This window comes from Salmonella sp. SG203 (assembly GCF_013350575.1).
Lineage (GTDB): Bacteria > Pseudomonadota > Gammaproteobacteria > Enterobacterales > Enterobacteriaceae > Salmonella > Salmonella enterica.
This window is the reverse complement of record NZ_SNMT01000015.1, coordinates 1-56003: the sequence shown is the minus strand read 5'-3', so window position 1 is coordinate 56003 and position 56003 is coordinate 1. Positions and strand designations below refer to the sequence as shown.

The 56003-nt window shown below is 54.5% G+C and carries 63 protein-coding genes and 1 pseudogene (1 of these 64 running past the window's edge); 8 read left to right on the top strand and 56 right to left on the bottom strand.

What is annotated here, in order from left to right; all coding sequences use genetic code 11:
- The 9 genes from HV477_RS19140 to HV477_RS19100 form a co-directional block, all read right to left on the bottom strand.
- Positions 1-95, bottom strand: the 5' portion of a protein-coding gene (locus HV477_RS19140; RefSeq protein ID WP_175065298.1) for a DUF5406 family protein. Its footprint begins 280 nt before the window's first position; only the first 95 of its 375 coding nucleotides appear in the window; its start codon is at positions 93-95; the stop codon falls past the left edge of the window.
- A gap of 513 nt (positions 96-608) precedes the next feature.
- Positions 609-896 (bottom strand): hypothetical protein, encoded by a 288-nt coding sequence (locus HV477_RS19135; RefSeq protein WP_175065297.1) that lies wholly within the window; start codon positions 894-896, stop codon positions 609-611.
- A gap of 183 nt (positions 897-1079) precedes the next feature.
- Positions 1080-1442, bottom strand: coding sequence for a hypothetical protein (locus tag HV477_RS19130; protein WP_175065296.1), 363 nt, complete (start codon positions 1440-1442; stop codon positions 1080-1082).
- Positions 1443-1580: 138 nt separating this feature from the next.
- Positions 1581-2171, bottom strand: coding sequence for a hypothetical protein (locus HV477_RS19125; RefSeq protein WP_175065295.1), 591 nt, complete (start codon positions 2169-2171; stop codon positions 1581-1583).
- On the bottom strand, positions 2168-2446 hold the full coding sequence (locus tag HV477_RS19120) for a glyoxalase superfamily protein (RefSeq protein ID WP_175065294.1): 279 nt from the start codon (positions 2444-2446) through the stop codon (positions 2168-2170). Before HV477_RS19120 ends, HV477_RS19125 begins: the two co-directional genes overlap by 4 nt.
- 66 nt (positions 2447-2512) lie before the next feature.
- The gene (locus HV477_RS19115) at positions 2513-3163 is read right to left on the bottom strand and encodes a hypothetical protein (protein ID WP_175065293.1); all 651 of its coding nucleotides are present in this window, start codon (positions 3161-3163) and stop codon (positions 2513-2515) included.
- Between the two features lie 69 nt (positions 3164-3232).
- Positions 3233-4447: a conjugal transfer protein TraF gene (locus HV477_RS19110; protein WP_175065292.1), complete on the bottom strand. Its 1215-nt coding sequence runs from the start codon at positions 4445-4447 to the stop codon at positions 3233-3235.
- Between the two features lie 206 nt (positions 4448-4653).
- A complete protein-coding gene (locus tag HV477_RS19105; protein WP_175065291.1) occupies positions 4654-5466 on the bottom strand; it encodes a hypothetical protein in 813 nt (270 codons plus the stop codon).
- A 284-nt stretch (positions 5467-5750) separates the two neighbouring features.
- Positions 5751-6224, bottom strand: a complete 474-nt coding sequence (locus tag HV477_RS19100; protein ID WP_175065290.1) for a hypothetical protein — start codon at positions 6222-6224, stop codon at positions 5751-5753.
- Positions 6225-6375: 151 nt separating this feature from the next.
- Here HV477_RS19100 and HV477_RS19095 point away from each other — a divergent pair, with 151 nt between their 5' ends.
- Complete coding sequence (locus HV477_RS19095) at positions 6376-6531, top strand: hypothetical protein (protein ID WP_175065289.1); 156 nt, start codon at positions 6376-6378, stop codon at positions 6529-6531.
- Between the two features lie 255 nt (positions 6532-6786).
- Positions 6787-7359, top strand: coding sequence for a division/outer membrane stress-associated lipid-binding lipoprotein (gene dolP, locus HV477_RS19090; RefSeq protein ID WP_175065288.1), 573 nt, complete (start codon positions 6787-6789; stop codon positions 7357-7359).
- Between the two features lie 27 nt (positions 7360-7386).
- Here the strand turns inward: dolP and HV477_RS19085 are convergent, their stop codons facing one another.
- From HV477_RS19085 to HV477_RS18860, 44 genes and pseudogenes are all read right to left on the bottom strand, one after another.
- Complete coding sequence (locus HV477_RS19085) at positions 7387-8526, bottom strand: tyrosine-type recombinase/integrase (protein WP_175065287.1); 1140 nt, start codon at positions 8524-8526, stop codon at positions 7387-7389.
- 84 nt (positions 8527-8610) lie between these two features.
- A complete protein-coding gene (locus HV477_RS19080; protein WP_175065286.1) occupies positions 8611-10185 on the bottom strand; it encodes a methyl-accepting chemotaxis protein in 1575 nt (524 codons plus the stop codon).
- 865 nt (positions 10186-11050) lie between these two features.
- A complete protein-coding gene (gene pilV / locus HV477_RS19070) occupies positions 11051-12277 on the bottom strand; it encodes a shufflon system plasmid conjugative transfer pilus tip adhesin PilV (protein WP_175065285.1) in 1227 nt (408 codons plus the stop codon).
- The gene (locus tag HV477_RS19065) at positions 12277-12966 is read right to left on the bottom strand and encodes a prepilin peptidase (protein ID WP_175065284.1); all 690 of its coding nucleotides are present in this window, start codon (positions 12964-12966) and stop codon (positions 12277-12279) included. Before HV477_RS19065 ends, pilV begins: the two co-directional genes overlap by 1 nt.
- Complete coding sequence (locus tag HV477_RS19060) at positions 12963-13526, bottom strand: hypothetical protein (protein WP_175065283.1); 564 nt, start codon at positions 13524-13526, stop codon at positions 12963-12965. Before HV477_RS19060 ends, HV477_RS19065 begins: the two co-directional genes overlap by 4 nt.
- Positions 13523-14056 (bottom strand): lytic transglycosylase domain-containing protein, encoded by a 534-nt coding sequence (locus tag HV477_RS19055; protein WP_375372878.1) that lies wholly within the window; start codon positions 14054-14056, stop codon positions 13523-13525. The genes HV477_RS19060 and HV477_RS19055 overlap by 4 nt, the downstream gene beginning before the upstream one ends.
- Before the next feature lie 55 nt (positions 14057-14111).
- Positions 14112-14735: a type 4 pilus major pilin gene (locus HV477_RS19050; RefSeq protein WP_175065282.1), complete on the bottom strand. Its 624-nt coding sequence runs from the start codon at positions 14733-14735 to the stop codon at positions 14112-14114.
- A gap of 74 nt (positions 14736-14809) precedes the next feature.
- A complete protein-coding gene (locus HV477_RS19045; protein WP_175065356.1) occupies positions 14810-15928 on the bottom strand; it encodes a type II secretion system F family protein in 1119 nt (372 codons plus the stop codon).
- Positions 15918-17744, bottom strand: coding sequence for a GspE/PulE family protein (locus HV477_RS19040; protein WP_175065281.1), 1827 nt, complete (start codon positions 17742-17744; stop codon positions 15918-15920). The genes HV477_RS19045 and HV477_RS19040 overlap by 11 nt, the downstream gene beginning before the upstream one ends.
- 35 nt (positions 17745-17779) lie before the next feature.
- Positions 17780-18349, bottom strand: coding sequence for a type IV pilus biogenesis protein PilP (pilP, locus tag HV477_RS19035; RefSeq protein WP_175065280.1), 570 nt, complete (start codon positions 18347-18349; stop codon positions 17780-17782).
- Positions 18333-19628, bottom strand: coding sequence for a type 4b pilus protein PilO2 (gene pilO2, locus HV477_RS19030; protein ID WP_175065279.1), 1296 nt, complete (start codon positions 19626-19628; stop codon positions 18333-18335). Before pilO2 ends, pilP begins: the two co-directional genes overlap by 17 nt.
- A gap of 1 nt (position 19629) precedes the next feature.
- The gene (locus tag HV477_RS19025; RefSeq protein WP_175065278.1) at positions 19630-21321 is read right to left on the bottom strand and encodes a PilN family type IVB pilus formation outer membrane protein; all 1692 of its coding nucleotides are present in this window, start codon (positions 21319-21321) and stop codon (positions 19630-19632) included.
- 27 nt (positions 21322-21348) lie between these two features.
- A complete protein-coding gene (gene pilM / locus HV477_RS19020) occupies positions 21349-21786 on the bottom strand; it encodes a type IV pilus biogenesis protein PilM (protein ID WP_175065277.1) in 438 nt (145 codons plus the stop codon).
- Position 21787: 1 nt separating this feature from the next.
- Positions 21788-23107: a TcpQ domain-containing protein gene (locus HV477_RS19015; protein WP_175065276.1), complete on the bottom strand. Its 1320-nt coding sequence runs from the start codon at positions 23105-23107 to the stop codon at positions 21788-21790.
- 131 nt (positions 23108-23238) lie between these two features.
- Positions 23239-23787 carry a macro domain-containing protein gene (locus tag HV477_RS19010; RefSeq protein ID WP_175065275.1) on the bottom strand — a complete coding sequence of 183 codons (549 nt, stop codon included), beginning with the start codon at positions 23785-23787 and terminating at the stop codon, positions 23239-23241.
- Between the two features lie 207 nt (positions 23788-23994).
- Positions 23995-24966 (bottom strand): Rpn family recombination-promoting nuclease/putative transposase, encoded by a 972-nt coding sequence (locus HV477_RS19005; RefSeq protein WP_175065274.1) that lies wholly within the window; start codon positions 24964-24966, stop codon positions 23995-23997.
- Positions 24967-25122: 156 nt separating this feature from the next.
- The gene (locus HV477_RS19000; RefSeq protein ID WP_175065273.1) at positions 25123-25554 is read right to left on the bottom strand and encodes a DUF29 domain-containing protein; all 432 of its coding nucleotides are present in this window, start codon (positions 25552-25554) and stop codon (positions 25123-25125) included.
- 109 nt (positions 25555-25663) lie between these two features.
- Positions 25664-26152, bottom strand: a complete 489-nt coding sequence (locus HV477_RS18995; RefSeq protein WP_175065272.1) for a single-stranded DNA-binding protein — start codon at positions 26150-26152, stop codon at positions 25664-25666.
- Positions 26153-26164: 12 nt separating this feature from the next.
- The gene (locus HV477_RS18990; RefSeq protein WP_175065271.1) at positions 26165-26383 is read right to left on the bottom strand and encodes a hypothetical protein; all 219 of its coding nucleotides are present in this window, start codon (positions 26381-26383) and stop codon (positions 26165-26167) included.
- A 90-nt stretch (positions 26384-26473) separates the two neighbouring features.
- Positions 26474-26947 (bottom strand): STY4534 family ICE replication protein, encoded by a 474-nt coding sequence (locus HV477_RS18985; RefSeq protein WP_175065270.1) that lies wholly within the window; start codon positions 26945-26947, stop codon positions 26474-26476.
- 739 nt (positions 26948-27686) lie between these two features.
- On the bottom strand, positions 27687-29726 hold the full coding sequence (locus HV477_RS18980) for a DNA topoisomerase III (protein WP_175065269.1): 2040 nt from the start codon (positions 29724-29726) through the stop codon (positions 27687-27689).
- A gap of 8 nt (positions 29727-29734) precedes the next feature.
- The gene (locus tag HV477_RS18975) at positions 29735-30679 is read right to left on the bottom strand and encodes a PFL_4669 family integrating conjugative element protein (protein WP_175065268.1); all 945 of its coding nucleotides are present in this window, start codon (positions 30677-30679) and stop codon (positions 29735-29737) included.
- An 843-nt stretch (positions 30680-31522) separates the two neighbouring features.
- Positions 31523-32896: an STY4528 family pathogenicity island replication protein gene (locus HV477_RS18970; RefSeq protein WP_254621682.1), complete on the bottom strand. Its 1374-nt coding sequence runs from the start codon at positions 32894-32896 to the stop codon at positions 31523-31525.
- Positions 32897-33063: 167 nt separating this feature from the next.
- The gene (locus HV477_RS18965; RefSeq protein ID WP_309224843.1) at positions 33064-33303 is read right to left on the bottom strand and encodes a hypothetical protein; all 240 of its coding nucleotides are present in this window, start codon (positions 33301-33303) and stop codon (positions 33064-33066) included.
- Between the two features lie 32 nt (positions 33304-33335).
- Positions 33336-33905, bottom strand: coding sequence for a DUF2857 domain-containing protein (locus tag HV477_RS18960; RefSeq protein WP_175065265.1), 570 nt, complete (start codon positions 33903-33905; stop codon positions 33336-33338).
- On the bottom strand, positions 33902-34648 hold the full coding sequence (locus HV477_RS18955) for a hypothetical protein (protein ID WP_175065264.1): 747 nt from the start codon (positions 34646-34648) through the stop codon (positions 33902-33904). The genes HV477_RS18960 and HV477_RS18955 overlap by 4 nt, the downstream gene beginning before the upstream one ends.
- Complete coding sequence (locus HV477_RS18950) at positions 34645-34866, bottom strand: TraR/DksA C4-type zinc finger protein (protein WP_309224841.1); 222 nt, start codon at positions 34864-34866, stop codon at positions 34645-34647. Before HV477_RS18950 ends, HV477_RS18955 begins: the two co-directional genes overlap by 4 nt.
- The gene (locus HV477_RS18945; protein ID WP_175065263.1) at positions 34863-36710 is read right to left on the bottom strand and encodes a ParB family protein; all 1848 of its coding nucleotides are present in this window, start codon (positions 36708-36710) and stop codon (positions 34863-34865) included. The genes HV477_RS18950 and HV477_RS18945 overlap by 4 nt, the downstream gene beginning before the upstream one ends.
- Positions 36703-37167, bottom strand: coding sequence for a hypothetical protein (locus HV477_RS18940; RefSeq protein WP_175065262.1), 465 nt, complete (start codon positions 37165-37167; stop codon positions 36703-36705). Before HV477_RS18940 ends, HV477_RS18945 begins: the two co-directional genes overlap by 8 nt.
- A 4-nt stretch (positions 37168-37171) precedes the next feature.
- The gene (locus HV477_RS18935) at positions 37172-37351 is read right to left on the bottom strand and encodes a hypothetical protein (protein ID WP_175065261.1); all 180 of its coding nucleotides are present in this window, start codon (positions 37349-37351) and stop codon (positions 37172-37174) included.
- Complete coding sequence (locus HV477_RS18930) at positions 37344-37502, bottom strand: hypothetical protein (RefSeq protein WP_175065260.1); 159 nt, start codon at positions 37500-37502, stop codon at positions 37344-37346. Before HV477_RS18930 ends, HV477_RS18935 begins: the two co-directional genes overlap by 8 nt.
- A gap of 99 nt (positions 37503-37601) precedes the next feature.
- The gene (locus tag HV477_RS28240) at positions 37602-38423 is read right to left on the bottom strand and encodes a hypothetical protein (protein WP_217487809.1); all 822 of its coding nucleotides are present in this window, start codon (positions 38421-38423) and stop codon (positions 37602-37604) included.
- A complete protein-coding gene (locus HV477_RS18920; protein WP_175065259.1) occupies positions 38420-38836 on the bottom strand; it encodes a hypothetical protein in 417 nt (138 codons plus the stop codon). The genes HV477_RS28240 and HV477_RS18920 overlap by 4 nt, the downstream gene beginning before the upstream one ends.
- Positions 38829-39575, bottom strand: coding sequence for an ead/Ea22-like family protein (locus HV477_RS18915; RefSeq protein ID WP_175065258.1), 747 nt, complete (start codon positions 39573-39575; stop codon positions 38829-38831). The genes HV477_RS18920 and HV477_RS18915 overlap by 8 nt, the downstream gene beginning before the upstream one ends.
- A complete protein-coding gene (locus HV477_RS18910; protein WP_175065257.1) occupies positions 39572-39760 on the bottom strand; it encodes a hypothetical protein in 189 nt (62 codons plus the stop codon). The genes HV477_RS18915 and HV477_RS18910 overlap by 4 nt, the downstream gene beginning before the upstream one ends.
- The gene (locus tag HV477_RS18905; RefSeq protein WP_175065256.1) at positions 39757-40095 is read right to left on the bottom strand and encodes a hypothetical protein; all 339 of its coding nucleotides are present in this window, start codon (positions 40093-40095) and stop codon (positions 39757-39759) included. Before HV477_RS18905 ends, HV477_RS18910 begins: the two co-directional genes overlap by 4 nt.
- The gene (locus tag HV477_RS18900; protein ID WP_175065255.1) at positions 40085-40360 is read right to left on the bottom strand and encodes a hypothetical protein; all 276 of its coding nucleotides are present in this window, start codon (positions 40358-40360) and stop codon (positions 40085-40087) included. Before HV477_RS18900 ends, HV477_RS18905 begins: the two co-directional genes overlap by 11 nt.
- Positions 40357-41760, bottom strand: a complete 1404-nt coding sequence (gene dnaB-PI, locus HV477_RS18895) for an SPI-7-type island replicative DNA helicase (protein ID WP_175065254.1) — start codon at positions 41758-41760, stop codon at positions 40357-40359. The genes HV477_RS18900 and dnaB-PI overlap by 4 nt, the downstream gene beginning before the upstream one ends.
- A complete protein-coding gene (locus HV477_RS18890) occupies positions 41753-42190 on the bottom strand; it encodes a hypothetical protein (protein ID WP_175065253.1) in 438 nt (145 codons plus the stop codon). The genes dnaB-PI and HV477_RS18890 overlap by 8 nt, the downstream gene beginning before the upstream one ends.
- 8 nt (positions 42191-42198) lie before the next feature.
- The gene (locus HV477_RS18885) at positions 42199-42522 is read right to left on the bottom strand and encodes a hypothetical protein (RefSeq protein WP_175065252.1); all 324 of its coding nucleotides are present in this window, start codon (positions 42520-42522) and stop codon (positions 42199-42201) included.
- Between the two features lie 237 nt (positions 42523-42759).
- Positions 42760-43737 (bottom strand): annotated as a pseudogene (locus HV477_RS18875) (ParA family protein); the annotation flags it as partial.
- Positions 43738-44094: 357 nt separating this feature from the next.
- On the bottom strand, positions 44095-45207 hold the full coding sequence (locus HV477_RS18870; protein ID WP_375372877.1) for a tyrosine-type recombinase/integrase: 1113 nt from the start codon (positions 45205-45207) through the stop codon (positions 44095-44097).
- Between the two features lie 16 nt (positions 45208-45223).
- Positions 45224-46750, bottom strand: a complete 1527-nt coding sequence (locus tag HV477_RS18865) for a TraI domain-containing protein (RefSeq protein WP_175065251.1) — start codon at positions 46748-46750, stop codon at positions 45224-45226.
- Positions 46698-48203 carry a UvrD-helicase domain-containing protein gene (locus HV477_RS18860; protein WP_175065352.1) on the bottom strand — a complete coding sequence of 502 codons (1506 nt, stop codon included), beginning with the start codon at positions 48201-48203 and terminating at the stop codon, positions 46698-46700. Before HV477_RS18860 ends, HV477_RS18865 begins: the two co-directional genes overlap by 53 nt.
- Before the next feature lie 564 nt (positions 48204-48767).
- Between HV477_RS18860 and HV477_RS18855 the strand changes: the two genes are divergently transcribed.
- The 6 genes from HV477_RS18855 to HV477_RS18830 all read left to right on the top strand — a co-directional run bounded on the left by HV477_RS18855 (position 48768) and on the right by HV477_RS18830 (position 54603).
- On the top strand, positions 48768-49106 hold the full coding sequence (locus tag HV477_RS18855) for a cupredoxin domain-containing protein (RefSeq protein ID WP_023248771.1): 339 nt from the start codon (positions 48768-48770) through the stop codon (positions 49104-49106).
- Positions 49103-49909, top strand: coding sequence for an FTR1 family protein (locus tag HV477_RS18850; protein ID WP_080214735.1), 807 nt, complete (start codon positions 49103-49105; stop codon positions 49907-49909). The genes HV477_RS18855 and HV477_RS18850 overlap by 4 nt, the downstream gene beginning before the upstream one ends.
- On the top strand, positions 49906-50421 hold the full coding sequence (locus HV477_RS18845; protein ID WP_023222311.1) for an iron transporter: 516 nt from the start codon (positions 49906-49908) through the stop codon (positions 50419-50421). The genes HV477_RS18850 and HV477_RS18845 overlap by 4 nt, the downstream gene beginning before the upstream one ends.
- Complete coding sequence (locus HV477_RS18840) at positions 50384-51379, top strand: RnfABCDGE type electron transport complex subunit D (RefSeq protein ID WP_175065250.1); 996 nt, start codon at positions 50384-50386, stop codon at positions 51377-51379. The genes HV477_RS18845 and HV477_RS18840 overlap by 38 nt, the downstream gene beginning before the upstream one ends.
- Positions 51369-53450 carry a TonB-dependent copper receptor gene (locus tag HV477_RS18835; RefSeq protein WP_175065249.1) on the top strand — a complete coding sequence of 694 codons (2082 nt, stop codon included), beginning with the start codon at positions 51369-51371 and terminating at the stop codon, positions 53448-53450. Before HV477_RS18840 ends, HV477_RS18835 begins: the two co-directional genes overlap by 11 nt.
- A gap of 682 nt (positions 53451-54132) precedes the next feature.
- Positions 54133-54603, top strand: coding sequence for a CaiF/GrlA family transcriptional regulator (locus HV477_RS18830; RefSeq protein ID WP_023222315.1), 471 nt, complete (start codon positions 54133-54135; stop codon positions 54601-54603).
- A 101-nt stretch (positions 54604-54704) separates the two neighbouring features.
- On the opposite strand, the gene HV477_RS18825 is transcribed toward HV477_RS18830, so the two are convergent.
- The 3 genes from HV477_RS18825 to HV477_RS29060 all read right to left on the bottom strand — a co-directional run.
- A complete protein-coding gene (locus HV477_RS18825) occupies positions 54705-55103 on the bottom strand; it encodes a pyridoxamine 5'-phosphate oxidase family protein (protein ID WP_023222316.1) in 399 nt (132 codons plus the stop codon).
- Between the two features lie 35 nt (positions 55104-55138).
- Entirely contained in the window at positions 55139-55357 is a 219-nt protein-coding gene (locus HV477_RS18820) for a YdcH family protein (protein WP_175065248.1), read from the bottom strand.
- 568 nt (positions 55358-55925) lie between these two features.
- On the bottom strand, positions 55926-56003 hold a 78-nt coding region (locus HV477_RS29060; RefSeq protein ID WP_375372879.1), incomplete at its 5' end, for a hypothetical protein.

Below are 56003 nucleotides of genomic sequence, written 5' to 3'. Positions count from 1 at the left end.
CTGACCGTTTGTTTAACCGCGCGTCCGCACGCCATCATATTCGGATTAAAATCGGTTAATACTGCTTCTTCTGTCAAATTTTCAGCCACTGACATCTGTTCTGCCCTCCACAAACGATTACGCTGCTGTTCAGTCACCCACAGGATGACCGGTTCACATCCACACTACCAGACTGATTCATGCTATTTAAATAAAGATAACGTTACAGTAAAAATGTTACACATCAGGCCACTGGCAACACAAATAAGGAAACAGTACTGGTGAGAAAATTAATAAGTATAATCAGCGATATGAAATCACCGGAAATCATCAGAAATATCATCCAGGAAACATTATCAGGTAATACCATACTGGTTTTAACTGCATCCGGAATCTTTTACATAAACAGTAACAGCTGGCCATGCCTGATATACATCGTAGAAGATCCGATATTAATAACTATATCCCTGACGGTATTCATATGGTATAACTGTAATAATACATCAGTATTTTCAGGAACTGGCAAAACATAAATACACGTTATCCTTTATAATGTTTTTCATCTGGTTTCCGGGCATGGAAATCATCATTGCTTTCAATATCGTAATATTCATAAAAGGGATCCACGTTTAATTCAGGGAGTGGAAACTATCGCCAGTCAGCCATATCCAGGAAACAGCAGCCAGTGAGAGCAGAATACTGAGCGCCAGAAATACGGGAGGACGGAGCCTGTCTGAATAATGAAGCAGATGTAACACCACCCCGGACGCTGCAGTGAAGGACAGCATGGTTGCAATAATTGTTTCAGGGAAAAGATATTTCCGGTTCCAGCCAGGACTCATCTGCAACCAGAAACAATAACTGGCGATGCCCGAAAACAACAGTGACAACCACCAGGAAAGACTTTCTTTATTCATTTCAGCCTGCGCCTGTTATACGATTCGTTGTGTTTTATAAAACTCTCATTCACTGCCTTCAGGAAATATCATCAATCCCCATCCTGAGCAAGCTGAATAAAATGCGAAATTCATATCCTGAAAAATAAAATTAATCTGTTCGTCCGGCATTTCCATGAACGGTACAGTCATATTCTGACGGATTCAGAAGAGATCGCCCTGCAGCCGGTAACATTTGATATTCTCCGTACTCAGCGTTTTCAGACACAGCCAGTCCTTCTGGTTGGCTGTCCGGCGCAGCACTGCCGTCATGCCGGCCGGAATGGCGTCCGTGGTTTCCAGTATCAGCGTGGTACCGTCATCCAGCCGCAGACGGGCAGTATAGTTATTTACCGGGATACTTTCCGTGACTTTTCCGATAACCCTGATGTCCGGTAACGTCACAACAGCCTGATCCAGAAGGAACTGTTCAATAATATGATTCAGAAATGACCAGGATCCTGCCAGCACAAATATCAGAAAAAGAATGAAAAGATAATCGGTTACATCCAGGTCCTTCAGACTCATATTATTATCCCGAATGTGGTTAACATTTCCATTAATACGCGTTTAATAAACCACCATCTGCGGAACTCTTTGCCACCCCGCCCCCGGTATTCCCCGTGACCGGGCAACACCGCCGCCAGAGTGTCTGGTTTTATCTGTTCAAAGCTCAGTGTCAGGCATCACCTGTCCCGGGACAGATACCGGATGCGGATTGTCAGTTCGCCGGGTCATATCATGGTGTTCCGCCACCGCATGCAGGCGACGCAGGGTGGCAAAGCGCGGCCGCCACTTTTGTCTGTCTGACAGAGGGATGCCATTAACCGCAAACAGTGTTCCATACCCATACCACCTGCCGGCGCGCCACACCATCATCGTCTGCCCGTTCATCGCGAAGGTCAGTGTGTATGCATCACTCCCTGTAATCATGCCCGAATCCAGCAGCCGGCACAGCAGCGCATCCCATGACGCCGAAAACGGATACTGATACAGACCGCCCAGCGTGGTCACTGCATGGGCCAGGTGGTCCTTCAGCCATATCCACCTGCCGGGAGCAGGCTGAGGGCGGGATGTCACGCTGCCGGTTATCCACGACTGCAGCCTGTCCGCAGGCAGCCTCTCCGCCATGCGCCGGCAGATAACCTCATCCAGTAACTGCAGCGCATCCTCGCGCGTCAGGCACCGGGTGGCCCGCGGATAACGCTGCAGCCGCTCATACATGCGGTGTACGTCCCGGTCGGTCAGTCTTCTCATACCCCGTCTCTCTCCCGCAGACCGGCCAGCGCCGCCTGCCAGTCACGAAAACCATGAGCCCCCGATACCAGCTCCAGGGCATGGTTGAGTTTTACCGCAATACCGGCGTCCGCCAGCCGGTTCCGGGTATGGCGGGCATGAAGTTTCAGCTGGCGAATGTTCAGCTCATCCTCCACGACAAAGCCGTCAACTGCCTGCAGAATGTCATTCTGATGCTCCGTCAGGCTGAGCGCGGCAATCCGCGCCATAAGAAAGGGTGTGGGTGTGTTACACATAAAAATGACCTCATAAATCAGACTGAGACTGGCCGCTCTCCGGCATCTGCCGGTGTGTGGCGGGGTTCAGGATGTTAATAACGCATGCTGTACATCAGACTCAATGCTGGTATCCGAATGGGTATCCCGGATATACCGCAGCGCGGCTTCCACACCCGGAAAACGGGTGCGGGCTTCTTCCCGGCCATACACCTGCTTCACCACGCTGACCGCCTGCGTGCGCACATCCACTGTCAGGGACAGCGCAAACGCATCTGCCCGGGGATGGCGGATGCTGATTTCCCGCTCACCGCCGGAACCGGCTTTTACAAACGGCAGGATGAACTGTACCCCGCGCAGCGTCTGCTGCAGTTCTTCCTCACTGTCCGTACTGAACCCCAGCCACACCACCCGCTGCCCGGTGTCCATATTTATCATTGAGGTACCCAGTCCCATCTGCTCCAGTCCGCGGCACGCAAGCTCATACATAACACTGCTGCGGCTTTCGTCACCGTCCAGCAGCGTCAGCCAGTCCGGCGTGTCGCCCCAGGAGGCCACCAGGGCTTTGTCATACCGGTACCGGACATCAGCTTCCGCCTCCCGGGCGTCGTCATAACTCGCCTCCGCTTTCTCCACCGCGGCCCTGTATCGGGCGGTCACCCTGCGGGCCGCCGTCAGTTCTGCTTCCAGCAACGCCAGCGGCGTGGCGGTCTCTTTTTTCCTGGCCGGTTGTGTCATCGCTTTACCTCCTCACTGTAGCGGGATGCCCTGCAATACCGGCGACACCCCGTTACGGATATGTCACTGTCAGAATGTGACGCTCAGCTGCGCCACAGCGCCATACGTCCGGTCCGTGCCCACCAGACCGGTCAGGTTAAGGTGCACCACGTCAAACGGGGAAATGCCGATACCCGCGGTGAATGCGCTGCCCTCATTGTGGTCCAGGCTCTGCTGGTACCCGGCACGCACCTGCGCCCATGACCAGGCGTTAAACTCCCCGCCCACGCGCGCATACTGCGGGTGCGGATCGCCGTTAAAGCTGCTGCCCGGCGTCAGGTCAACGTCGGCGGCTGCCGTAAACAGGCGGTTGTGCCAGGAGACTCCGGCCGTGGCCTGCGGCCGGATTTTAAAGGTCTCCTTAATGCCGTTAACCTCGCGGGTATCGATACTGCGCGGAACAATGTTCTGCACCGCCAGTCCCAGCGTCCAGTTATCATTCAGGTCTGCGGCAACACCAGTATCGGCGTTAAACCCGGTGGTGGTATTGCGGTACTGGTTACCGTCAAAATCGCTTTTGTCATAGTCCTTCACGGTGACGTTGTAGTTGAACGTGTCAATGCGCTGCCATTTTGGCGTCACACCCACCGAGTATTTAAATCCGCCTGACTCAAATTCACGCGCCAGCGCCACGCCCACATCGGTCACCACTGCTGCCCGGCCCCGGGCTTTTGAGGTCAGGGTGTCCTTATCCGCGTCTGACGGGGTCACCTTTCCGGCGATAACGTCGTCCAGGTACTGCAGGTCATGGTCGCTGACGCTCCCGTTCACTGACGCCGTGCCCCACGCCTTCACCACCAGTGCAAACGGCTGTACGCTGTTGGGTAACGTGGCCACAATACCGGCACCCACCTGAGCGGAGGCGCCGGTATCGCGGAATCTCATCAACTGGTCCTTCAGCGCCTGCGCATCCCCGGTAGTGACCGTCCCCGCTGACAGGGCGTCATCGTAGTGGTTCCACGCGTCCCGGACACCATCCACCCCGTCCTGCAGATGGTCCGGGTCGGAGACCTGCAGACCCATGGACGGCAGAATCAGACTGAAATCATCCTTTTCGCCGTAATGCGTCATCAGCGCCGGGTTGGCCAGCGCGGCGGCGCCATAATGTGATGAGGCCACTCCGGTTCCGCCCATTGCGCTGTTACGGGCCTCGAAATAACCTGTCGCTGACGCGGTTCCCGTTGTTGCCGCCAGGACAGCCATCGGCAGCAGAGATAAAGAAAAGGCGCGAATACTGTTTTTCATTATTTAAATCCCCTGTCTCATTTATTTCAGATATGCGACGGGCTGCCCTGCATATTATTATGCAGTGGTTCCGTCTTGCGTTTTTTTCAGAAGCATTCCGCTGCGGAATAAATACCGGCACGGAGATGTTAATTTTATTTAAGTCACCGGATATTCAGCAAATAACACCCGGCATTTCACCCTGATAAATAATTTATGAAAAGTGTTTATATTCCCGGATATTCCCCCTGTGGATGATTCAGTATCATTACGGGCAGAACTTCCCCCCGGGCCAGCCCCTGCATCTGGCGGGCAGACAGCCGGAAATAACGGCACCGGATACGCGGATATGACTCAGGTGGTGTTCTGAGCGGCTCACCACGCGCAGACCCGCAGGCGAGCGACTGTAAACGGCGGAACTCCTCCTGTGTATAAGGCACCTGCCATGCCGCCATCCCGTACCACCTGACAACCGGCACCGTCATTTCACCGGTGAGCCGCCGGTAACGCAGACACAGCCCCACGTCACGCACCGGCTCCCCGGCCGCACGGCGGACGAAACAGAATATCAGCTCGACCGGACTGCTGGTATCATCCATTCCCGGCAGTGCGCGCAGGTGCTCTGTCACGGCTGACCAGTTATCAGCACCGTCGCCATCCGGAACACAGACCGGGCAGGCCGTGCGCCCCCGCAGCCAGTCCACATCCACATAAAACCAGCCGGCCAGTTGCTGCAGCAATGGAATACTCAGCAAATCCAGTGTACGTTCACAACTGGCCAGCAGGCCGGAGCGGAATCCCCAGGGTTTAAGCAGGCATACCTGCTCCATCACATCCAGTCCGTGCGCGTCCATCAGCAGACAGAAACGTTCGTACAGTGTCACCGCCTTATGTGACGTGTTGTCCAGTGTCTGAGCCATCAGACCATCAACCATCAGGTTAAACCGTACCGTCCGGGATACGCCCAGACGTTCAGAGCAGACATCAAAAAATATGCGGGTTTCCGGACGCAGTCTGACCGTTATCTGTGTATTCTCCACCCCATTTAACTGTGATGCATCTGTCCCTGTGCAAACCGCACCGGCGCGTAATAACTGAACAAGTGCTGTGTAAGTCGGATTCATATTTATCACCGATATAAAATCATTTTGATTTACTGATTAGTGCTTTCTGATTTACAAAAACAGTAAACTGATTTACTCAGTAGCTCCAATTAAATTAATCGATCGATTCGATCTGACTTTAACAGAAAATTAAAATGATTTTCTCACCAGACCATCCGTAAATTATGTTCCCGAAAAAACAATTTAATGACAGAATATATTCACTCACGGAATACCGGGTTATTCTGTTGCGGACTGACCACCACCATCACCCCCTGTTCCGGCACACGAACAAAGCGCCACTCCTGAAACAGCATCAGCAGCGTCATCAGCCGGCGCTCATATGGCGGAATGTTCACCCTGGCAACGTGGTAACGCCTGCCGCAGGATATCAGGGTCTGACACGCCAGCGCGACCTGGGCGGGACGCATCAGGTGTGAGCGAAAGAGTACCGGCTCCCCGGACTGCAGCGCTTCACCCAGCACCCTGAGAAACGCGTTGTGGTAAAACCGCACCCGGCGGCGTGTCATTCTGCCCACCCGTTCACGTACCGCCAGGTGAATGCCCCGCCAGCGGCGCCCGCGGTGCCGGAGTGTGAACACCTCAAATCCCTGCTTCCGCCCGAAAACGGACTGCAGCGTGAAGCACGGGCAGTAAAGCAGCAGCGCCAGTATCAGAAACAGAAAAAAAATCACAGTGTGTCTCCCGCAGCCAGAAATCGCAGCCTGACGGAAAACCCACCCTGATGCAGCCGTAAAATCACAATCCATGCCGCACAAAAGGCGAAAAAGCAGACCGCCTGCTGCATGCAGAATCACCGGAATCAGCATAAGAAGGAAACGAACAATGGATCCCGTCATCAGGAAGGTCTGTCTGTATCTGCCCGTGCTCCTCACCTCATTTTTTGCCTTCCGGGTATGGAATGCCGGACATATCATGCCCGCCGCACTGCTGACCACCCTGTGCGCTTCCCTGGCTTTTCTGGCCATTGCGGTGGAATAAATGTCCGCATTCACCGGAAATCCGCTTTACATCTCAACTGAGAATGATTATTGTTTATATATCAACATTCGGTACTCCCTGTATGTTGAGGAAATACGACATTGCTCACATTGCTTCCAGTATAATTTTATCGGCCAGCCTTCGTGCTGGCTTTTTTTTCAGCCATCCGTAACCGTACTGCATATTCTGCACAACCGGCTCAGACGCCACTTTTCGGTTTCCGCACCGGGAGCCTTTCTGCGGAGAAATGAAAGAATGAAACACTTCCCCGGAATATCATGCCTGCTTCTGCTCACCCTGCTGTCTGGCTGCGCGCCGGCTGTCATCGTCACCTCCGCCACGGTTGCCGCCCGTACGGCAACTGACCCGCGCAGTACCGGCAGGCAGATTGACGACGGTACGCTGGCACTGCGCGTCAGCCGGGCCATCAGCAAAGCCGGACTTCCACCGCAGGCCCGCGTGATATCCACGGTATACCAGGGCAACGTTCTGCTCACAGGGGAAGTCCCGGATGACGCAGTACGGCAGGCCGCCACAAAAGCGGTGCTGTCCGTCAGCGGCGTCAGCCATACCTGGAACGAAATCCGTACCGGCACCGCCATCAGTACAGGCCAGAAAATAAGCGACGCCTGGCTGGCATCAGATATCCGGACAAAACTGCTGCTCAGCAGCGACACCCGCCTTTCTGATATCAAAGTCATCACAGAAAACAGCGAAGTTTTCCTTATGGGGCTGGTCACCCCGGAGGAAGGACGGCGCGTGGCGGACAGGGTCAGCCGGGTAAGCGGCGTGCGGCACGTCACCACCGCGTGGACACTGAAACAGTAAACGCCCTGGCGCTGACAACGTCACATCTTAAACAAACACCGGTGCCGCCCCGGCCAGCGGGTTAATCATAACGCCGGCCTGTAACGGCAGGTCTCCCGGACGGGGAACCCGCTCCCCGTGCTGTGCCGCCGAGGCAAGCCGGCGCAGCAGCACGACCGACGCCGCATCCATCGCTGCTTCACGGGTATGCCCGCTGACGCTCAGCCCTTCGAAATCATACAGATGAACCCGGAACCCCTCATCCGTATCTTCCATCTCACCCGGGTAGGGCACAAAATACGTCGCAATCTTCTGCGACTGCCGGCGGCGAACGTCAAGCTTGCTGACCAGCTGATAAGCCCGTAAGTGCGTATAACGTTTCAGCATGTTCAGGGACTTATGACCTGAGATTGCGGCAACTTCCATCACATTCAGCGTCCCCAGCTCAAACAGGCGGCTGATGGCTTCATGGCGCAGGTCATGGAAGTGCAGGCTCTCAATCTTCAGAGACTGCAGTGCGGCCCGCCAGGCAGATTTAAACCCGGACGACTTATAGTGAAACACCGGACCGGAAAGCTGTACCGGCAGTTGCTGCAGCAGTTGCCGGGCCCGTCGGGAAAGCGGAACGTCCCGGACACTGCCATTTTTCGTCACGGGCAGGTGCGCCACGCCGTGCTGCAGGTCGATATGCTCCCACCGCAAAGACAGGATTTCCCCCTGGCGCATCCCCGTTTCCAGCGCCAGATGGAAGATGGTGTACAGCTCCGCATTCCGCACCTGAAAATACCGCGACAGTCTTCGCTCTTCTGAAGAGGTCAACCGCCGGTCACGCCCCGGGGATGACTTTGGCCTGCGCACCGATTCCACCGGGTTCGCCCGGCAGGTTCCCCACTCAACTTTCGCCAGATTATAGAGCACGGACAGCAGCGCCATCTCCAGACGGACGGTGTCACCCGATATCGGTTTACCCGTGCGGGGATTAACCTGAGCCAGACGGTCATCGCGGTAAGCCGCGATATCCACCGTCGTCACTTCATCCATCATCTTCTGTGCAACCGGGTGGCGTTTAATCACGCTGACGCGCCAGAACTCCTGCCGGTATCCGCGTTTGTGAACCGAAACCGTGTCCAGATACCTGTCCAGCGCACGGGAAAGTGAGAGTTTTTTGACGCGGGAGGATGGCAGCATTCAGGTACTCCTTATTATCAGCAGGAGTCCTGAATGTAACCGCCGGGAACAGATGACTCAACAGCTCCCGGCGCTTTCACATGTTCAGACACCGGCGGATGACCGTTCCGTTCTGAAGAGGGACACCACCTGCGTCAGCCTGTTCGTCTGCTCCGTCAGCGCCCCTGTGGCCACCGCAGACTCCTCAACCAGCGACGCGTTCTGCTGCGTGACACGGTCCATCTCTGACACCGCAATACGCACCTGCTCTATTCCCCGGGTCTGCTCTTCAGCACAACTGAGCATCTCCTCCATGGTTGACTTCGCGCCCAGAGCGCTCTCAGCCACATCACTCATGATACAGCTGACCTTCTCCGCCAGTTCGTTCCCTGCCCGGACATGTTCTGCAGATTCGTCAATCAGTTCACGGACCTCTTTTGCCGAATCCGCGCTGCGCTGCGCCAGCTGGCGAACTTCCGCCGCAACAACCGCAAAACCCCGCCCCTGTTCACCGGCCCGGGCAGCCTCAACAGCGGCGTTCAGCGCCAGGATATTCGTCTGAAAGGCAATCCCGTCAATCAGCCCGATGATATCGTTGATTTTTTGCGCACTCTCACTTATCCGCCCCATGGTCTCCACCATCCCCGCCGTCATCGACGCGCTTTCCTGTGCGGTGACAACATTAGCCGCAGCAATGCCGGCAACCTGGCGTATGTTGTCCGTATTATTCGCCACCGTGGCGGTCAGTTGCTCCATGCTGGCCGCGGTTTCCTCCAGCGCCGCAGCCTGCTGGTTAGTCCGGGAAGACAGGTCAATATTGCCGTCAGCAATGTCCCGGATACCTGTATTAATATTCTCCGCACCGGCGCGAATGGTCTGTACCATTTCACTCAGGGAATCGCGCATGGAAGAGAGACCGGCTGTCAGTTCATCCAGCTCATTCCCCTTGACAAGCGGAATGTCCACGGATAAATCCCCGCCGGCAATGGTCTGCTGGTATCCGGCCAGCCGGCGAATACTGCCCGTGACATACAACCGGCACCACAGCGCGGCGGCGGCCGTCAGCAGAATAAACACAATGGCAAACACCACCGCCAGAATAATCCCCTGGCGAACCAGCGCGGCTGACATGGCGACTGAGGGCTCAATAATATTCCGGCTGATGGCATCTTCAGTCTGGTTGACCGCATTCAGAAAGTCCGCCGTCGGATTTCCCTGGCGGGCTATTTCATCCAGCCCGCTGAAGTTCCCGGCCTTCAGCAGACGGATATTGTTAATCTGGGAATCCCGGGCAGACGTATAAAATGTTTTCATCTGCTCAGCATGGCGAATATCATCCGCGCTCCCCCTGGCCGACAGGGTATAGTATTTCGCCATATCCCGGTCAGCGTCTTCATAACGTTTAATCATCCCGTCCAGTTTTCTGCCGGCCCCCTCATCCTGTCGCCCTTCCGACATCAGAAGAGCCATTTTCCAGATATCGCCCCGGGTGTCAGAAATAATCACATAAGCCTCATCCAGTAGCGAGGTTCTCTCCCGCTGGAAGGTAATCAGCTGCAGATTTTTATCATACTCAAGGTATGACATGACGCCCCATGAGCCGGAGACAATCTGAACAATCGTCAGCAGTACGAGGACGGCAATAAGGCCGTAAGCAATTTTGATTCGTCTGAACATCATGGCAATACTCCCTGCGAAATAAGAAATAAAAATCATTATCGTTATTACAGGTACTATCGGCCTTCGGTGAAAAAACTTCAGAGCTAAAGGGCAACGGGGAACCGGGGATTATCTTGCAAGTACGGTCGCTGGCAAAATACAGGTGGGAGTACAGTACTAACTGGACTGATTGCCAACGGCCAACAGATTCCGTTACCACCAGGATTTAGTCAAAACCAGTGTACATGGAGCGTAAGTAACAGCGAAAACCCACACGGTTGGAAGCCAAATTACTTTGCAGGCCAGGTCGCCAAAGCGGACGAAAACAGAGTAGTTCTTTGTGGTTTTTACGACGAATACAATTTTATTGCCGGCACACACCGTGACGATATCAGCGGCAAATGTAGCTTCATTATTAGTTGCTCATAATTGATACGTTCAGCAAGGATTATGGGGCACAGGGAGACAGCCCTCTTTAAAGCAGGCTGAGTTGATAATAAAATAGACCATGAGTAAACCCGGTTAATGAAAACAGGTTATTCCCATGTAGTAAGACGCATACTGCGTCTGGTTGCTCGCCAGCCAGTTCATTTCGCCGTTGGCATCCGGTTCATCTGTCGGGATAACTTCTGTTTGCGCCATTTCCCTTCCGTCAATACGGAAGGAATTTATACAAAGTTTGAATCTTCCAAGGTTCATTGAATTCTTCGGATACAGGGTAAACCGACTGACGGATCGCCAGACACTTTTACTTGTCTGCCAACGACCGTACTTGCAAGCCAGTAACATAGTCACAGAAGGAGGCCTTCTGAATGGTAATTTCAGTTCCCCTTCTTAAGGATAACGTTCAACATAATTTTTTACGCTAAATTCACCAACCATACATTCAATGGCAGCATGTAATCATATACGTCGATTCCTCGCGTCTGTGGCCCGAAAAACGAAGCCCCGCTGCATACCACCCCGTGGGACAACGATGCTCCTCGAAGTCGCGTCCGTTGTGATTTCCGGTCTCGAAACATTCACGTTGTTCTAAAATCGCGGGGTCTTTTTGCCACACACCGTACTTGCAAGAAAGTATTCCGCCAGAGCTGTCGTGGCTTATCGCCCCGTTTTGCGGACACCAGGTGCCAACATAATTCGTCTGATCGAGCTTCAGCACCCCGCCCGCTGACAGGTCTCCGTCAGACCGGACTGAGCCACCTTTTAACTGCCCGCCGGTGTAAATACTCTTGTTGTTCAGGCTGCGGATCCATTCGTTATCCGTCATGTAGAACCCACCGCCGTGGGTTTCATCCATCCAGCCCCGGCCGTGTCGTGAGATTATCCACCCCCCGGTGCTGCGGATATCGCTGTCTGCCGTCACCGGACCGTTACTCACTATGCTGACATCAAAGTTGCCGTACTTCCCGTTCACCACCCCGACGCTGTTCAGGTTGTTGCCACCCATATCGATTGCGGTGTGCATTTTATTCAGCTCCGGCCGGCCGTTTACCTGGAAGCGGTACAGGCGGTCGCTGTCTTCCCGCGCCCCCGTCAGCGTCTCCGGACTCAGCAGCACCGCAATATGTCCGTTACCTCCACTGGTCCCGAATCCCGCCAGCGGTACCGTCCAGCTGTTCATGGCCCCGGTCGCCGTCCTCCCGTCACGGATATAACCACCGAGACCGGCACTGATATCCAGTGATATCTGCCGCAGCGCCTTATACGGCAGGGGCTGACCGCCCGTGGTCATCACCAGCCCCTGCAGCAGTTCCGCATGCTGCGCGTTACGTATCAGCAGCGCTTTTAACTGCTGGCCGTTACTGTTGGTCTCCCGGAACCCCGCCGGTAAAAATCCGGTATTTTTCAGCATCTGTACCGTCACCGTGACCGGCTTCGTGGTGGTACTCGCCGCCTGTACCTCTGAGTAATAACGTCCGCTGTACGACTCCACCGCCTGCGTGAACCGGCTCGTCTGTGCCGCCATCAGTTGCCACTGGCGGGATTTCAGGTAATCCTTCATATACCCGGAAGCCATGGTCGCCATAATCAGCACTATCAGCAGCGCGGCTGCCACGCCAACCATGGCAAAACCGCGGTCCGGCCCTGTAACGCGTTTTTCTGTTTTCATCACACCACCCACAGCGGCTGATACAGCCGCTGGATTAATATCAGTACACAGCCCGCGCCAAGCCAGGGGCCCAGCGGACCGCCGGCACGCATACCTGTTCCTGCCGTCAGATGCCACGCCATAAAACCCGCCAGCGCGGTTATCAGCGCTGTCATCATTCCTGTAAAACCCAGCCAGGCCACCATGCCGGTTATCATCCACTGGTCTCCTGTCCCCAGAATGTCCCCCATACGCCGGAGCTTCCCGGTGTGCAGCCCCGACGGTGTCGGGTACAGGAGCATCAGTGTCATCATCCCCGTGACGGCGGTACGTATCAGCAGGGAAGATACGGAAGGCGCTGTTATCCCTGACGCCAGCAGGCCGGCAACCAGGAACGTCACCGTCATCCGCCGCGGCAGCCAGCCGCTTGCCGCGTCACACACACCCAGTTGCAGAAGAAACCCGGACATCAGCAGGGCGTGTATCCGCTCAGCAGGAGACACTGGCGCCAGGCAGAACAGCATGGCAGCCACCGCCATCGCCCATATCCCCGTGGCTTCTGCCGACCGCATCCGGGCGTTCACGCTGCAGCCCTGCCCGGTCAGAAAACGACGGACCGGCGCCAGCACCAGGCGGGCCGCCAGGGCGGCGACCATCATCACCGGCAGGGCGTATTCCACCGGAAACGCCGTGGCTATCAGGGTTCTCACCGGACATCCCCCTGCCGGAGTTGTGCCAGCGCCTGTTCTGTCACCGCACACATCATTTCGTGAAGTGCCTTCAGCTGGCGTGTATTTTCTGTCAGCCGCTGCAGGAGGATATTGTCTGCACTTCCCACCGTTCCGGTCAGTGACAGCGCTTCGTGTTTTTCCAGCAGCGAAGTGTGCGCCGCCAGTCCATCCAGCATGCTGCGGGCCGTGGTGTATGCCAGAATAACTGCCCGTCGGGTCTCCGGAGGCAGTCGCGACACACCACCGGCACGGTCTTCATAAATGCTGAAGTAACGCTGCCGGGCATAAAACCGCACCCGCAGAACTTCCCCGTCCTCCGTCACATGCAGGGCGTGACCGAAAGACGCCATATAACTGTCGCAGAAACAGTCGATTTCATCCGCCAGTCCCCCGGTTAATAACTTCACGTCGTCCCGGTCACGCCCCCTGCTCCGGGCCGTTCTCAGCCGCAGTATCTCCGTCAGCACGCAGGCAAGACTCAGGGAGAGAAAAGCAAAAACCCATGGACCCAGAATTGTTACCCATAACAACACCTTCATTTCCCTCCGTCATCTCCTTTTCCGGCAGCCTTACCGGCGTTTTTTGTCGCTGTCGCCGGGGTTGCCGGAAGCCGGTTATAAATCCGCCATATCCGGTTCGCGTAGTGCTCCCGGGTTTCATGGCGGTCGGCCCGGAACCCTGCGTTATATGACCCCAGACAGTTCCAGGTGATACCGCAGACCTGAAAGTGTTTTGCCAGCACCCAGGCCCCGGTCTGCACATTCAGGCAGGGGCGGTACAGGTCATCCGCGCTGCGAATTACCCCCATCGCCTGCAGTTCCGGGATATGGGTGGAGTTAATCTGCATCAGACCGTAATCCGTGCTCTTCACCCGTCCCTTTTTATCCCGGTTCACATTGATGGCGTGCGGGTCAAGATGGCTCTCACCCCGGGCTATCGCTTCCAGCAGCCGGGGTGAAATACCGTATTTCACCCCTGCAGCCTCAAAGCAAAACGCCCGGGCGGGGAATGACGACAGCAACAGTAGCGCTGTCGCCAGGAGCATCACCGTCTGTACGCCCCGCCACATCCTTACGCGCCTCCCTGTGGTGTCGGCTGCACACATCTTTCAGGCTGTCGGCGTATCAGCTGTTCACGGTGAATATCAGCTTGTTGGTTCCGGTACGCCCGCTGTCCTTCGTGCACTGCGCGCCGGCCTGTTCGGACGTCACCTTCCCGTCAGCATGGGCGGTGGCATTGATGGTGATACCGTCCACCACCCCGGACTTGCTCAGACGCGTGGTTATCTGCACGCAGGCCGCCTGCGGTACCTTCTCGTAGGTCAGGGTGAAGCCGTTGTTGAACCCCGCCGTGTTCAGCGGCGTCAGCGTCACCGCCCCGCCCCAGGTGTTCCACAGCGTGGCGGTTCCCGCCTGGACATCCCCACGGATGGTCATGCTTCTGGACACCCCTCCCTGCTGAATAAGAGACCCGGTCATCTTCGCCGCCGAGGTGAAGTTGTACCCGTCGCTGTCCTTCAGCAGCCCCTGGGTACTGGTGATGATGGTCTGGATATTGGTGGCCTCCGAGGCCACATCCTTGCGCAGCCACAGGGTGACGGCGTAGCCCAGGACTGACACTATCACCAGGATAATCACCAGCCCCACCACACCCTGCTCCATCATCGCCCAGCCACGGTCGGGCTCCGGCGGTTTACCGCCACTGGCAGAATTACCGGTACCGTTCAGGGAAATCACGTTCTCTGTCATCTGTCTTTTCCTCAGTTGTCTGTTACTTAACTGTCTGTTCATCGGTTAATTTAAGGTTTACCATCCGGCGGGCATCAGCCCGCCCCGCTCATATCACTGCCGCCCATCTGAGAGACGGTCGTCACGGCGGAGACCAGCAACAGCAGGACGCCCACCAGAACCAGCAACATCAGCAGGCGTATCCGGTTGGCCCGGACGTTCACCCGCTCCAGCGTCTGCTCCAGCCAGCGCTCACCGTAGCGGGCTATCACATCCGGCGCGCCGTCGCCCCGGGTCAGCAGGGATAAAAAGTTGGCTGCTTCCCGCGACGGGAAGTCACAGCCCGAATTTCTCAGCGCCAGGCCAAAGTGGTCCCCCTCCTTCACCCGGTCGATAATCGCCTCCAGCCTCACTGCCAGCCACGGAGAGGCGAAGCGCATCAGCAGTTGCAGGGCATTCAGCAGCGGCACCTGGGCCGCCAGCAGGGACGCCATGTTCAGCAGGAACACCGCCCCCTGGATATCCCGGTACACCGACCACGGGACAAACACATCCGCCACCCGCCGCAGCCCGTCAGGCCTTGTCCAGCGCGGCAGGGACCAGAACACCCACACGGCAGCCAGCACCATCATGCCGCCTGTCAGGGAACCATGACTGTCCGCATACACTGACAGCACATACAGAAAACCCAGTCCGCCCTCCCAGGTGTCCGGGGACGACATTTTTTCCAGTTCCGGTATCAGCGAGAGGTTGAAGACCAGGACAGTGGCAACCAGCATCGCCACCAGGCCCACCGGGTACACCGACATCTTCAGGACCGCTGACAGAATGCGGCGCCGGCAGGTGGTCAGCAGCACCGCCTGCGCCAGCGCGTCGGGCAGGCTCCCGCTCTGCATCCCGGCGCTGATAAGCGCCGCCTCTTCTGCCGGCACCCAGCGGGCCAGCGTGTTTTCCAGACCGTGCGCCTCGCTGTTGTCACTGAGCGCGTCCGTGCAGTCCTGCGCCAGCTCCGCAAACGGATGCCAGCGCTGACCAAAGTTCGTGTACGCCTCGCTAATCTGCTCCAGCGCCTGTTTCAGCGGGACCCGGTTGGCCAGCAGGAAGCGCAGCGCCTCATAGAAGCGGATGCGATACTCCCCGGAGAACGTCCGGCGGACGGCCTCATAGCGCAGCCGCTGCAGCATTCCGCTGCGTACGTTGTTCTCATTGTCCATGTCCGTCTCCGTTATTACTGTTGTTACTGCTGCTGTCATTCCGGCCCGTTCTTGCTGCCGCCGCGTTCTGCCGCAGGGCGGTCAGCGCCACCTTCAGTGCCTCCTGCAACCCCCGTGCCAGCCCCTGTTCAATCCCGGAAGACACCGCCAGGCTGACCATCTCTTTCAGCTCTTCCCTGAGAGCGGAGAGGTCAGTACCGGTACCACAGTCAGAACGTGTACCGGCGTGTATGGCACTATCATCCGGCACCTGCAGCACATCGTCCTCATCCAGCGGAATGGTCTCATCCGCCTCCAGCGGGTCGACAAGGCCGGCACCGAGTTTGTGCAGCAGATGGGTACGACGGGTGATACCGCCGTTCGCCATCCAGTAACGTCGCGCGGCCTCCTTACCTTCGGCTTTCAGCAGATGGAACAGCCGCGCATCCGGGCGGATGACCTCCGCCACCACGCTGCGCCCGGTCACGCCGTGTCCCACCGTCGCCACCGTGCGACCGTTCAGCACCACCGACTTCCGGCAGTGCTCACAGCCTTCCGGATGGCGGAAGTACAGGTCTTCCGGACGGCACAGCCCGGGCTCGTGACAGTATTTTTCCAGGTACGTACGCTGTTCGTCACTCAGGGAGAAGCCTTTCTGCGCCCACGGCACCTTACAGTGCGGGCACAGCGTCTTCACCAGCCGCTGGCTGATAAGCCCCACCATCAGCTGTGCGTCCAGAATCAGTCCGGCCTCCACGCCCATGGTTATCATGCGTTCCGGAATGGACAGCGCGCTGTTGGTGTGCAGCGTACTCATCACCAGATGCCCGGTCTGGGCAGCGAAGATACCCGCCAGTATCGATATCAGGTCACGCAGCTCGCCCGGCATAATCGCATCCGGGTCAAGGCGCAGCGCGCTGGAGATGGCCCGTTCCCAGGCACGTCTGACCTCCGCCTCATCCGCCTTGTCGCAGATAATCGGCGTCTGAATGGCACCGGCAATACGCCCTTCCGGCGGGTCCTCCACCGTCAGCAGGCGTTTAAGGAACCCGGTCCGCTCCAGCCAGATACGGCTGAAACTCCTGAGCGTGGTGGATTTCCCTGAGCCCGTGGGGCCGGACAGGATGACCATCCCCTCCGGCAGGCGCAGAATGCGCTGTATCAGGGTTATCTGTGCCGGCAGAAAACCGAGCTGCACCAGGGACGGCACCCGGTCACCGTCGTCATTAATGGTACGCATGACAAAGTGCAGGCCGTCTGCCGTCGGCGTGTGGCTGTAGCGGGCACCAAACAGCCCGACCTTTTTCAGGAACTTTGCCGCCACCCGCCCGTCCTGCTTGCGCATCGGGAAGAACTGCACTTCGGTGACGTCGCACATCGACAGAATGATGGTGGCGGCCAGCGCCTCCCCGTCCTGCTCCGCCAGTTCAGCCACCGTCACCAGGTCACCGTGAATGCGCATTTCAATACGGGTCAGTCCGGGGCTGGTCGTCACATGGATGTCGGAACTGCCGGTACGCTGTGCGGTCTGAAAGTAACCCAACACCTCCGCCTGGCGCCGGCTGACGTCCGCCAGGTCCTTCAGGCTGAGCCCCGGTTCGTCTGACTCTGCCTGGCGGCCCTGCGACTGGCGGCAGACCTGCAGTACCGAGCGGGAGACAAACCGCGGGGAGACCCGGGCGTGCTCACTCATCAGCCGCATCACTTCCGCCTGTACGTCAGGCTGAACCCGGCGGTGCTCATCCACCAGAATCTCGGTTTCCCGCGTCTCCGGGTTGTGGTACAGCAGCACCCCGCTGTCCTCGTCATGTCCCTGTGCTGAATGCCCCCTGCTCATAAAACGTGTTTCTCCTTGTTCAGAAGGCCATCAGCTCAGAACGACAGTTCCGAACCGTCGCTGAGCGTGACGCCGGACAGCGAAATACGGCTGACCGTCAGCGTGGTTTTCCCGATAACCACCCGACTGCCGGTGGTCACCTCCGGCTGCGAGCCGTCCGGTAACTGCAGCAGGGCGCGCAGCACGCTGCCCTTCCCGCTGATTTCCAGCACCTGCGGACGGGCGACGGCCTGAGAATGTGACACCCCCCGCCCGTCCTGCTGCCCCGGCATGCCCGGCACGGAGGAGGATGACGGCGTGACCGTGCCGGCGATGGCACCGGCTGAACCGGAGGCTTCACTGCCAGCCTCCTCCAGCTGGCGCTGCAACTGCGCAGTCTGCACTTTTGCCGCCAGCAGCAGGTTCTTCTGCCGTATCTGCTCCAGCATGCCCAGGGTGATACTGCCCGGCGGCGGTACCGGCGGCGCGGCTTCAGCAGAAGCCGTGACCGGTGGTGTACCGGCTGTGCCGGTATCCGTGTCTGCCCGCGCCCCGGAGCCGGCCAGTACCAGCAGTATCGTCGTGGCGCTGACTGCAGCCGTGGCTGCCTTATTTCTTTCCGGCATAAATATGCCCCTCCGTCTCATACTGTTGCCCTTCCCCGCTGAGCGTGAATGTCACTTTGCTTATCCGTATTCCCTGCCCGTCGGCAGGGCCGGCCAGCATCTCCGGCACCCGCCTGTCCGTCAGGGTGAAGGTGTATTCCTGCCAGTCCTGTGCCGGCGGCGGCGTGCCGTCATCCCCGGGTACGCCCGGCTCCTCATTCACCGCCGTCAGCGTCAGCGTGGCCTGGTGTGCCTGGTACCAGGACACCACCCGCATCAGCTGCACGGTAACGGGCGGTACCGGCTCGTCCATGCCCGGCGCCGGTGTCCAGGGCAGGTGCACCGTCCCCTCGCCCCCGCCCGCCGCCAGGTTAATGACCGGCCGGCGGTGAAACACCGCCGTCGCCCGGCGGGAGAACCCCGCCGCCGTACCGCCGGACTGACGGCTGTAAACCAGCAGCAGACCGTCAGCACCGCACTCCCCCCGGGTCAGTTTCCAGCTGTCCAGATAAACCGGGGCAGCCCTCCGCCATGTCCGGCAGTGCGCCAGAAACGCCTGTACCGGCATCATGTCCTTCCAGGGATGCGGCAGGTATACCGGCTCCGGGGGCGCGGTGGCGGGAATGATGTCCGCCAGAACGGGCGGCAGGTCGTTTTCCCCGCCCGGCCACAGCCAGAATGCCGCCGCTCCAAGCAGCGCCAGTCCCGCCAGCACCGGCAGGGGTTTTATGCCCGCGCGGACCGGTTTCAGACGGGAAGCCTTCAGAACCTGCTTTCCTGCTGAGACGGTCAGGGCTTCCCATGGCAGCGGCTCATCCGGCGGAGAGGTGACCGTCCAGCCCCCCTCCGGCGCGGTGTTAAACGCCAGGAACCGCTGCAGGGCCTGCCCGGCCTCTTCCGCCGAACCGGTCACATCCGCCATCACCGACGGCAGGCCGCTCACCGTGGCCAGAAACACGTGCCTGGACGCATCCAGCCGGTACACCCCGTATGCGTTATCACCGCTGACCCGGCTGAATATCGCCGCCAGCGAATACACCGGCCCGCGCGGACGCGGAGTCATGCGACCGTTCGCGACCACGCGGTCTCCCCGGCGTCCCTGCCGGACCGTCAGGGTCAGTACCGCGCCGTCACGGCGTGAGCCTCCGGCTGTGGTGCGTTTTTGTTTTTTTACCGCAGTACGCTGACGGGAGGACTGACGCACAGGTGCACGCCCCTGCGCCTCCCAGCGCAGCCCGGCCGCCCACTGGCGCCGTCCGGCGGTCACCACGACCACGGTGTCTGCTGTCACGGCCGTCATCTCAGTCACCGTTATTCCCCGCCAGCAACGGCGTGATAATAATCACCAGCGTGCTGCGGCCATGCTCCCCGTTCCGGCCTCCCCCGAAGAGGAAATTGCCCGGCGTGAACGTGCCGCGCTTATTCACCGACGTGTTGTCCTGGCTGAAGCCGGTCAGAACCAGCGACTGTCCGGCGCGAAGGTTGACCTTCTGGCTCAGTGAACGCAGTTTCGTGTAGGGCATCTCGATATAGCTGTTGCCATCTTTCGAGGTGAAACTGCGGATGGTCGGCGGGTCTGACAGATTGAAATTCACCTGCAGCTGGACGTTGCCTGACGGCTGTATCAACGGCAGCAGGGTCATGTTGAAGCCGGTCGTTATCATGCCCGGCGTCAGCGTGGTGGTGGCTCCCACATCGGTCGTGGTGGTGGTGGCAGACTGCGCCACATACACCGCCTGGTCCGCCATCTGGATGGGGACTGGTGTCAGATTGGTGACGGTACTGTCCTGGGCGGTCACCACACTGATATCGCCCTGTTCGCTGAGCGCTTTAATAAGCAGGGAGGAGCCGCTGAACCGGGCGGCGCTGCCGGTCGCCGTGTCGAGGATGGACACCCCCGCCGAGGTTGCGCCGGCAATCTCTCCGCCGGCATTGTTCAGGGTCGCCCCGGCCTGCTGCAGCGATTTGTAGATAAGGCCCCAGTCAATACCGAACTGCTCATTGCGGGTGTTGCTGATGCTGAGCACTTTCACGCTCAGCTGAACCTGGCGGTTCATGTCGCGGTTCTGCTCATCCACATAGCGGGCCACGGTCTCCAGCACCTGCGGCGTGTCGGTGACCGTCAGTACTCCGGTGCTTTCAGAGAGCCAGTAGCGCCCCTTTTCCGGAGTCAGAATGGTCTCCATCGTTTTACGGATATCTTCGTATGCGTCCCGGTCCTGGAGGGTGGTGGTCTTCTGGGACGAGGATGAATCGCCGGAGACGGAATTATCACCGCCGCCGCTGCCTCCGCTGGTTCCCATCGAACTGGTTGAACCTGAGCTGACGCTGGCATTGGAGTTCACCCGGGTATTGAGGAAAGCAAACTGAAAGGTTCGCGTCTGCGTCAGATAGAACATCACCGCGCCCTGCTCTGTACGCCAGGAAAGTCCGGTGCGGGCAGCCACGCTGTCCAGCAGTCCCGCCAGCGGACCCTGCCAGCGCAGGCCGTTCAGCGTGACGGGGGCAGCCTGCGGCTGACCACCGCCCTGCGCGCCCAGTTGGTCCAGCGGAATGCGTCCGTTATCATCCGGTACCGGCAGCGCGCCGCTGATACGCCGGGTTACCCCGGCGGGTGACATACCGTGCCCGGCTGCCATCACCTCCGGTGCCAGAATGACCCGCACGCCGCAGATACGGGTGATGCGCTCGCTGATTTCAGGCAGCGTCAGGCCGTCACGGCTGCTGATGGTGATGCTGCACGCCGGCAGTCCGGCCTTCTGCGGGGATGGCGCGGCCTGCGTGACGGGCTTCAGGTTCACCCACGGTTTGTCCGTCCAGACCAGCGGGGCCTGATGACGCTTCTGGCTGTCAATATGCTGCTGCGCAATGTCCGCGTCCGCCCGGATGCTCCGGGACATGTTGTCCATTTCGCGGAAGGTGCAGCCGGTCACGGCAACGGACAGTGCCGTCACGATAATGACCGTCAGCGCGCGTATTCTGTTTCTGTTCATCGTGATTTCTGTTTCCTGATTCCTGATTCAGTTGAGGTACACCACGTCCCCGTTGTTCACGTCCGGCGGTAACGCCAGACCGGTATCCGTGCCCGACAGCCACACCAGACGTCCGCCGCTGACCGTGCCAACCAGCGCGGAGCCGTCCGACAAATCGCGCAGCGAACTCACCAGCCCCGGCGTGTCTGCCCGCCACACCCACAGGCGGTCGCTGACAATGCGGTGGTGAATACGACCATCGGGGGGACTCACCAGCGCCAGCGCGGACAGCGGTACTTCCCCGTCACGTAACGGATGGTCATGGCGCCAGTCGTTAATGGCCGCCGCCAGCCCCAGCACCTGCTGCGCCGGCACTCTGGCCGTGGCTGTTTGTGTCCGCGCCTGCGTCTGCATTCTCTGGCTTTCCACCACGTGTCCCGTGATGAGCATGAACACCATCCCCAGCGCCACAATCATCAGCCCCATATCAGCGGTCCACCGGACGGCCTGTCACCGACACCAGGCACTGCAGGCGGTTGGCTTCGGCATAGAGGCGTTTTTCAGCCGGGCGGTACAGGTCAAACACCTGATCCAGCGCCGATTCAAAACTGCCGCGGAATGTCAGCGGTGCCTCAATGAGGTAATCCACAGGGGTCTGCCAGATAACAACCCAGTGACCACCGTTCGGGCAGTCGGCCTTCTCCGCCCAGGCGGTCAGGGACTCCTTCAGGGTGATACCGGCAGCCGCCTTCCATTCAGGACCGGACGGCAGCGCCTTCACCGGGGTACCGGTGAGCTTCGGGGCCGGTACCGGCGCAGATGATGCCGGAACGGAAGAGGTGGTTAATGAAGAGGAAGCTGATGCCGCCGGAGAAGCCGGGTGAGAGGATGACGCTACCGCCGCCGTCACGGTGGTTTTCCCGGTCAGGTCGCTGCCGCTGAACGGGTTACGCCCGGTCGGGGCAGCCCCGGAGGCAGCAGAAGCCGCCCCGGACGGGGATGACGCTGTCGGTGCTGATGCTGTATTTTTTGCTGTCGCCGGAGAAACCACCTCACCGACAGTGGTTGCAGGCGGGTTCGTGGCAGTAACAGAAGAAGACGAAGCCGTCGTGTTTTTTGCCGTCACGCCCTGCCCCGTGGAGGCCGACGCCAGAACCGGTACTGCCGGCAGGGGAAGCGTCTCACTCCGGCCCGGCTGAGCGCTGGCGCTGAGGGAAGGTGTTCCCGCCGCAGACGCCGGCGCCGGAGACGAAATGACCGGAGAGGCTGCCGTCGTGGTGGCCGGTGAAGTCCCCGGACGCGACTGCGCCAGATAAGCCTCCCGCAGCACAAAACAGACCTCGCGGTTCACTTCATCCACGGTCATGCGCCAGGCCGGTCCCGCCACCACCTGCAGCGCCTCGCTCAGGCGCACGGGGCCCAGACGGCGCTGGACGGCAGGCAGTGGCCGGTTCAGCAGTTCCGCGAAATTCGCACCGTAACGACCGCACAGCGAATAGCCTGACTGGAACAGCAGGTAACGAAACCCGTCTCCCACGCTGCTGACCAGCGATACCGGCATGGTGATATCAATCAGCTGGTTCAGGGGCTCGCGCTGGGCATCGGCACTTTTTACGCTGACCAGCGTGTAACGACCCGCCCGGGTCACTTCCGGTGAGCGCTGCCAGATGTCCGCCGGCGCGGCTGGTTTCAGGCTGTGGCTGAATGCCGCATCCCGGACAGACGACGCTGCCGGCGACTGCGCACACCCGGCCAGAACCAGCAGCAGTCCGGAGCAGAAAAAAGGGTATGTGTTTAACGTAAACATGGTAAATCCCGACAGATGGCCATCATTGCGGCCATCCTGCGGGGATTTGCGTTAACGCTCAATAAAGAACTGTTTTTGCGAATTTACAAAAAAAACGCCGGCACGATGGCTGGCGTATACACGTTCGACTGTCAGGCGTCATCCGTTAAAAAGGAGTAGTCACATTCTTCCAGAATGTGCCGGTAAATAAGGAAATCCCGTCGACTGAAGCAGAAACAGTGCACATCCATCTCCGGTGCAATATCTGCCAGAAATGCGGTGATGGTGCGCAGCGCGATGCCGGCTGCCCGTTCATGCGGATAAAAATAATGGCCGGTGCTGATACAGGGAAACGCCATGCTGCGAAAGCCATTGTCCCGGGCAAGCGTCAGCGCCCGGCGGTACGCCTGCGCCAGTAAAGCATCCTGGCGTTCTGTCCACAGCCCGAACAGCCAGCGGGGACCCACGGCATGAATAACACCGCGACAGGGCAGTTTTCCGGGCGGAGTGAGAACCGCTGTTCCCACTGGCAGATTGCCGTAAGTCCGGATGTGGTTTTTGCATGCGGCCAGAAGTCCCGGTCCGGCTGCCCGGTGGATGGCACCGCATACGCCACCGCCATGATGTAACCGGGTACTGGCGGCGTTCACGATAACGTCACCACTGAACCGGGTGATATCGCCTTTTCTGATATACAGCATAATCCTGGTTTCTCCCCGAAGCGCCGGACAGCCCGGTGATAATGGAATGAAACGAACCACTTCAGCCCGTAAGGAGCCATCCTGAGGAGATTTGGCACAGTGCTCAACCGGGAATTGTTTTTGCAGAATCAAAAAAAACGCCCGCATTGCTGCAGGCGTTCCGGCGTACATGAAGTTTTACTCAGACGGGCATGATAACCCGCGATGTTAATGGCGGGGCTGTTCCAGCTCCTCGCGGCTCAGTCCCATGGTTTGCATCACCACTTCCGGGCTGACGCCATTGTCAATCAGCGCACGGGCAGCATCCAGTAACGTCCGGCGTTCACGCTCCTGGCTGGCCTGACGTTCCTGTTCCAGAATGGCTCGCTCACGCTCCAGGCTGGCCTGACGTTCCTGCTCAATGCCCTTCTGGATACCGTTTTCTTCCAGTTGCTGTGCTATTGTCCCCATGAGTTCCTCGTATTCGGGGATATCTCCCGACAGTTGGTTAATATATGGCCTGATATCCTCGCCCGCCATACCATTCATTATAGTATAACGCAGAACGGCTTCCACCTGCTCACGGCTGTTCAGTCCCAGTTGAATCAACTGAACCAGACGTCCCAGCAGTTCCCGGCCATCCCGCAGACGGATATCACGCTGCACCATCTCCAGCAGCGCCATCCGACGGTGCGTTTTGATATCATCATCATCCAGCACGCTGACGTCAATCAGCGGCCAGGGTTTACTGAGTACCCGTCTGGCAAGCTCCGGCTGTTCAAAGCAGTCCAGCCAGTCCATACTGTACGGGTAAGGACGAACGTCACCATGGTAAAAGAGCAGCGGCACCACCACCGGCAGTGTTTTGTACCCCTTTTTCAGGTGATCATCCATCGCCCTGATGGTGTATTTCATCATGCGCCAGGCCATCATCTCATCTTCGGTACTCTGATGCTCCACGATACAGTAGAGCAGGCAGTGCGCGTCCTCCGCCATTTTTACCGAATACAGAATGTCAGAGTGCAGCTCCTTTAACTCTTCATCGACATAACTTCCCGACTCCAGCCTCAGCGTATCCAGGTGAACCAGCGAACGGATGTCTTCAGGCAGGTGCGCCTCAAGGAAATCCCTTGCCGTCTCAGGCTCCCGCAGAAACAGCTTGAACAGCGGGTCGTGCCCGCGTTTACTGTTACTGGTCATTATTCCCCCGCATGTTAAATAAGTGTTTCACCCCCTCTGACAATACCAGGGGAGTGAATTCAGCAGATAACTGTCTGTGATTTGTAAAAAAACGCCAACATCGATGTCGGCGTTTTCAGGTTAGTACACTCGCTACAATACAGAGATTCTTCTGCATTACTGCGGCCAGAAACTGGCGTCAACCGCCTGTTCAAACGTCCACGGACAGGTTTCCGGGAAAACAGAACGACGGATATTCGTTTCACGTTCAGCGTTAATTACCGCTATCCGGTAGGCATCAGCAATGATATCCGAAAGTTTTGATTTCAGACTTGGGTTTTCTGATAACACCTTCAAAGCTCTTAAACGTTGCTCTTCTATTGTCAGTTGCCAGCTACGCCCCTGGCGTTCTGACTGGTACTGCCATTTCAGCAGATGCATAAAGAGCACCTGGAGACGGGACTCCAGCTCCCTGCGTTCACTTCGCCCCATCGCCTCAATCTCCTCAAGCAGGTTTTTCAAATCCAGGTCTTCCGTACGACCGGCACGGATCAAATCTGCCTGCTCCTGGGTCCAGCCATAAAAATCAGTATCATAACGTTCTGTCATGGTTTAGCTCCCCTTATGAATATCGGCCTGCCGGAGCAGGCCAGACATTCACAGATAACCTCTCTGAACACAATCACCACATAACACATTGATTTATATGGTAACGCGCTCAAAAAGGTATGTCATCGTCAAAATCCATCGGCGGCTCATTCGCCGGATGCTGTTTTGGCGGCGTGCCACTGTAGCTACGACCAGCCGGTTGCTGGGGTTGCCCCTGGCTTCCCTGTTGCTGACCATTGCCACCGTTGCCACGACTGCCCAGCATCTGCATGGAGCCCTGCATGGACACCACCACCTCTGTAGTATAACGTTCCTGACCACTCTGGTCAGTCCATTTCCGGGTGCGCAGTTCGCCCTCAATGTACGCCTGGGAGCCTTTACGCAGATACTCACCCGCAATTTCTGCCAGTTTGCCGTAAATCACCACACGGTGCCATTCGGTACGTTCTTTCTGCTCACCCGTCTGTTTATCTTTCCAGGTATCTGACGTCGCCAGTGACAGCATCGCCACCGCATTGCCATTGGGCAGATAGCGAACATCCGGATCCTGACCCAGATGTCCGATAAGCATTACCTTGTTAAGTCCTCTTGAAGCCATGATGATTTCTCCTTAAGCCTGATGACGCTGTGACCATGAACCCTGTTCGAGCGCACGTTCAGCCAGCTCAGCAGTGGCGAAATACTCCACGGATTCGCGGGATACCGGGCCCATTTCGTTTGCCGTGCCGATGTAGAAACCGGCACCGCTGCGAAGAACCTGTAAGGGTAAAGACAGACCGGCAAATTCTGCTGCCAGCATACCGGTGGAGACAGTTGTTGAATTTAACATATTGTGTTCCTTAATCAGTTGATGAACGGAACACACCTTCCTGACGGAAAGTGTGTCACCGCCAGGGAGAGGTCAGTTAAAATGACGGTTTCAGAATGAGTTTTCCGCGTACTGCTTCTGCGGAGTCTGGTCCTGAACCGGGGGAGTCGAGGTCGGTTTTTCTGCCTTGTAGACAATCTCTTTGTCAATCTTTATCCAGTCCACCCGGATAAGACGCGTTTTGAGACTGACGCGGTTTTCGCCGGCATGCTCACCTTTTGACAGGGTGAAGATGTCCGGTTTAACACCGCTGAGCACAAAACTGATCATCACTTTTTTGTCTTCGTCACAGGCTTTCTGGCAACGGTTGATCAGACTCGTTGCGTCCTTGCCTGCAACAGTGACATCAAAGCGGGTATAGTCTGCATTATCTGTCGGCCCCGTCAGGGCGTTCAGCGTACAGCAGGTAAACTTACTGTTACCGTTGACCACCTGGCGTACGTTACTGATGTAGCCCAGGCCGCTGATGTTAAGGTTGAAGTAGTTCACTTCTTTAACTTCTTTTTTGTCAGTATTTCCGGACATGATGTTTTCTCCAGGGATAAAAAAGTATGGTTGAGAAAACATGCATCCCTGTAGGGAAGTGTTTTCCCGCAGGGAAATCAGTACATTCAGCGCACTGATTGTCTTGGTTTAAGATATCTTAATCGCAGCAGATCCCACTGCGACAGCCGTTTCCAAAGATTAAAGGGCTGTACCGTCCGAAGACACCACCTTTCAGGCTACGGTGGCATTGGTGTGCGGTTACCCGAAGGCGTCTCTCTCAAACCGCTGAAACATTGGTGCGCAGTCACCCGAAGGCGTCTCTCTCAGACTGCTGAAACATTGGTGTGCGATCACCCGAAGGCGTTCCTCTCAGATCACAGGAACATTGGTGGTCACTCAGTGAGTGACAGATTGCACGTTCATTTTTACCAGGATAAAAAACAAGTCAATCCGTTAATTGTTTTTTGCGAATCAACAAAAAAATGGCCCCCGTAAACGGAGGCCATTTCTGAAGAAACTGCTGCACCACAGCATGATGTAAGAATCTAATCTCCGGGGTAAAAACCATTATTACCCGGCGCGGTTTTCACGGAGTGTTTGCGCGTTAAGGACTAATCCTCGAGTAAAGATCGCCCTTCAGACTGAAATTCCGGCTGGCATGCGGTCAACCGGAACCGGCCGCAGTCACGGGGTGCTGCTCTTATCAAAGCCGGATAAGGCTATCAGAATCCGGCCAGACAAAACAAGTTGTTATCGCATATGTGTTATCGCATATGTGTTATCGCAGATTCACTTTCAGGCCTTTTGGCATTTTTAACGCGCCGCCGCCAGTACCGCTTCCCGCAATACCCCGGCACGCCGGATAGTTGACACAACCGAAAAATACGCCATTCTTTCCCTGACGCTGCACCGTTCGTCCCCCGCATTCCGGGCAGGGCGGACCGGACGGGGCCTGCATCGCCAGCGGCTGCGTTTTTCCCTGGCTGACCAGCTGCGACACCCAGGCATTCTGTTTCGCCATAAAATCATCCAGACTCACCCGGCCTGCGGCCACCTCATCCAGCAGTTGCTCCCACAGTGCCGTCAGCCCCGGGCTGGTCAGTGCCGCCGGCAGGGCATTCACCAGGTCACGCCCTGTCGGGGTGGAACGCAGTACTTTCCTGTCCCTTACCATAAATCCGCGTTTTATCAGGGTGTCGATTATCCCCGCCCGGGTTGCCTCAGTTCCTATCCCCGCGTTTTCTTTCAGTACCTTCTTCAGCGCCGGATCCGTGACGAATGACGCCGCGTTCGTCATCGCCGCAATCAGCGTGCCGTCGTTGTACGGTACCGGCGGTTTTGTCTGCAGCCGCTTTTCCTCAGCGCCCTGAACCGGGCAGGTCTGGCCAGCCTGAAGCGGCGGCAACCGCGAGGCATCTGTTTTATCACTGCCCACATCACCCTCTGCCGGTGTCTGTGCCGGCTGCGCCGTCGGGTCGGTAAACAGCGCTTTCCATCCCGCCACCACGGTCACATTGCCGGTCGTACGGAACAGTTGCCCGCCGATGTTAAATGTCGCTTCTGTCGCGTCCACTTCCATCTGCGGCAGAAACTGGGCCAGATAATGCTGGCGTATCAGCTGGTACACATTGCGCTCATCGGCACTCAGCCGGCTTAAATCCCCCACATGTTTCGTCGGGATAATGCCGTGATGCGCAGTGATTTTTTTATCGTTCCAGATACGGGAGACCAGACTGGTATCCAGTTGCGTCAGCGCAGGATGTAACGTCAGTGACGGGTCCGTCTGCATCAGTGCCGCCAGAACCGCACGAACGTCATCCCGCATCGATACCGGCAGATACCCGCAGTCCGTTCTCGGATAGGTTGTCAGTTTATGGGTTTCATACAGACTCTGGGCAATATCCAGCACTTTCTGTGCCGGCATACCAAATTTTTCTGCGCAGGCCTGCTGCAGGGAACCCAGACTGAACGCCAGGGGCGCGGACTTCTTCTGCCGCTTCGTCTGGCAGTCAATCACCGTCGCCGACGCGGCCTGAAGGCATAACTGTACCACCTGCGCGGCAATACCCGGCTGAACACAGCGTCCCTCTTCATCACAGTACTGTGTCGCCGCAACCCATTTTGCCGGAAAGACAATATTGTCAGATACCAGCGTGGCAATAACATCTGAGTATGGTTTCGGGATAAAATTCTCAATCTCAAGGTCACGCCGGACAACAATGGCAAGCGTGGGCGTCTGTACCCGGCCAACGGATATAACCCCGCCGATACCCGCTTCCCGGGCCTTCAGGGTGTAAAGACGGGTCAGGTTCATGCCGGTAGTCCAGTCCGCCCGCCCACGGCCAACCCCGGCGCGGTAAAGCGCTTCCGTTTTTTCAGACGGCCATATGTCTGCCAGTGCGGCACGGATACTGGCATCATCCAGTGCGGACAGCCATAACCGGAACACCCGCCCCTGAAAACGGCAGTACTCCAGCAGCTCGCGGGCAATCACCTCGCCTTCCCGGTCGGCGTCGGTGGCTATCACCACCTCATCCACCTGTTTCAGAAGACGGTTAATCACCGCAAACTGGCCCCGGGCCTCTTTTTTCACCTCGAGTATCCACTGCTGCGGTATCAGCGGAAGCACATCCAGCCGCCAGAGGTTACCGTACTGCTCACCGTAGGCCACGGGGTCGGCCTGCTCAAGCAGATGCCCCCGGGCCCAGGTGACGATGACACCGGCCCCCGACAGAAACCCCTCCCCGCGCTTATCGGCACCAATGAACTTCGCGATATCCCTGGCCTGGGAGGGTTTCTCACACAGAAAAAGACGCATACCGCGGTTTACTCCGGCTCATCAGTTGACGGGGGCAACAGCACTGACAAATCATCGATATCAATGTCAATGTCCTCCGTCAGTACGCCTCTTCCATCATCCGTTCCGGAGGCTTCTTCTGTCTGCCGCTGCTGTAGTACTGATGTATTCGCGGGTTCAGAAGATCCGTCATTATCTGTTTCCCGTAGTGAGCTAATGCGTCCTTCAGAAAGACTTTCTCTTTTCAGGGCATCGACACTACGTCGGTTAACCGGGGGAGACCAGGAGGAACGCTTCTTCCCGGATAAAATGTCAGGGTCAACTTTCCCGAAAAGCTTTATCGCCTCCCTTGCCTTATCATTGTTCACCGCAATATCTTCACGGGTTACGGGTAAATAACGATATTTCTGTGCGGCACCATAGATTTGCCGCACCAGATATCCTCCCCGCCCAAGGCAACTGTTCAGTTCACGTCTGGAAATAATGCCATAGTGCGCCGCCTGAAATGCCTGCATGGCCAGCTGGTCAAATCCTACCAGTAACCAGACACAACGGTACCCTACAGGGGTCCGGCTGAAGACCCCGATATTAAGAGGTGAAACGCTGGTAATATCTGAAATTGTCACCTGAGCAGGTACCAGTGACATCACTTTCTTCAGTCCGTCCAGCTCTTCCTGCATTTTTTCAATCGCAGCATTAATCAGATTTTCCAGCTCCAGCATTTTGGCATCGGCCCAGGGATTATCACTGGCAGAGTCCTGGTTAATCCGCCCTGCTTTCTGGATGAATCCGGGCATACTGAAAATAAGACTGCGATGACGGGAGCTTTCCTTTTGACGTCCTCCTTTGTTGCCTCTGTATTCCGGATAACGCCCTTCCCATAAACGAATTGCGTAATGTGTATTCAGCGAAACACTCATTGCGGAACGAAGCGCGCCGGCTTTTCCCGGCTCCGGGGTCTGTTCATCACTCATTACCTGATCCTCACCATGGACTAATGTAAATAGACGTACGGCTATATTCAGAGAGTGACAATCAACAGACAATACGAAACTCTTTTTCCGAATTTCACATTTTCACATTGTGATAGCTCAGTAAGTTGCAATTTTCTCGTTCCTCCTCCTCCTCCCGGAACGATCCTGGCCATTTTTCATACCATGTTGCCAGTGGCAACATAGTTCACTTTTCAACCACTAAATTCCCGCTCACGCAGAACGCCACATTTCGCCTCGCTCAGCACCCGCCAGCATGATGAACTGGTCATTTTTTATACCGTGTTGCCAGTGGCAACATAGCTCACTTTTTAATCACCACATTCCCGCTCGCGCAGAACGCCACATTTCGCCTCGCTCAGCCCCCGCCAGCATGATGAACTGGTCATTTTTTATACCGTGTTGCCAGTGGCAACATAGCTCACTTTTTAATCACCACATTCCCGCTCGCGCAGAACGCCACATTTCGCTTCACTCAGTACACGCCAGCATGATGAACTGGTCATTTTTATACCGTGTTGCCAGTGGCAACATAGCTCACTTTTTAATCACTAAATTCCCGCTCGCGCAGAACGCCACATTTCGCCTCGCTCAGTACACGCCAGCATGATGAACTGGTCATTTTTTATACCGTGTTGCCAGTGGCAACATAGCTCACTTTTTAATCACCACATTCCCGCTCACGCAGAACGCCACATTTCGCCTCGCTCAGCACCCGCCAGCATGATGAACTGGTCATTTTTTATACCGTGTTGCCAGTGGCAACATAGCTCACTTTTTAACCACCACATTCCCGCTCGCGCAGAACGCCACATTTCGCTTCACTCAGCGTCGGTTTATCTGCAGCATGGCACGGGCTTCCGCCAGTTTCGCGGCAACAAGCTCCTTCGGCGCTGGAACGAACTCCTCAGCGGCAGGCTCATCACGGCCAGGCTGAGCCCCGGCATGGAGCGGACGGGTCGCAGTCGCAGGCGTTGACGCCGGTGATGATGGCGGTACGGTACCTGATTTCACTGTCCCTTCCGGCAGACGGAACTTCCCTTCCCGCGCCTGGCGCAGCAGCGTCAGCAGGTAACCCACCGGGTTGTTGACCCTCCCCTCACGGACGCCGTTTATCACCGTCGCCATCACACCGTCCGCCAGTTCAGCGCTCTGCTGACGCAGGTGCTGCAGCTGCGTTGCCAGCATCGCCTGCTCACCTGCCGGCAGCAGCTGTTGCAGTACTGAAGGCCACTCAAACCCCGGAGAAGTGTTCCCCGCCTGAGCATCAACGGAGCCACCGGAGGGCACATTTTCATCCCCGCCGCATACGTACGTTTTTTTAATCAGTTCCTGTGTAAAAGAACGTACGTTATTGCAGTCCGGTTTCCGGACTCTGTCATAAGTATCTGATTTCATATTGAGTCCGTTTACCGGACCCGGTATTTTAACCCCGTCCGCCACACTGAGTCTGTTATCCGGACTCAGTGATTTCTGCTCATTTTCTGTACTTTCAGCACTCAGTCCGGTTTCCGGACTCTGCTGTTTCTGCTGCTGAATGCGGACAACATCGCGTACTGTTGAGGGGCGTGTAAAACGCTCAGCAATCTCCGTCAGCCGCGAATGCCGGTGCCGCATCATCGGGTCGTCCAGTATCCCCTCCAGTACCCGCCAGGCCGTTTCATTCACCTCCCTGTATTTGTGTCTGCAGGCCTTCCCGACCATCTCCAGCCAGCCGGGATCAAACGTCTCTGCATCCTTCGCACTCAGCGGTTCATCATGCTGGGCGTAGATATTACCCCGGACTCTGCCGCCTGCATCGCGCACCCGTTTACACAGACTCAGCCAGCCAGTAAGACGCAGCATCGTCAGCGCGCGGCTCACCGTATCCCGCGAGGCCTGCCCGGCCCCGGGAGAAGAGAGAAGCTTCTGAAGTTCATCATAGGAAGGGAAAATGGCGCCGTCGTTCTGCAGGGCATACTGCCGTATCATTATCCAGCACATTTTATCCAGAGGGGAAAGCCGCATATCCAGCACCAGCGCCCTGGGATAAGCATCGTGCAGGTTGCCCGTAAACAGCAGCCCGTTACGCTCCTGACCCGACGAGCCCGGCGCACCGTCAAGCCGCGCCTGCATCCTGGACAGCGTGTAATCTATGATATCGTCAGCGGGCAGACGTGAGCCGCCGCCGGAGTCCGCCTGCGGATATTGTCTGTTCATTCTCATTCTTCTCGTTGTTATAACGGCTTATTAAAGGAGAGGGATTAAACATTCCGTCTGCGGGACTCTTTGCCGCCCCGCACCCCGCAGCCTCCCCCGGATGTCAGCCGGTATCACCGATACCGGCAGTACCCCGGAGGAGTGGCCGGTACAGACCGGACTCCCCTTCACAGCTTCAGCTCCCGGTCATAAGCCTGGTGGGACATAAACAGCCAGTCTTCGCCATGGTTTTTGCTCAGCAGACGCCAGCGTATCCCCACGTCTATCTTGAGGTACCCGCTGCATCCCACCTCGCTGTACACCCGTTTACCCTGACGGTACTGCCGCAGCAGCAACCGGGCCTTCAGGGCCGTCCCCGCATGCACCCTTCGCGGGTCGGTACGCCAGTAACGAAACGAATCATTCACACACGAACTCCGGGCCACACCGGTATTCTTTCTCATACTGACGTCTCCCGCTTATCCTGCGCACACCATCCCCTGACCAGCGTCCACACCGTGGTCAGGTTCACCCCATGGGTTTCGGCCATCAGCATCATCACATCCAGGGATTCCACGCTGTCCGGGTTATCCATACCGGACTCCCGCCACTGCGCCCATAACGCCGGCTCCAGCGCCGCGTCTGCTGCGCTGCTGCGCCCCTTGCGTGTGCGTATTCCCCCCAGACGTCTGCGCCCGGACACCTCCGACGTGTCCAGACCAAAGAATTTCTGCATCATTTCAATAGAGGCCCCCAGTATCAGCGCCCGGTCAATACGCTCCAGCCGCTTCTGCTCCCGCCGGGCCTGTGCCAGCATCAGCCCCAGATTTTCATGATGAATCCCCAGGTTCAGCACACTGACCCGGCTTTCAGCCAGATACAGCAGGTCATCCGTCGAGAGAGCTGTCAGCATCCCCATCTCTTCGGGCGTCAGCCCCAGGGATTCGCAGCGCTTCAGGTTTCCGGATTTCAGCTCGGCAACCAGGGTGAACAACAACTGGTTGGATGACTGTGACAGTGAGTAATTCACGGCTGCTCCTCCTTTATATGGATATGCCGGTTGCCGGCAGGGAATAAACATGAATGCGCCCCGGACGTACTGATGACGGCACCGGAGCCGGTCAGTTGCTGATACCGCCTGTGGCAGTAATAATGGTACTGTTGCCGGACGACAGGTGTCTCCGGCTCATCCGCCGGAATGTCCGGTGTCAGAAGTGCGGACCAGATACCGGCAGCCCAGTGGCAGCACCAGTCCTCCGTACGGTACCAGATGGCCGTGGTTTCCAGCCGTTCCCGGTCGCTGACTTTCTGCCAGATATTCAGGTCCCGTAACATCTGCCGGCACAGCAGGGTGAACAGACACTCCGCCACCGTCGGAAGCGCTCCCCGGCCACGGAACGTCACGCTGCGACGGGGGTTACCGTGGCCGTCACACCAGCGCCCGAAACACCAGTGACAGCCGGAAACATGGCACACCACCGCAGTCAGGGCACTGAGCCATCCCGGGACGACCCGCGCACTGCAGGGGACACGGTGACAGGTGAACTCCCTTATGCCGGACGAACCGGCATTCTCCTCTCCCGCTCCGGACGCCTCAGTCAGGCGCTGCGCCCGCAACAATACCGCCGTCACCTCATGCAGGTCACCGCTGTTGTCCGCGGACTCCGCCATCGTTTTTATACGGGAAAGCAGCATCACTGACGCCTCAGATGCCGGCACAGGTTCCAGCGCCGCAGTGAAGGTCAGAACGCCATCAGCCTCTGTTCTGCTCATGACTCACGCTCCTCATGCCATGCCTGGCAGTCCGCGCACAGCCTGACGCCCGGCAGAGATGTCCGCCGTTTCTCCGGGATTTCATCCCCGCATTCCGCGCAGTGCAGGCGGGACACCGCGGCTCCTGCTTTCAGCGCATGCCGAATCGCCGCTATCTGCAGGTCGGTGTGCAGCATGGCCTCCCGCTGCGCCATTTCATCATCGGTATCCACACTCACTGCAGTGTCCTCCCTTCGTCACCAGTGACAGTCTGAAGGCGCTGCAGCTCGCGCAGACGGCGTATCACACGAATAAGCCTCATGGTCTTCACCACATGAATGTCGTCAAAAACGGGAGTATCTGCAGGTGACTGCGAACCAAAGAAGTTCAGGCAGAACAGGAACATGTTGAACTGCTCATTGGGCAATTCTCCTGACAGCCCCGCCAGGAAGAGAACGAATTCATTCCTGTGGGGAGAAACCGCAAAACCCGCTGAGCCCGGGCGGTTGTCCTCCCGGACACAGTCTTCGCACCCCATCGCTTCCGCTATCTCAAAGACCAGCCGGTACGCCATATCCTGAAGGTGCTCGGTATCATCCTGCAGTGCCGGTATCGCCCAGATATCGCTGACCGGCTCAAGCCCCGTATCCGCAAACGCGACGGAAGATGGCGGAATAATAGCGGACATCAGGGGACCGGCTGATATTCCGGCGGTGTTATCGTTATCCCGGAACGGGAAGATATTGCTGCCGGAAATAACATCACCGCCGGCACCGACAGCAGATGCGACAGTAACAGCAGCACCTGCCGCCTGTGAGAATGCGGTAACGCCCGCACCGGCTGCCACCGCAGCCCCGGCATTGCCCAGCGCATATACAGATGAAAATGCCGCGTCATCCGTATCATCGTCCTCCACGCCAGAAGGCATGAACTCCCCCGACAGAACATCCGGCCCACCCGGAATATCAGGCTGGATTTCCCCCCTGCCGGATACAGCCACAGGAGACGGAACAGCAACCGCCCCGCCCGGGGAACCGGCAGAAATCGGGTCTGTGTCACCGTCCACCCCCGGCTCCGGGGTCCGGGTGCCTGCCCGGACTACCGCTTCATTCTGCACATCCCCTTCCTGCCAGGCCTGCTGGTCAGCCAGAATCAGATGCTCTGCAACCGGTTCAGGTGCGCCAAACAGCGCCCGCTGGTTCTGCGTCTTCGGATCCAGTTCAATTAACCAGCGGTCATAGTTCAGCGACGGATGAGGCAGTGCCTTAACCAGGCTGCCAATCAGCTCATCACGGAACATTTCGAGCGAGTACAGTTCCGGATCGTCAAACAACTCACATGTCTGACCAAAAACATCATCAAAGCTGTTCAGCGGCTCCATGCTGACACTGTATTTTTGCCAGGTATCAAGTGCCCCCGACCTCATATTCAGCAGTGTAATAACCTGAGGTCTCCCCAGCCCTGAAGCCAGTAGTACCGGCAGATACGGATACAGATATTCCACCGTATGTTCCATCCGACTGATCTGTGAATAATTTATCGGGTAGCCCTCCTCACTCAGAAGTGCCGACAATTCGCGCAGCGTCACTGACCGGCCCAGGGTCTCCTCATGAATGGCACGGGCCTTGCGTATTCCCAGCGCCTTGTCAATAAACGTCAGGTCGCCGCGGACATCATTCTCGGCCAGATGGCCTACAAGGCATTTCAGCCTCCCCGGCCAGGGTTTGAACAACACATGGAAACGGTAAAAGCGCTCGTCACCGGTTTCGGCATAAAGCTCCCGCAGAACGGAATAGCGGGTGTTACCGCCATCACTGAATATATACGGCGTCCCCGGAATATCGGGGTTTCTCGTGACTTTCGGCACAGTGTCAAGCCCGCGGGTACGAATGGAATCCTTTATCTCATCATACTTCGGGTTACGTGTGGTTCGCGGATTGTCCGGGTTCGGGGCAACCTCATCCAGCGTAAGTATCAGCGGCATCTCGCTTGTAGGCATGATGGCCGGCGACGGCGCTGACTGCGGTTCACGGGCTCCCTGCAGCAGGGCGGTTCCCAGGTCAAGCAGGTTAGTTTTAGCCACGGGACACCTCCCCGGCAGCAGGTATCCTGCCCTGAAGCATATTAGCGAGACTCAGCACATCGCGGGCAAACTGGCGCAGTCGCTGTCGATTATCACCCTGGATACAGAGAACATGGCCTGATGCATCCAGAAGCGCATCGAGCTGCTCGTCAGTCAAAGACACAACCGGCGCTGGCGGGGCGGTGTAAAGTACACGACGTTTACCGCAACGTTCAGGGTTCCACTGTTCATAAAAAAAATCAGTGTTAACATCTTCCCAGTGCCACTGCAGACCGTCAGTGTCGTAATGACAAAACTCGCACTGATAAACAGGCTCAGCGTCCATTGATGCCAGCGCCATCTTTAATGCAGCCAGGGTACTGCTCCCGTCATCGTCCAGACCAGATGGTGTATCATCGCGAATAGTCTCAGTACCTGAGATGACTTTTTGCAGCCATTCTTTGGTAATAGTGGTCATGGGCTTAGTCCTCCCCCCATTCTTCGTAGAAAAAGTCATCCACACGCCGGTACGCCTTGTAGGCAGCTTCGATTTCCATTTCAGTGATATCGAACGATTTACCGTTCATCTCCACCATGCACTCCAGCGCCTCGCCCCACTCCTCAAGGGATGCGTTATGTTTTGTTGCGCTAAAATCAGCCATCTTTACTCCTCCCGTTCCGTATCCCATTCAACCCACGCACAGTCACCATCTGCATCAATTTCGCCCTGATTACCGCATCCGGGGCATTTAACGGCATCACCAGCGCAGAGGTACCGACCGGATAACGAGCGGCCTGTAACTTCGATTGCATGGTGACACTGGCAGCGGTCGCAGGGGTTGAGCCAGTCAATTTTGTAAACTGTGGGTTCCCGTAAGGCTGCCCGTTTTCCGTCAGTCATAACTGGCATACTCACTCCTCCTCACTGCTACCCGTTGCGCGGTTGATGCGTTCCATCTCCGCCAGGATAAGGGCACCGGCTTTTTCCAGGTCCCTGTAGGGGCTGGCCGGTTTCCACCATTCTTCAGCCCACGGCCAGTCATCCGGTACGCCTTCAGCCTGATACGCCGCCGGATTTTCGGCGTAAATCCCGCCACGGACACTGACATGACGGGCATAGCAGGCCGCGGCCCCGGCCAGTTCGCCACCGCCATAAGCGTCATCATGCTCAGGTGTATACCCCTCCACATGAATCTGGCGCAGACGTTCACTCATGATGTCGTACCAGGCGGCAGGCATTATCGGTTTGTCCCGGGGAGGGCGATGACCAAATGCAAGGGAAGCGTTGTAACAGTCCGTCATGTACTCCGTGGCAATGAACAAATCCCGCCGAATCACATCCTGTTCAAGGACATCACACAGCCAGCCAGCATGGTGGTTGCATACATGATTAAAACGCGCAATGACGCCTGCAGCTTCCTTCGGTATTGCCGGGGCAGCCTGACGGGCCGTCAGGGTTCGTAACGCCACCGCCCCGATTTCCCGCACAAGTTCTTCCTGACCGCCGGTATCAGTGTGCCCGTACTGCATGAGATGCTCAGCCATTCTCAACAGCGCTTCACGGTCCTTTGCGCTGTATCCCAGCGGCTCAGCAATCCTCTGGCGGTATTCCCGGATTTCGCGGGCCATCGCCACAATGTCCGACCCCGAAACAAAAAAATCCCCCGGAGTTGTTATTTCAGCAAGCTTGCTGTTTTCCAGCCTTCCGGTTCGTGTTTTATTCAGTACTGTCATTGTCCGCTCTCCCGGGAAACGTTCTGCAACAGGGTTTTAAGGTATTCAGTCACCGTCATCAGGTCCCGACGGTCGACCAGGCATGTATGTTCGTCAATGTGACTCCGGTCACTGAGATGGTCACACTGATGCTGAAAACGCCTGATAATTCCGTCGATATCATCCGGAACGGCGGGAACTGTCTGTGGTGCGACAAAAAGTTTCGCCCCTTCCGGTACGCTGCGTATCCACTCAACCACCCGGTAACCAGCGACATCCACAACGGTACCAACGGACTCACAGTCCCCCCTGCGGCGTTCCTGCAACTCAACCAGCGCGGACTTTATGTCGGTTATCACTGATGAAGGTTCATTAAAGGGAACCATGTCAGTCAGCGCCTTTATACGCGCGTCTTCCAGTCTGTAATCACTCATCGCCTGTGTCCTCAATCACGCATCTGATGCCCGCACGTGCACAGGCAGCCCTGACAGCGCTGACGTTCACCGCCAGCGGGTAACCGATATCGCCATCAGGATAAAACGGGTCGGTAACAGTGACTGTCCGGCTTTCCAGTTCTGCCAGGCGCTGCTCAGTGTCGTCAACACGGCACTTTTCATCGTCATCAGTCAGGTAAAGGCCGGTATATTCACCTTCCCGCCATCCGCCGAAATCATGGTCGTATCGCTCGCATGAAAACTCACCGTCGCAGTCCCTGGTGGGAATGGTGTAACTGTCAAATGGACCACCATATGTCGGCACGTATCCCAGGGCCGGATGCTCAATCCACATGAAGAATTGACGCCCGGTAACCGGGCAAACATCCGGTTTCCACTGGTTGTTAACGTTTGCCGCTCCGGACAGCTCAACTATCGGCTTCCCGGCGGTTTCCAGTCTGCGCTTCAGCTCTTCGTTTTCTTCGGCCAGAGAACACGCCGCTTCGTGGTCTACTGCTGCGGTATGCGCTGTTGTATCCAGTTCATCCAGCACCGCCAGTACAGAAGCGGGACTGGCGGCGGCAATGAACCTGGCAACATCAGTTGTAATTGAGCATGCGATGAAGTTTTCATAACCTTCGCTATCAACATGAACCACTTCCTCATCGGCATTCATCTGCCATGACTTCTTGTTGATTGCCTGCGCCGCTTCACGCAGCGCCTGTTTGTCTGTGGTCATGCTGCACCGCCTTTGCTGGTCGCACGGGTGATTATTTCTTCAATCAGTCGGTAAACCTGCTGCTGTTCTTCATCATTCAGTTTTATGCCTGATTCGAATTCGACAGAGTCCACGACAGCAGACACATAACCCTCAAGGGAGCTGAACATGGCAGAATAAATAGCCGCTTTTGTCAGTCTGCTCATTGTGAAGACTCCTCTGTATCAGGAAGCGCACCGCAGACGGGCATGACATAGCCCAGCCACAGAATTTCACTGATGGCGTTCCAGAAGAATTTTTCGATGCAGAGGTGTGGTGCGAACCCGCCAAATCCCCGGTTCTCCCACTGACGAAGGATTTCACGCTCCTGAGCACTGACCCGCCGCTGGTCGATATAACCGTCGTTCATGGCGCAGTGCTGTACATACAGCATCAGCCGCAGTTCCTGCTGTGAAATGACATACCCCAGCAGCTCACAGGATTTACGTTCAATTTCCGACGTCAGTTGCCCCCGGCTGTAACCTGTTCTGTCAGGTATCATGGTGTTCACCCTCCTGATTTTCCCAGTAATCCCGCACGGCCTGATTCAGTATGTGCAGAAGCCGCTGGCCGGTGACCCGTCTCAGGTAGACCTGGCTGTATCTCCGACCCGGCGTATTAATCCAGCGCTCCCACTCATCACGGAAGGTCTGATATCTGGTAATACCGATGCTGACGATGTACTCCCTTATCCCGCAGGTATGTCCGGCGGGAAGAACCTCAGGAACCGGGTTCACAACGTTATTTCTCTGTTTTTTCAGGCTCATGCAGCCGCTCCTCCGTATCCGAGGTGATATTCTGAAAACCGGGTGTACTCGCCCTCAAAGCGGGTTCTCACCGTTCCCAGTGGCCCCTGACGCTGCTTGCTCAGGATGAGCTCAGCCACACCACGTTCCGGAGTGTTTTCGTTGTAGGCCTCATCGCGATAAAGGAAGAGAATGACGTCCGCATCCTGCTCCAGGGAGCCGGAGTCACGGAGGTCACCGTTGTTGGGGCGCTTGTCTGCGCGCTGTTCAAGCCCGCGATTTAACTGGGAAAGTGCTATCACAGGGCACCGCATTTCTTTGGCCAGCGCCTTGAGGGAACGGGAAATCTCCTGGATTTCCTGGGTGCGGTTCTCCTTTTTCTCCGGACAGACCATCAGTTGCAGGTAGTCCACCAGAATGAGCGCAGGCTCCCCGTATTTACGGGCATTACGCCGGGCGGAAGTCCGCAGCGTGGCCGGCGTCTGATAACTGGTGTCATCTATAAGGAAGCGGTTTTCCCACTGAGACAGCGTTCCCACCGCGCCACATACCAGCTCAAGGTCGTGAGCGGTCAGATTACCGCTGCGAAGACGGGTCAGTGGAACTCCTGCCAGAATGGACAGCAGACGCAGCATCAGCTGTGGCGCAGGCATCTCGATGCTGTAGAACTGGACCGTTCTGTCCACAGGACATCCGTACAGCGCCGCCAGCGCATGCCCGACCGCCAGGGCGGTTTTACCCATGGACGGACGGGCGCCAATCAGTATCAGGTCACCGTTCTGCCAGCCGCAGGTTTTTGCATCCAGCTCCGAAAATCCTGTAGGAACGCCGGTCATTCCGTTCCCGTCCGCCACCGACTCCAGCCAGGCCATCACATCTGACGCCTGTGTGGTGATACTCAGACAGGCCTGCGGCACATTCTGCTGCGCCAGGTTAAACAGCGCTTTCTCGCCCTGTTCAACCAGCGAGTCCGTGACCTGCTTCAGGGTGGAAATGCCCTTACCATCGGACGGCTGCAACAGGGCAGCCTGCTGGTAAAGGGAGCTTCCCAGCTTCATCAGCTGGCGTGCCCGGCTGCACTCCCGGACAATTTCAGCATAGGCGACGATATTGGCGGCGCTGGGCGTGTTTTTGGACAGTTCAGCCAGATAAGCAAATCCCCCGCACCGCTCCAGCAGGCCACGTCGCTCCAGGGACTCCGAGAGGGTAATCAGGTCAATGGGATACCCGGAGCTGACCAGACGTTCAGTTTCACGGTAAATCACCTGGTTGACGGAAATATAAAAATCCGTCGAAGTCAGGAGAGGAGCCACCTCATCCCAGCGGTCATTGTCCAGCATCAGTCCGCCGAGCACGCTGGTCTCCGCGCCCTGATGGTATGGAGCATCATGATGCGGCTTCGTTACTTTAATGTCAGCCATTCACCACCTCCGCAGCCTCTTCACGCGGACAGGCAAGGAATGCATCCAGCAGACGCCGGTGCATACGCGGAGACACCAGAAACAACGGCATGTCAGACAACGGCAGGTATGACACGCTTTCACGCCGCTCATGGTCATACGTCCACATGACCTCAAAAAGCCGCATGTCATCCCGCAGACTGCCCGTTTCAGGGGAATGGTGAACCGGGGTTCCGGCCTGCGTATCCAGCTTCCGGTGGTATTCGTACTCCGACAGCAGGTTGTGGTAAATCACCGTGGATTCAGGTACACCCCGGATATCAGCCAGCAGCGCAACCAGGTACGCGCCGGCATCGTCATTATGGTCAACCTCAAAAAACACCCGTTTTTCATCAAAACCCCGGTGCAGGGAGGCAGCGCAGGAGCAGACTGCACGATAAAGAATTCGCATTTTCCACCTCACGCATTCTGAACAGTGTAAAAAACGGCAAAAAATGGCAAAAAAGGTGCCGGACCAGCCACTGCAGTACGTACCATCCCGTTCACTGACAGAACATTTTCTGACCACAATGTTTGCAGACACCGGTCAGAACGTTCCGTCAGCAACATCACGTTCATCAGCACAAGGAACAAAATATGATTACTGATGAAAATTCTCAGGATAACCGCATGCAGCAGGAGTCCGACAAAACGGCTGTTGTAAGCGTAAACCGTACAGAGTACGGTTTCGTCCACTGAACATGCGATTCTGACGGTATGAATCAGAGGGAAGTTATTCATCATCGTTTCTCCTCACTCAGCATCATCAGTCAGCGGATGATTCAGGAAAGATTCGCATGACGAACACACGCCCCGCCCGGTTTCATAATTCACCTTCAGCCAATGGCAGGGCTCACGGAATTCGTTCACGCAGGCGTTATTGTCACTACAGCCACATCCGACACAGACGGCTTCCTGAGCTGCGGGGGCGTCTGCCACAGCATCAGTACCGGCAACTGCGCCGGCAGCGCCATTCACGCCGGGTCTTCGGCGCAGTACATCATCGAATAACGCTTTCCACTGCGGGAACAGTTCGCAGGCCAGATTGTGAATTGTTTCCGCCGCCGGCAACGACTTACGGTCAGTGGTGTATTCAAGCCGGTGAACGGGCTGACCTGTGGCGTGACCGCGCTTGTACACCTCCAGTTTTTCAATAGTGGTGTTCAGCATCGATATGTTTATTTCAGAAGAGCCGATATATTTCTTCTGTTCAACAATGCCGGTCAGTTCCATGAGGGTCTGGCGGTCCAGCACGGTGTTTTCGAAATGGTTAATCAGGATATGAATATCAGGGATTGTGATGCCGTACATTCTGAGGGGCAGCAGACGGTTCACCAGCCTGACCGTTCCCCGGAGGAATTCACGGACATCGGGCAGAATGGGTTTTATCACCCCGACCACACTGTTGGCGGCCAGAACAACAATTTCGGTCATCACTCCGGCCGCGCCTTTTGAATCGATGATGATGACGTCATACTGGCGGAATAACGTATGCTGCAGCACATTGCGCAGACGCATGCGGCCATCCGCGATGTGCAGTATCTCTCCCGGCAGACGCTCATCAGGGTCATTGGAGACAATCACATCCAGATTAGGAATACAGGTACGGGAAATAATATTATCAGGATTACTCAGGTCGACCGTCTGTGTCAGCAGTTCATACAGACCGCAGGGTGCCTCATAATCCAGGTGGTAGATACTGCAGGAAGTCGGCTGGGAATAGTCGCCATCAATCAGGAGGGTTTTCAGACCGGCATCGGCAGTGAAACCGGCAAGATAGGCACCCTGGGTGCTTTTTCCCTCGCCGCCCTTGGTGGAGATGATGGAAAGGATTTGTGTCGCGACTTTTGTCAGCGGAAATGGTAAAGTGCTGTTGCGATCACTTTCGATCGAAGGTGATCCGGATGCTTCACCAGGCGGAATCGAACAGGTATCAGAAGAACCAGTTAAGTTTTGCATGCCATACACTCGAATGTTGATCGAATGTTAATATCTGGCTACAAAACACGCTGAAAAGTCGATTTTTTAACCGTTTTCAGGACAGGGGATTGAAAATCCCCGTGTCCTTGGTTCGATTCCGAGTCCGGGCACCACCTTCAGAACCCATTCGCCAGTTCCCCTTAGACATGGCGGGTGTAAAGGTGACGAGATCGTTATGCAGATCTTCGATATTCACATTCTGTCCTGCATGATGGTTTACGTTACCAAAATGCCAGCGGCTTGCTCTAACAGGCCGCTGGCGACTTATTCCAAAATTCAGTATCAACACTTTTACACTGTTTTGTCAATAGCGTGTAAAACAAGAACCCTTGTCTGTCAGGAACCAGATCCTGAAGACGGATCCTTTTTCCTCCCCTTCTTTTTCACCGCAGGCAGTTCTGAATCAAGAATTTCACGCAGCGAGTCCACATCGTTCTCCACATATTCAAGCGTAGTATTCGCACTGGAATGACCCAGCAGATTTTTGGCCGCATGCAGGTTACGGTTCGGTGATCTCATCAGCTTTGTCGCGATCGTATGCCTGAACCGGTGGGGACTGACCTTAAATCCGCATTCCTTCGAAAGCCTTCTGAAAAAACCACGTATGGTCTGCAAAGGCATTGCTTCAATCCTGGAATTCCCCTTACAGAAATCAACGTTAAATAACTGGGCAGTCGGTTTCATTCCCCTCAGTTTCATCTCAGCCAGCAGGCGTGATAACCGTGGCTTCAGCAGCCCGGCAACAGGAATTCGGTAGTCACGGTGATTTTTCGCTGTTTCCGCCTGAAGCATGATCCACCCGCCTTTCAGGGAAATATCTCCCTGTCGCAGGTGGATCAACTGATTCTGTCGCATCCCGGTATACTGCAACGTATCAAGTACTGTTAACCAGAAATGTGTCGGCAAAAGCGCACAGCGTCCCGGAGCCCTGCCCTGTTTTTCCATTTCTTCAAAGCGCCCCATCACGCTGTACACTTTCTCCATCTGCTGATCGTCCAGCGTTTTCTTGAGTTTTGTATCCGCGCGCACCACCATTTCATGAAATGGATTTTCTTTCAGGGGGATATACTTCTTGTTGATGCCAAAGGCATACAGCGCCCTCATATGGGCCACTTTATTATTCCAGGTTTTTGCGGACAGACCACGTTCCTTCAGAATAGAGTGCCGCCAGGAAAGAATATCCCCCGTAGTGATCTCCTCCGGAATTTTGTCATTCCCGACATAACTTCTGAATGTTTTCAGGACCTTTTCATAACTCCAGCAGGTTGCTGAACGCAGGGGTTTATAAAAGAGATAATCGCTCAAGAGGTTATCAAATGTATAATTTTCCATAATTTTTCCTTTTATGATTAATTCACATAATGGCGTGAATAAAAAATAATAAGCAGATCCCTTCTGACAATAACCACTGCTGTAACAAACTATGCCTGGTGTTACAAATGCCTTCATTATTATTTTGTTTCAGTTACCCAACTATTGAAACAAAGAGATACATACTATCATCAGGGATATCTCTGTCGTTGTAAATTTTCCTGGCCATAATCAGATATCCGGACCATCTTTTATGACGTCCCTGTCTTCCTTCTTCTTCATATTTCATGCACTGAAATAGTGACTTATCCCTTTTGCAGAAATTACGTCCCAGTTTCTCGAATTCCCGCTGAATGTCGTCTCTGTTGATATCAGGGGAACTGCATGGTGTTTTTTTAAGAAAGGCAAAAAATATTTCTGGTGTCGGAATAAAAATCATCCCTCCTGTTATATGAACCAGTGAGTCCGGAGCATTAACAGAAAGACTACCGGACCTGATTCCATCACTGAGCCACCGCCAGAATTGTTCACCACAGTTCTTCTGTTTGTCTTTTTTATCAGATATGCGCGCTGTTTCTTCTCCGGTTTTTACCACAACCAGATCTCCCGGCTGCGGGATGTTTTCTGCCTCCGTTACCTGCCTCTCAGATGTACTGAACTCCATCAGTGCCATAGCATCACCAACAGCCTTCGCCTCCTGGTTATCGGGCACCGCTACAACAGTTGTTACCGTGGGAGAAACTACAGTATCAACTGTCGGAGACTCGTCCAGGGCAGATCCCAGGGATGTAACGACATTTCCTGCGTCTCCAGATGTGGGTCCAGCCACCACATCCACAACTGCCACTGGCGCAACTGCCGTACCCGGGGCGAACTGTACATCTGAAGAGGTCCGACGTTGCGGCTCCTGGAGCACTCCACCTGCAAACCTGACCGCTTCGCTGATGATTTGTGACACCACACAGCCAGGCCTGTTATCACCCTGAATCTGATTCAGCAGCGAATCCAGTGCCGCTGGCGTCCTGCCCAGCCAGACCACAACTTCATCCGGCAACAGCCGCATACTCAGTAACGTGGCCATCGCATGAACGTTATTCCTCCGGTCCTGACAAAAGCGGACCCGGTAAGGCCTGGAGGGTACCGTCAGCCCCGGATACCACAGCGTACCGTCGGCCAGTTCCCCCTGAAGCTGGCCAAAAACCGTCAGAGAATGGCACAGTGCCGCATAAAATATCACCGCATTCCAGGTCACCGCCTGCGCCGACTGCTCTTCCGCGCTGGCCCCCTGTGGCAGCATGTATCCGCGTGACAACCGGAGGGCGCAGACCACCGTTTTCAGCGTCAGGTCCACCAGGCCCCCCACCACCGCATGATACCCCCTTTCCGTGGCCGGCAGCCCCTGCATCAGACTCACACAGTGCCGCAGCGGCTGCATGTAGTATTTCTCCGTGGCCTCTTTCGTCAGCAGGCTGTTTTCTCGCATCTGCTTCAGCATCTTCTGCCGGTTTTCCGTACCAAGCAGCACGTCCACCGTCTGCGGCCGCAGAAATCCGAGGGCTTCCGGCGACTGCGCCTGTTTTCCCGTTTTTTGCGTCTCAGCGCTGTTGTCGGTTACCCACAGGAACAACTTATGCAACATCCCTGTCCTCCCCGCTTTCATCCGTGTCATCACCGGTGCCATTTATGTCTCCGCCTGTCGGCCGGACCAGAATATCTTCCGCCGGAGGCTGCGCCAGTATCTCCCGTATCACTGGGTCCGGAACCAGCAGCCGCCGGGCGCGTGTGGCGGCAACATACAGCAGGTTGAGTTCATCATCCCGCCTGTCCACCGGCATGTCCGGGTCAAGAATGTCGGCAAAGTCGTCATACAACGCCACCACATCCCACTCCAGCCCCTTGCTGCGGTGCGCCGTGCAGACCGTCACGTCAGCGCCCCGTTCGTTTTCCACCCGTTGCAGGCGCAGCGTCTTAAGCCTTTCCGGCAGCGGGAAGAACTGGTCGAGGATATACATCGCCTGTTTCATTTCCGGGTCTCCCGTCTCCTCCGCCACCTGGCAGTATTCCGCATAGTCACGGTAGTCCTGCGTCAGGGTGTTTTTCTCCATCCGTTCCGGTAAATCCACCGAAAGCCAGTACAGGTCCAGCAGTTCCTCCACTCTGTAGCTTTCCATTCCCCCGACCCAGTACACCTTTTTTCCGGCCAGCGAGTAATTCAGCGCCGTACTGATGACCCCGCACACCGTCCGGTGCAACACGGCACGATGACCACACGTCCGGGGAAGCATATCCACAACCCGGTCCTGCGGGCCTTTTCCTATGACTTTATGCGTCTCACCTTTCAGTGCCAGCAACCGGTTAGCCACATTCGCCACCTCAGGACCGAAACGGAAACTGTTTGTCAGCCACAGCCGGTCAGCATGTTCCAGTTGTGGCGTATCCATCGCATTGTCCGCTCCACGGAAACGGTAAATCTGCTGATGCCGGTCACCGACCAGCACCACCCGGCAGCGCTGGCTGAGGACAATAGCGCTGGTCACCGGATTCGCATCCTGGGCCTCATCAAAAAGGAGGGTGGAATAACGGGAGGAGAGGTCCGGCCGGCTTAACTGGTAAAGCTTCAGGTAGGTGTCATGAGTGACCGGGAAGTCTCCCTGCCGGGCAGTCATCATCAGCCACAGCCGCTGCGAGGCCGTCACCGCCTGTGCCCGCTCCGTATCAGGCAGTTCCTCCTCATCCGGCGCATGTATCGCCGTAATCTGTTCATCCGCGCTGCAGATAAAATGATTCAGCGTGTACAGCACGGCACCGGCCATCCGCCAGTTCTTACTGTTCAGCGCCCGCGCAACGTCCGTGACCTTCAGGTTACTGACCAGACGGGAGGCGAAAAAACGCCCTGTCGCCGCATACGCCAGCTGATGGCTGGTTTTACAGGTGACATGATACGGGAACTTCTGCTCCGCCTCGTCACGTATCGCACGGTTGTAGGCGATATACAGCATCCGCTCGTCGGGATTCTGTTCAGCAAAACGTCGCAGGGTAGTGGTTTTGCCTGTACCGGCAAACGCGCCCACCACCAGACGTTTTCCCTGCCAGGCAATAACGTCTGCCTGTTCAGGCGTATCAGAATAGGACATATCCGGGTTCTCCACAGACTGAGGTTTCCCGGCCATAGTGAAAACAATACGTACGCGCTGCCAGCGTAATTTATTTATCCGGACATGAAAATTAAACAGCCGAATGTCCTGTTGAAAATAACTGTCTGAATCAGTGGCTGATTTCATGCGAATGCCTTATGAAAGCAGCCAGTGTATTGAGTAATACCCTGTGACCCGGAACAGGCTCAGCTATTTCTGAAGAATATTTGTATGGTGGCTCCGGTACTGTTTTCAGGGCAAAGGTCAGTTCCTCAATAGAAAATATTAGTTATACAAGTACTGCCCCTTAAATTAAAAACCTTATATTTCATATAATTAACAAAAAAACAAAGCGTTATTTACATATATTTACATTTTAAGGTGGAAACACTGGAACTGCCGATGTTAAACCTTCATGCAAATGATTATTAAACTCACTTGCATTTGCAATGTGACGATTATGGCTTTCTTGTCAGCCGTACAATTGTTTAAGAGTAAATAACCACGTGTACAGGTGGCGGAATTCACAACAGAACTAACTACGGGCTGTATGAGGGACGGTAAATGAGGCTAACGTTAACTACATTATTACTTCTTTCTTTTTTATCAGTTGCACGGGCTGATGAAAGACCTGTATTTAATTTAGAGCTTACTGAAAAAGGCTTTATTCCCGAAATACTAAATGTTCCGGCAAACACCAGAATAAAAATAAAAATGCTCAACAGCACTACAAAAGTTGCCGAACTTGAAAGTTTTGATATGAAATTTGAGAAAATTGCTACGCCGGGAAACTCGATTACAGTTCTTACCGGCCCATTGCATCCGGGAGATTATACTTTTTTTGACGATTATAGTGTCAATAATCTTCGTGGGAAGGTTGTGGCAAAGGAAATCTCAAAATGATAGCTGTCATCCTCATTGTATTCAGAGAGGTGCTTGAAGCCGGGTTAATTATCTCTGTTATTTTGGCCGCCTGTAAAGGCTATAAAATAAGCCATCTGGTCATTGCAGGAATAACATCTGGTGTGATTTTTTCAGGGTTATTAGCTTTATTCACAAACAGCATTGAAAATGCTTTATCTGGTACAGGTCAGGAAGTTTTCAATTCGGCCTTACTGTTGACTGCTACGTTGATGCTTTCATGGCAGATTGTATGGATGTCAACAAAAGGAAAAGAAATGGCAGATGCCAGCCGGAATGAAGTGAGAAATATTTTATCAGAAGGTAATAAAAACTATGCAATTGCTGTTGTTGTAGCAATTGCAGTAATGCGCGAAGGTTCAGAAGTGGTACTTTTCATGTACAGTATTATCATCTCGACTGGAACTTCAGTTACAGCAATGTTTACGGGAGGTATTATTGGTGTAGGTGCTGGTATAGTTTTTACCTTCTTATTATACAGGGGGTTAATTCTTATACCACTAAAGTTTATATTTTTACTCAGCAATATAGTTTTAACATTTATCGCTGCAGGACTGGCAAGCCAGGGTATCGGGATTCTATCCAGCATAGATATAATACCCGCCATAAAGGATACTGTGTGGGATTCATCATGGCTATTATCTGATAATAGCTGGCAGGGAGGTCTCGCAAGAGCAATATTTGGGTATACATCAACGCCATCAGGCGTTCAGATAATAACATGGATTTTAGTTGCAGCACTGATTCTAAGTATTTCCAGTCTTTTAAAAAGGAAAAAACCATGAAATTCTCAAAATCTTTACTTATAGTACCGGCAATTTTATTCACATCAATGGCATTTGCAAAAGAATATCCTGTAGGCGGGCCGGTAGTTCATGAAGGTATGGAGATAGCGTCATCATATCTTCTCGGTATTAAAATGTCGCCTCATATAACATCCATGATTATGGGGGATGATGTAATTCACCTGGAAACAGACGTGCATGCAACACAGGATAATAAATGGGGTTTTTCACAGGATGAATGGATCCCATACCTTTCAATAAACTATGTTATGACAAAGCAGGGAGACAAAGACTTCCTTGAGTTTGGACAGTTGCTTCCCATGGTGGCAAAAGACGGCGCTCATTACGCACAGTCAGTAAAAATGCAAGGACCGGGTACTTATACTGTGAAGCTAAAATACTCTGCACCTGATGAGAAAGGTTTTTTGCATCATACAGATGAAGAAACAGGTACCCCTGACTGGTTCAAACCATTTGTTGAAACATTTACATTTACCTATCCTCAAAAATAATAAAGATGGGGCGGGTTTGCCTGCCTCATTTATATTAAATACAATGACCACTTATTATAAATTCATCATCTGCCTGATACCTGTTATTATTTCAGGTCTGTTCAATCAATATATCTATGTTTTCAATGAAAACGTAGGCGCATTTGTTTTTAATGTATTTACTGTGGCTGCAGCTATAGCTGTGTCGGCATTTTTATCAGTATGGTCGATGAAATTGTGGTTCGGGTACGATATCAGGAAAAGTGTACTATACAGTTCATTGATCTTTTTTTGCATAGTTCCTGCGGAAAAATCGTTCATACTCATAATGTTCTCATATCTTATGGGGTGCATAATTTCACTTGCCAGAATAACCATCAAAAGACATACGTTTTACCTGAATCCTGCAGTTGCCGGAAGACTGGCCATATTTTTATACTCCCCACCTTATCTAAAATCTGACGGGATCACGGGTGCCACTCCTCTTACAGTATGCCGTAATATGCTTACAGCTCATTACCCATGCCACTCTTTTAGTAAATTCTTTTTAATAACGGGGCAATGGGCTGGCGCAGTTGGAGAAACGTCAAAAGCTGCTTTATTGATTTCAGCGCTACTTCTTGTTTATTTTAAATTACACCGGATTAGTTACATGATTGCAGGAATTTTAGGCGCTTATGTAGCATGGATAATGTTGTCCGAGAAATACAACCCTAAATTATTTGATTTCTTTGATGATTATATCCTGATGGGTAGCCTTATATTTGGCTGTCTGTTTATGACGCATGATATGTTTACCTCCGGGCTGGATGAAAGAGAACATTATATTTATTATTTAAGTGTTGGTTTCTTATGCATTTTGATTAGACTGGCCTCTCCTTTTCCTGAAGGTACGCTTTTATCTATTATTTCTACACAGCTTTTATTTCTTATCTTTTACACCTGCGCATATTTCAAAGGAAAAAAACATGAAAATTAGATTTTTTACATATCCATTATCAATTTTTTTTGGTGGGGTATTATGTTCACACGCAGCAACGGTAAAAAATCAAAATATTGCAAAAGACACTGATGCTGATGTCATTACGGTAACGGCACCAGTAACCTCACCTCTTGAAATTATTACATCGCCTAAAGAACCACGTCAGCCAGTACCTGCCAGTGATGGTTCTGATTATTTAAAAACAATCCCCGGTTTTTCACAAATACGTAATGGTGGTACAAATGGGGATCCTGTTTTTAGAGGGATGTTTGGTTCTCGCCTGAAGATACTGACTGATGGTGCAGAAATGTTAGGGGCATGCCCCAGCAGGATGGATGCTCCTACATCCTATATTGCCCCGGAGGATTTTGATCTTCTTTCACTGATAAAAGGACCGGAGACTGTTCTATGGGGTCCGGGTAACTCAGCCGGAACAATACGTTTTGACCGGGAAACTCCGTCTTTCGAAACTAATGCAGTCAAAGGGACTGCATCTGTTTTGGCTGGCTCAAGAGATCGTTATGATGGTAACGCTGATATTTCATTAGGCGGTGAAAAAGGCTATTTACGTCTCACGGGTAACAAGTCTCGCTCTTCGGATTATAAAGATGGAAACGGGAAAAATATTCATTCAGGATGGGATAAATGGAATTCAGATATCACTGTCGGGATAACACCTGAAGCCGATCGTTTGATAGAGTTTTCTGCTGGTACGGGTAATGCTCAGGCGGCTTATGCCGGGCGTGCTATGGATGGCACAGAGTTTAAACGACAAAGCCTGGGTATGCGCTTTGTGTTCAGCGACCTGGGACCCGTTTTCGACAAACTCGAGGGGCAAATAAATTACAATTACGCCCGTCATGTTATGGATAACTATTCATTACGCCGATTACCCCAAAATACCGGAGGCCATAGCATGCATATGATGCATGCAGATTCAGGATCTATGCACCACATGCCAGGCATGAAGATGGGGGGGAAAATGATCATGCCTTATGACAGAAGGACTGTTTCAGGACGATTAATGGGAACATGGGACTGGGAAGATGTCAAACTTGAAGCCGGTACGGACACCCAGATGTACACACACCGCTCAGTCAAAATGTATAACCCGGATACCTCAGGTGCTGGTCCCTGGAACAAAGACGCTCGGTTTCACGACTACGGTGTTTTTGCTCAGACAACATGGAATGTTAACAATGATTATGACCTCATAACAGGTGCGCGTATAGATCATGCACAGATGAAAAGTTTCAAAAATGCGGAACGTAAGAGAGATGCTTATCTACCAGCAGGTTTTGTCAGAACAGAACATACCTTCTCTGACAAGAAAGGAATGATGTATGCCGGGCTGGGCTATGTTAAAAGATTTCCGGATTACTGGGAGTTATTTTCCTCAACAAATTATAAATATGGACTTGAGGACGCATTCACATCTGTCCGCCCGGAAGAAACAACACAGTTAGATATAGGTACTCAGTATAATATAGGTGATGTTACGACATGGGTTTCATTCTATACAGCTTATATAAATAACTTCATCATATTTCAGTATGATCCATCAGATAAAAAAGGCAAAACCAGCAAAGCTTATAATGTAAGGGCAAGAACACTTGGGGCTGAAAGCGGATTGAGCTGGCAGTTTATTCCGGACTGGAAGTTCGATACCTCACTGACATGGTCATGGGGGCAAAACATTACTGAAGACCAGCCGCTTCCTCAGATGCCCCCCCTTGAAGGGCGTTTTGCTTTGACATGGGACAAAAACGACTGGAGTACCACAGTTCTCTGGCGTGTGGTTAGTCAACAGAATCGCATTGCTCTTAATGAAGGTAATGTTGTAGGAAAAGACATCATCAAAAGCCCCGGGTTCACTGTACTGTCTGCTAATGCAGCTTATAAATTTACGAAGGATATTAAATTAAGCATTGGAGCTGATAATCTACTTAACAAGAGTTATGCAGAACATTTAAATCTGGCAGGAAACTCCGGATTTGGATATTCAACAGACACTATATTTAATGAGCCGGGCAGAACATACTGGGCTAAATTGAACGTGGTCTTTTAGCATTTAAAAAATTTAACGGCATTGGCAAAGTTTTCTCTGAACGCCTGCTAATAAGATGACAGTCCGCCCTGTTTCATTGGGCCGGACTTTCATACTTATGTCAGACCGAGCCCCTGAATTTTTTCGACTGATCTCCGCTAAGTCAAATGCAGGCGTCAGACCATAAAACGTGTGTAATAATTAGGTCAGATAACTACCCACCCTTTTCTCTATTCAGGTTTCTTGTAGGGGTAATGGTGTTTGAATCAGTCCTTTCTCCACCGTACACTCATTAATTCGATCTTTCAGCCCGGGAAAAATCATTGACTCCCCTTCGAAATAAATATAATTAATACAAAAAACTTCATACTTAACGATTTTTGTCCATAAAACCAAACAAGACAGAGATAACATAAATAAATATATCGTCAGTTATATGTGAATAATTATATAATTCAACATTCAATATATTAAACAAACTTTAAACAACATAACAAATCCCCCCCAAAAAAAGACTTCGAACGGAACTTTTCAGTTAAAATACATAAATACTGGTACAGGCTCTGAAGGCCATCCGAACCGGGAACTTCCAGTTTCTTTCGGTTCGCCAGCCTATTAATAATAAAAGTGATAACTCATATCACTTATTCCTATAAAAAGAAGCATGCGAGTTTTCTTTATCCTTATTCAGGAAATAAAAATTATGGACAACGCAAAGCAAACTTATGCCACATCTATCCTGCAGCACAAAAAAACAGCCCAAAGCAATCACGATCCGTTCGTAATTCCACCGTCATTACAACAGTATGCTGACGAACCACTCTATATTTTGATCGCCCTGTGGTGCCGGCAGCAGAATGACTGGGTCAGTCGAATGGCCATTTCAGAGGCTTTCGGTATCAATGATCGCCGAGCGTCATTTCAGATATCTTATATTTCCCGGCATAAAAAACGGGTTGCATGCGAGATACGGGTTGTCAGAACCGACAATTCACAGCGCTTTTATCATGAAATCAGAGTAACTGGCGTAGTACTGAGCGGAGATACAGTAAGAGCAACCCCAGTTCTGCCAAAAAAAGGGCCCGTAAAACGAAGTAACGTCGGAAACGCCACGCCGGAGTTGCGCAATATGTTCCACACTCTAATGGGTTCGCGTAAAATCTGCGGGAACTGAACAGGAATAAGAAAAACCTCGATAACTATTTATAACTGAATGTTATGCTACATATGGCTCCGCAAACGGGGCCATATGTCTTCAGAGGGTGACATCACGATTTACTTGATCTTTTTTCCGGCGTTCGTCCCCGATCGGAGGCTGTATATCTCATCAATCTGCAGTACGACTGCACACAACGGCTGCTGCATGCCGTTATTCTGCGCAAAGTTCAGCGCATTTTCGTATGCTTCACCGTCCTCTGTTATCACTGGCGTACAGATAAAGCGGTATCCGTCACGATTCTCCCGATCAATCACGGCCACTGCCATTTTTGATCCTGCCCGGATATTCTTGAGCGTCCGTCCTCCCGTGTTCTCATTGTAAATCAGCGCTGTATCATCATAGACGCGCAGCGACCGCTTTGGCCCGATATCCGGCAGACCGTCTGGCCCCGTAGTGGCCTGCACAGGTAGCTGAACCGCCAGCATAGCCTTCATTTTTTCATCGAGTTTTGTCATCTTTCATCCTTATTTTCGGTTAACATCAGTCGCTCTTACTCTCCCGGAGAGTATGAGCGCAGAATACGGTACATCTCATCTTTCAGATGTAGTTTCTCACGCTTCATTTTTATAAGACGTATGCTGTCTGGGGCCGGGCGGGCCTCTTCCCGCGAGACCTCATGATCCAGTTCATTATGTCGCTGAAACAGCACCAAAAAATGGGCGTCTTCATTTTTTAGCCGCGAAATCAGCTCTCTGTATTCTGGAAACAATTTTCACCTCCGGTCATCTGCTGGTAATAGCAGTATCCAGTCTGTCGCCTGCAGCCTGTGCCTGGGAATACCTTATTTCCTTTTTTTCAGAAATTAATTAAACATGGGAAGTCACTACCTGTCCGTAACGATGCCGCTTTTATCTGGAAAAACAAAAAATGGAAAAGTTATTTTAATATTTATTCAACGAGCCAGTGCCTGATAACTGGTTAGCTGCATGGAGACTTACGGCATGAAGATTATCACTTCCTGCACAGGATTCGGTTTTCCCGTTTGCAGATTCCTGCCATATGCGGCATTCACTACCTCATTGGATTAGCCGCAATATTTGGCCTTGCAGGCCAGGGAATAGGCCGAATATCTCTTTCTAAATCTGTACCGGGACTAAGAAGCCTCCCTGCCTTATCAATTCGTTCCCGTTGTACTGGCGCCTCGTGCCAGTAAATAGCCACTATCATTAGTTCCGCCACTGGTTTAAAACAGTGAACAAAGATTTTCAACAACTCGATCAGTTAATCAAATACGCAGCCCGCAAAACGTAAGCGGTAAGTGAGAACCGTACTGACGCTTATTTATTGGAGAGATCTACGTTCCATGGCAGTAGTTCAGCCACTTTATTAGACGACCATTCCGGCAACACGCTCAG

Excerpts from the sequence above, each read along its gene's own strand:
- HV477_RS18865 (WP_175065251.1), bottom strand. The coding sequence starts at position 46,750 with ATGGCACCGGTGATGACACGGATGAAAGCGGGGAGGACAGGGATGTTG.
- HV477_RS19050 (WP_175065282.1), bottom strand. The coding sequence starts at position 14,735 with ATGACAGAGAACGTGATTTCCCTGAACGGTACCGGTAATTCTGCCAGT.
- HV477_RS18860 (WP_175065352.1), bottom strand. The coding sequence starts at position 48,203 with ATGTCCTATTCTGATACGCCTGAACAGGCAGACGTTATTGCCTGGCAG.
- HV477_RS18830 (WP_023222315.1), top strand. The coding sequence starts at position 54,133 with ATGGACAACGCAAAGCAAACTTATGCCACATCTATCCTGCAGCACAAA.
- HV477_RS19060 (WP_175065283.1), bottom strand. The coding sequence starts at position 13,526 with ATGAAGGTGTTGTTATGGGTAACAATTCTGGGTCCATGGGTTTTTGCT.
- HV477_RS18850 (WP_080214735.1), top strand. The coding sequence starts at position 49,103 with ATGATAGCTGTCATCCTCATTGTATTCAGAGAGGTGCTTGAAGCCGGG.
- HV477_RS18985 (WP_175065270.1), bottom strand. The coding sequence starts at position 26,947 with ATGTCCGGAAATACTGACAAAAAAGAAGTTAAAGAAGTGAACTACTTC.
- HV477_RS18845 (WP_023222311.1), top strand. The coding sequence starts at position 49,906 with ATGAAATTCTCAAAATCTTTACTTATAGTACCGGCAATTTTATTCACA.
- pilP (WP_175065280.1), bottom strand. The coding sequence starts at position 18,349 with ATGCCGGAAAGAAATAAGGCAGCCACGGCTGCAGTCAGCGCCACGACG.
- HV477_RS19055 (WP_375372878.1), bottom strand. The coding sequence starts at position 14,056 with ATGTGGCGGGGCGTACAGACGGTGATGCTCCTGGCGACAGCGCTACTG.
- HV477_RS28240 (WP_217487809.1), bottom strand. The coding sequence starts at position 38,423 with ATGACAGTACTGAATAAAACACGAACCGGAAGGCTGGAAAACAGCAAG.
- HV477_RS18825 (WP_023222316.1), bottom strand. The coding sequence starts at position 55,103 with ATGACAAAACTCGATGAAAAAATGAAGGCTATGCTGGCGGTTCAGCTA.
- HV477_RS19045 (WP_175065356.1), bottom strand. The coding sequence starts at position 15,928 with ATGGACAATGAGAACAACGTACGCAGCGGAATGCTGCAGCGGCTGCGC.
- HV477_RS19080 (WP_175065286.1), bottom strand. The coding sequence starts at position 10,185 with ATGATGTTCAGACGAATCAAAATTGCTTACGGCCTTATTGCCGTCCTC.
- HV477_RS18980 (WP_175065269.1), bottom strand. The coding sequence starts at position 29,726 with ATGCGTCTTTTTCTGTGTGAGAAACCCTCCCAGGCCAGGGATATCGCG.
- HV477_RS19130 (WP_175065296.1), bottom strand. The coding sequence starts at position 1,442 with ATGAGTCTGAAGGACCTGGATGTAACCGATTATCTTTTCATTCTTTTT.
- HV477_RS18930 (WP_175065260.1), bottom strand. The coding sequence starts at position 37,502 with ATGCAATCGAAGTTACAGGCCGCTCGTTATCCGGTCGGTACCTCTGCG.
- HV477_RS18890 (WP_175065253.1), bottom strand. The coding sequence starts at position 42,190 with ATGCGAATTCTTTATCGTGCAGTCTGCTCCTGCGCTGCCTCCCTGCAC.
- HV477_RS19095 (WP_175065289.1), top strand. The coding sequence starts at position 6,376 with ATGGATCCCGTCATCAGGAAGGTCTGTCTGTATCTGCCCGTGCTCCTC.
- HV477_RS18835 (WP_175065249.1), top strand. The coding sequence starts at position 51,369 with ATGAAAATTAGATTTTTTACATATCCATTATCAATTTTTTTTGGTGGG.
- HV477_RS19010 (WP_175065275.1), bottom strand. The coding sequence starts at position 23,787 with ATGCTGTATATCAGAAAAGGCGATATCACCCGGTTCAGTGGTGACGTT.
- HV477_RS18975 (WP_175065268.1), bottom strand. The coding sequence starts at position 30,679 with ATGAGTGATGAACAGACCCCGGAGCCGGGAAAAGCCGGCGCGCTTCGT.
- HV477_RS18955 (WP_175065264.1), bottom strand. The coding sequence starts at position 34,648 with ATGAGCAGAACAGAGGCTGATGGCGTTCTGACCTTCACTGCGGCGCTG.
- pilV (WP_175065285.1), bottom strand. The coding sequence starts at position 12,277 with ATGAAAACAGAAAAACGCGTTACAGGGCCGGACCGCGGTTTTGCCATG.
- HV477_RS18940 (WP_175065262.1), bottom strand. The coding sequence starts at position 37,167 with ATGACCACTATTACCAAAGAATGGCTGCAAAAAGTCATCTCAGGTACT.
- HV477_RS19110 (WP_175065292.1), bottom strand. The coding sequence starts at position 4,447 with ATGAAAAACAGTATTCGCGCCTTTTCTTTATCTCTGCTGCCGATGGCT.
- HV477_RS18995 (WP_175065272.1), bottom strand. The coding sequence starts at position 26,152 with ATGGCTTCAAGAGGACTTAACAAGGTAATGCTTATCGGACATCTGGGT.
- HV477_RS19040 (WP_175065281.1), bottom strand. The coding sequence starts at position 17,744 with ATGAGCAGGGGGCATTCAGCACAGGGACATGACGAGGACAGCGGGGTG.
- dolP (WP_175065288.1), top strand. The coding sequence starts at position 6,787 with ATGAAACACTTCCCCGGAATATCATGCCTGCTTCTGCTCACCCTGCTG.
- HV477_RS19085 (WP_175065287.1), bottom strand. The coding sequence starts at position 8,526 with ATGCTGCCATCCTCCCGCGTCAAAAAACTCTCACTTTCCCGTGCGCTG.
- HV477_RS18905 (WP_175065256.1), bottom strand. The coding sequence starts at position 40,095 with ATGATACCTGACAGAACAGGTTACAGCCGGGGGCAACTGACGTCGGAA.
- HV477_RS19000 (WP_175065273.1), bottom strand. The coding sequence starts at position 25,554 with ATGACAGAACGTTATGATACTGATTTTTATGGCTGGACCCAGGAGCAG.
- HV477_RS18910 (WP_175065257.1), bottom strand. The coding sequence starts at position 39,760 with ATGAGCAGACTGACAAAAGCGGCTATTTATTCTGCCATGTTCAGCTCC.
- HV477_RS18935 (WP_175065261.1), bottom strand. The coding sequence starts at position 37,351 with ATGGCTGATTTTAGCGCAACAAAACATAACGCATCCCTTGAGGAGTGG.
- HV477_RS18920 (WP_175065259.1), bottom strand. The coding sequence starts at position 38,836 with ATGAGTGATTACAGACTGGAAGACGCGCGTATAAAGGCGCTGACTGAC.
- HV477_RS19115 (WP_175065293.1), bottom strand. The coding sequence starts at position 3,163 with ATGACACAACCGGCCAGGAAAAAAGAGACCGCCACGCCGCTGGCGTTG.
- HV477_RS18900 (WP_175065255.1), bottom strand. The coding sequence starts at position 40,360 with ATGAGCCTGAAAAAACAGAGAAATAACGTTGTGAACCCGGTTCCTGAG.
- HV477_RS19005 (WP_175065274.1), bottom strand. The coding sequence starts at position 24,966 with ATGACCAGTAACAGTAAACGCGGGCACGACCCGCTGTTCAAGCTGTTT.
- pilM (WP_175065277.1), bottom strand. The coding sequence starts at position 21,786 with ATGGGGCTGATGATTGTGGCGCTGGGGATGGTGTTCATGCTCATCACG.
- HV477_RS19015 (WP_175065276.1), bottom strand. The coding sequence starts at position 23,107 with ATGTTTACGTTAAACACATACCCTTTTTTCTGCTCCGGACTGCTGCTG.
- HV477_RS19120 (WP_175065294.1), bottom strand. The coding sequence starts at position 2,446 with ATGTGTAACACACCCACACCCTTTCTTATGGCGCGGATTGCCGCGCTC.
- HV477_RS19125 (WP_175065295.1), bottom strand. The coding sequence starts at position 2,171 with ATGAGAAGACTGACCGACCGGGACGTACACCGCATGTATGAGCGGCTG.
- dnaB-PI (WP_175065254.1), bottom strand. The coding sequence starts at position 41,760 with ATGGCTGACATTAAAGTAACGAAGCCGCATCATGATGCTCCATACCAT.
- HV477_RS18855 (WP_023248771.1), top strand. The coding sequence starts at position 48,768 with ATGAGGCTAACGTTAACTACATTATTACTTCTTTCTTTTTTATCAGTT.
- HV477_RS18870 (WP_375372877.1), bottom strand. The coding sequence starts at position 45,207 with ATGAAGGCATTTGTAACACCAGGCATAGTTTGTTACAGCAGTGGTTAT.
- pilO2 (WP_175065279.1), bottom strand. The coding sequence starts at position 19,628 with ATGACGGCCGTGACAGCAGACACCGTGGTCGTGGTGACCGCCGGACGG.
- HV477_RS18970 (WP_254621682.1), bottom strand. The coding sequence starts at position 32,896 with ATGAACAGACAATATCCGCAGGCGGACTCCGGCGGCGGCTCACGTCTG.
- HV477_RS19025 (WP_175065278.1), bottom strand. The coding sequence starts at position 21,321 with ATGAACAGAAACAGAATACGCGCGCTGACGGTCATTATCGTGACGGCA.
- HV477_RS18990 (WP_175065271.1), bottom strand. The coding sequence starts at position 26,383 with ATGTTAAATTCAACAACTGTCTCCACCGGTATGCTGGCAGCAGAATTT.
- HV477_RS18885 (WP_175065252.1), bottom strand. The coding sequence starts at position 42,522 with ATGATGAATAACTTCCCTCTGATTCATACCGTCAGAATCGCATGTTCA.
- HV477_RS18915 (WP_175065258.1), bottom strand. The coding sequence starts at position 39,575 with ATGACCACAGACAAACAGGCGCTGCGTGAAGCGGCGCAGGCAATCAAC.
- HV477_RS19135 (WP_175065297.1), bottom strand. The coding sequence starts at position 896 with ATGAATAAAGAAAGTCTTTCCTGGTGGTTGTCACTGTTGTTTTCGGGC.